41 protein-coding genes (2 of these 41 running past the window's edge) are annotated in these 57,671 nt (G+C 69.2%); 16 read left to right on the top strand and 25 right to left on the bottom strand.

The genetic code is table 11. The annotated features are described in order from the left end of the window. The 3 genes from FZ983_RS19800 to FZ983_RS19790 all read right to left on the bottom strand — a co-directional run. On the bottom strand, window positions 1-448 hold the 5' portion of the coding sequence (locus FZ983_RS19800; protein ID WP_247883852.1) for a lysylphosphatidylglycerol synthase transmembrane domain-containing protein. The gene continues 656 nt to the left of window position 1, outside the view; the window shows 448 of its 1,104 coding nt (coding positions 1-448); its start codon is at window positions 446-448; the stop codon falls past the left edge of the window. A 114-nt stretch (window positions 449-562) separates the two neighbouring features. After that, a complete protein-coding gene (locus FZ983_RS19795) occupies window positions 563-3,283 on the bottom strand; it encodes a right-handed parallel beta-helix repeat-containing protein (RefSeq protein ID WP_149225232.1) in 2,721 nt (906 codons plus the stop codon). A 190-nt stretch (window positions 3,284-3,473) separates the two neighbouring features. Then, complete coding sequence (locus FZ983_RS19790; RefSeq protein ID WP_149225231.1) at window positions 3,474-4,544, bottom strand: M23 family metallopeptidase; 1,071 nt, start codon at window positions 4,542-4,544, stop codon at window positions 3,474-3,476. Between the two features lie 211 nt (window positions 4,545-4,755). Here FZ983_RS19790 and FZ983_RS35175 point away from each other — a divergent pair, with 211 nt between their 5' ends. Continuing rightward, on the top strand, window positions 4,756-6,201 hold the full coding sequence (locus FZ983_RS35175; RefSeq protein WP_188092418.1) for a carbohydrate-binding domain-containing protein: 1,446 nt from the start codon (window positions 4,756-4,758) through the stop codon (window positions 6,199-6,201). Window positions 6,202-6,369: 168 nt separating this feature from the next. Here the strand turns inward: FZ983_RS35175 and FZ983_RS19780 are convergent, their stop codons facing one another. Both FZ983_RS19780 and FZ983_RS19775 read right to left on the bottom strand, forming a co-directional pair. Further along, window positions 6,370-7,902, bottom strand: a complete 1,533-nt coding sequence (locus FZ983_RS19780) for an HlyD family type I secretion periplasmic adaptor subunit (RefSeq protein ID WP_211102960.1) — start codon at window positions 7,900-7,902, stop codon at window positions 6,370-6,372. Window positions 7,903-7,916: 14 nt separating this feature from the next. Beyond that, entirely contained in the window at window positions 7,917-10,235 is a 2,319-nt protein-coding gene (locus FZ983_RS19775) for a type I secretion system permease/ATPase (protein WP_247883851.1), read from the bottom strand. 262 nt (window positions 10,236-10,497) lie between these two features. Between FZ983_RS19775 and FZ983_RS19770 the strand changes: the two genes are divergently transcribed. Continuing rightward, window positions 10,498-11,490, top strand: coding sequence for a hypothetical protein (locus tag FZ983_RS19770; protein ID WP_149225230.1), 993 nt, complete (start codon window positions 10,498-10,500; stop codon window positions 11,488-11,490). Between the two features lie 85 nt (window positions 11,491-11,575). Here the strand turns inward: FZ983_RS19770 and FZ983_RS34505 are convergent, their stop codons facing one another. From FZ983_RS34505 to pseB, 7 genes are all read right to left on the bottom strand, one after another. Continuing rightward, on the bottom strand, window positions 11,576-14,695 hold the full coding sequence (locus tag FZ983_RS34505) for a DUF4347 domain-containing protein (RefSeq protein ID WP_211102959.1): 3,120 nt from the start codon (window positions 14,693-14,695) through the stop codon (window positions 11,576-11,578). A 463-nt stretch (window positions 14,696-15,158) separates the two neighbouring features. Then, window positions 15,159-15,758 (bottom strand): YigZ family protein, encoded by a 600-nt coding sequence (locus tag FZ983_RS19760; protein ID WP_149225229.1) that lies wholly within the window; start codon window positions 15,756-15,758, stop codon window positions 15,159-15,161. 19 nt (window positions 15,759-15,777) lie between these two features. Next, window positions 15,778-18,192 carry a calcium-binding protein gene (locus FZ983_RS19755; RefSeq protein WP_149225228.1) on the bottom strand — a complete coding sequence of 805 codons (2,415 nt, stop codon included), beginning with the start codon at window positions 18,190-18,192 and terminating at the stop codon, window positions 15,778-15,780. 53 nt (window positions 18,193-18,245) lie between these two features. Then, on the bottom strand, window positions 18,246-18,542 hold the full coding sequence (locus FZ983_RS19750; RefSeq protein WP_044553747.1) for a hypothetical protein: 297 nt from the start codon (window positions 18,540-18,542) through the stop codon (window positions 18,246-18,248). Window positions 18,543-18,675: 133 nt separating this feature from the next. Beyond that, on the bottom strand, window positions 18,676-20,175 hold the full coding sequence (locus FZ983_RS19745) for a flippase (protein ID WP_149225227.1): 1,500 nt from the start codon (window positions 20,173-20,175) through the stop codon (window positions 18,676-18,678). A 253-nt stretch (window positions 20,176-20,428) separates the two neighbouring features. Then, on the bottom strand, window positions 20,429-21,697 hold the full coding sequence (locus FZ983_RS19740) for an aminotransferase class I/II-fold pyridoxal phosphate-dependent enzyme (protein ID WP_149225226.1): 1,269 nt from the start codon (window positions 21,695-21,697) through the stop codon (window positions 20,429-20,431). Beyond that, window positions 21,697-22,776, bottom strand: a complete 1,080-nt coding sequence (pseB, locus tag FZ983_RS19735; protein ID WP_211102958.1) for a UDP-N-acetylglucosamine 4,6-dehydratase (inverting) — start codon at window positions 22,774-22,776, stop codon at window positions 21,697-21,699. The genes FZ983_RS19740 and pseB overlap by 1 nt, the downstream gene beginning before the upstream one ends. Window positions 22,777-23,135: 359 nt before the next feature. Here pseB and FZ983_RS19730 point away from each other — a divergent pair, with 359 nt between their 5' ends. Next, window positions 23,136-24,548, top strand: a complete 1,413-nt coding sequence (locus FZ983_RS19730) for a tetratricopeptide repeat-containing glycosyltransferase family protein (RefSeq protein ID WP_149225225.1) — start codon at window positions 23,136-23,138, stop codon at window positions 24,546-24,548. 10 nt (window positions 24,549-24,558) lie between these two features. Here the strand turns inward: FZ983_RS19730 and FZ983_RS19725 are convergent, their stop codons facing one another. Beyond that, the gene (locus FZ983_RS19725) at window positions 24,559-25,812 is read right to left on the bottom strand and encodes a glycosyltransferase family 4 protein (protein WP_149225224.1); all 1,254 of its coding nucleotides are present in this window, start codon (window positions 25,810-25,812) and stop codon (window positions 24,559-24,561) included. 166 nt (window positions 25,813-25,978) lie between these two features. Between FZ983_RS19725 and FZ983_RS19720 the strand changes: the two genes are divergently transcribed. Together FZ983_RS19720 and FZ983_RS19715 are read left to right on the top strand one after the other, a co-directional pair. After that, window positions 25,979-26,650: an aspartyl/asparaginyl beta-hydroxylase domain-containing protein gene (locus FZ983_RS19720; protein ID WP_149225223.1), complete on the top strand. Its 672-nt coding sequence runs from the start codon at window positions 25,979-25,981 to the stop codon at window positions 26,648-26,650. Window positions 26,651-26,778: 128 nt separating this feature from the next. Beyond that, complete coding sequence (locus FZ983_RS19715; RefSeq protein WP_247883850.1) at window positions 26,779-27,270, top strand: hypothetical protein; 492 nt, start codon at window positions 26,779-26,781, stop codon at window positions 27,268-27,270. 198 nt (window positions 27,271-27,468) lie between these two features. On the opposite strand, the gene FZ983_RS19710 is transcribed toward FZ983_RS19715, so the two are convergent. Then, a complete protein-coding gene (locus FZ983_RS19710; RefSeq protein ID WP_012978551.1) occupies window positions 27,469-28,413 on the bottom strand; it encodes a replication protein RepA in 945 nt (314 codons plus the stop codon). 694 nt (window positions 28,414-29,107) lie between these two features. Between FZ983_RS19710 and FZ983_RS19705 the strand changes: the two genes are divergently transcribed. From FZ983_RS19705 to galE, 7 genes are all read left to right on the top strand, one after another. Next, window positions 29,108-30,592, top strand: coding sequence for a mannose-1-phosphate guanylyltransferase/mannose-6-phosphate isomerase (locus FZ983_RS19705; protein WP_149225222.1), 1,485 nt, complete (start codon window positions 29,108-29,110; stop codon window positions 30,590-30,592). A 157-nt stretch (window positions 30,593-30,749) separates the two neighbouring features. Then, complete coding sequence (locus tag FZ983_RS19700) at window positions 30,750-31,175, top strand: hypothetical protein (RefSeq protein ID WP_149225221.1); 426 nt, start codon at window positions 30,750-30,752, stop codon at window positions 31,173-31,175. 3 nt (window positions 31,176-31,178) lie between these two features. Then, window positions 31,179-33,386 (top strand): peptidase domain-containing ABC transporter, encoded by a 2,208-nt coding sequence (locus tag FZ983_RS19695; protein ID WP_188092417.1) that lies wholly within the window; start codon window positions 31,179-31,181, stop codon window positions 33,384-33,386. 3 nt (window positions 33,387-33,389) lie between these two features. Then, entirely contained in the window at window positions 33,390-34,883 is a 1,494-nt protein-coding gene (locus FZ983_RS19690) for an HlyD family type I secretion periplasmic adaptor subunit (RefSeq protein WP_149225220.1), read from the top strand. A gap of 129 nt (window positions 34,884-35,012) precedes the next feature. Beyond that, on the top strand, window positions 35,013-35,456 hold the full coding sequence (locus FZ983_RS19685; protein ID WP_149225219.1) for a hypothetical protein: 444 nt from the start codon (window positions 35,013-35,015) through the stop codon (window positions 35,454-35,456). 475 nt (window positions 35,457-35,931) lie between these two features. After that, window positions 35,932-37,332, top strand: coding sequence for a DUF2142 domain-containing protein (locus FZ983_RS19680; protein WP_247883882.1), 1,401 nt, complete (start codon window positions 35,932-35,934; stop codon window positions 37,330-37,332). A gap of 174 nt (window positions 37,333-37,506) precedes the next feature. After that, complete coding sequence (gene galE, locus FZ983_RS19675; protein ID WP_149225217.1) at window positions 37,507-38,526, top strand: UDP-glucose 4-epimerase GalE; 1,020 nt, start codon at window positions 37,507-37,509, stop codon at window positions 38,524-38,526. A gap of 157 nt (window positions 38,527-38,683) precedes the next feature. Here the strand turns inward: galE and FZ983_RS19665 are convergent, their stop codons facing one another. From FZ983_RS19665 to FZ983_RS19630, 8 genes are all read right to left on the bottom strand, one after another. Then, on the bottom strand, window positions 38,684-39,640 hold the full coding sequence (locus FZ983_RS19665; RefSeq protein WP_149225216.1) for a UDP-glucuronic acid decarboxylase family protein: 957 nt from the start codon (window positions 39,638-39,640) through the stop codon (window positions 38,684-38,686). 111 nt (window positions 39,641-39,751) lie between these two features. Continuing rightward, complete coding sequence (rfbA, locus tag FZ983_RS19660; RefSeq protein WP_149225215.1) at window positions 39,752-40,615, bottom strand: glucose-1-phosphate thymidylyltransferase RfbA; 864 nt, start codon at window positions 40,613-40,615, stop codon at window positions 39,752-39,754. An 11-nt stretch (window positions 40,616-40,626) separates the two neighbouring features. Further along, window positions 40,627-41,517, bottom strand: coding sequence for a dTDP-4-dehydrorhamnose reductase (gene rfbD, locus FZ983_RS19655; RefSeq protein ID WP_149225214.1), 891 nt, complete (start codon window positions 41,515-41,517; stop codon window positions 40,627-40,629). After that, window positions 41,514-42,581 (bottom strand): dTDP-glucose 4,6-dehydratase, encoded by a 1,068-nt coding sequence (gene rfbB, locus FZ983_RS19650; protein WP_149225213.1) that lies wholly within the window; start codon window positions 42,579-42,581, stop codon window positions 41,514-41,516. Before rfbB ends, rfbD begins: the two co-directional genes overlap by 4 nt. 73 nt (window positions 42,582-42,654) lie before the next feature. Continuing rightward, window positions 42,655-43,206, bottom strand: coding sequence for a dTDP-4-dehydrorhamnose 3,5-epimerase (rfbC, locus tag FZ983_RS19645; RefSeq protein WP_149225212.1), 552 nt, complete (start codon window positions 43,204-43,206; stop codon window positions 42,655-42,657). 3 nt (window positions 43,207-43,209) lie between these two features. Further along, a complete protein-coding gene (locus tag FZ983_RS19640; protein WP_247883849.1) occupies window positions 43,210-46,602 on the bottom strand; it encodes a glycosyltransferase in 3,393 nt (1,130 codons plus the stop codon). Window positions 46,603-46,816: 214 nt separating this feature from the next. Next, on the bottom strand, window positions 46,817-48,214 hold the full coding sequence (locus tag FZ983_RS19635) for an ABC transporter ATP-binding protein (protein WP_149225210.1): 1,398 nt from the start codon (window positions 48,212-48,214) through the stop codon (window positions 46,817-46,819). Then, on the bottom strand, window positions 48,204-49,022 hold the full coding sequence (locus tag FZ983_RS19630; RefSeq protein ID WP_149225209.1) for an ABC transporter permease: 819 nt from the start codon (window positions 49,020-49,022) through the stop codon (window positions 48,204-48,206). Before FZ983_RS19630 ends, FZ983_RS19635 begins: the two co-directional genes overlap by 11 nt. A gap of 812 nt (window positions 49,023-49,834) precedes the next feature. On the opposite strand from FZ983_RS19630, the gene FZ983_RS19625 reads away from it, so the two are divergent. The 4 genes from FZ983_RS19625 (at window position 49,835) to FZ983_RS19610 (ending at window position 55,628) form a co-directional block, all read left to right on the top strand. Beyond that, window positions 49,835-50,713, top strand: coding sequence for a sulfotransferase (locus FZ983_RS19625; RefSeq protein ID WP_149225208.1), 879 nt, complete (start codon window positions 49,835-49,837; stop codon window positions 50,711-50,713). Beyond that, window positions 50,703-51,710, top strand: coding sequence for a sulfate adenylyltransferase subunit CysD (cysD, locus tag FZ983_RS19620; protein WP_282187010.1), 1,008 nt, complete (start codon window positions 50,703-50,705; stop codon window positions 51,708-51,710). The genes FZ983_RS19625 and cysD overlap by 11 nt, the downstream gene beginning before the upstream one ends. Then, window positions 51,710-53,656 carry a sulfate adenylyltransferase subunit CysN gene (cysN, locus tag FZ983_RS19615; RefSeq protein WP_282187009.1) on the top strand — a complete coding sequence of 649 codons (1,947 nt, stop codon included), beginning with the start codon at window positions 51,710-51,712 and terminating at the stop codon, window positions 53,654-53,656. The genes cysD and cysN overlap by 1 nt, the downstream gene beginning before the upstream one ends. Before the next feature lie 307 nt (window positions 53,657-53,963). Further along, the gene (locus FZ983_RS19610; protein ID WP_149225207.1) at window positions 53,964-55,628 is read left to right on the top strand and encodes a methyl-accepting chemotaxis protein; all 1,665 of its coding nucleotides are present in this window, start codon (window positions 53,964-53,966) and stop codon (window positions 55,626-55,628) included. A 57-nt stretch (window positions 55,629-55,685) separates the two neighbouring features. On the opposite strand, the gene FZ983_RS19605 is transcribed toward FZ983_RS19610, so the two are convergent. The 3 genes in view from FZ983_RS19605 to FZ983_RS19595 are tightly spaced (at most 52 nt apart) and all read right to left on the bottom strand, a layout consistent with a single transcriptional unit that may run on beyond the window. Next, window positions 55,686-55,937, bottom strand: coding sequence for a type II toxin-antitoxin system RelE/ParE family toxin (locus tag FZ983_RS19605; protein ID WP_247883848.1), 252 nt, complete (start codon window positions 55,935-55,937; stop codon window positions 55,686-55,688). Between the two features lie 41 nt (window positions 55,938-55,978). Beyond that, window positions 55,979-56,263 carry a ribbon-helix-helix protein, CopG family gene (locus tag FZ983_RS19600; protein WP_149225205.1) on the bottom strand — a complete coding sequence of 95 codons (285 nt, stop codon included), beginning with the start codon at window positions 56,261-56,263 and terminating at the stop codon, window positions 55,979-55,981. 52 nt (window positions 56,264-56,315) lie between these two features. After that, a protein-coding gene (locus FZ983_RS19595) for a UdgX family uracil-DNA binding protein (protein ID WP_149225204.1) crosses the window boundary here: on the bottom strand, window positions 56,316-57,671 show its 3' portion. It continues 93 nt past the right edge of the window; 1,356 of the gene's 1,449 nt are visible here — the last part of the coding sequence; the start codon falls outside the window, past its right edge — the gene reads right to left on this strand; its stop codon occupies window positions 56,316-56,318.

Below are 57,671 nucleotides of genomic sequence, written 5' to 3'. Positions count from 1 at the left end.
GGGCCAGCATCACCGGGCCGGCCGGATGGCCGAGCCGCCAGGTGAACCAGCCGCGCAGCAGGTCGGCCCCCACCGATCCCGGCAGGATCTGCCCCAGGAAGCCGCTGGCCATCTGCAGGCGGAAGGCGGTCCAGCGGGTCAGCCGGAAGCCGGCGGCCCGCCCGACCGCCCGCCACCGCTGCGAGGCGAAGGGCAGGGTCAGCGCCTTCACGGCGAAGCCGGCGGCGAACAGCCACGGGTCGGCGGCCGACAGGCGCGCGACGATGCCCTGCCAGTCGGCCCCGGCGGCGAGCGCGCCCAGGATCACGACCGTCACCGCCAGCTTGACCAGCAGCGGCCACCGCCGTCCGTCCGGCTTGCCCGGACCCTTTCCCAACGGGCCGGTTCCCAATGGATTGGGTTCGGCCGGCTGGGCGAAGGGGGTGTCGAGAAGAGCCTGAGCCATCATCCCCGCATGGAAATCCGGGTGCCGCGGGACAGCGGCGCCGAACGGGCCGTTTTAACGGCTCACGTCCGGCTTGTCACCCAATCAGGCGGGAGAGGGCGGGCAGCAGGTTCCCCCCTACACCATCCCGGATGCCGCCAACATGGCGCTTTCCGGCAGGAGGCCCGCGGCGCGGGGTGCCGAGGCGGGACTTAGCGCCCGACCCTCCAGCCGGCCGTTCTGGATGTAATGCCGCATCGCCGCCGTCAGGTCGCCGCCGGTGGCCGCGGCGACGTCGCCGTTGGCCGCCAGATAGGCCGAGGCGTTGAAGCCGGTGGCTCGCCCCTCCGTCCGGCCAGTGCCCAGGTAATGCAGGTCGGCCCGGGTGGTGTCAGTGCCGAAGGCGGCGGCGAGGTCGGCGTTGGCCGCCAGATAGGCCAGCGGGTTGAAGGTGACCGTCCGCCCTTCCGCCCGGCCGCTGACGATGTAATGCATCGCCGCCGCCGTCCGGTCGGTGCCGAAGACCGCCGCCAGGTCGCCATGGGAGGCGAGATAGGCCAGCGGGTCGAAGCTGACCGTCCGCCCCTCGGCCCGGCCGCTGGCGATGTAATGCATCGCGGCCGCCGTCCGGTCTGTGCCGAAAATCGCCGACAGGTCGCCATGGGAGGCGATGTAGGCCAGCGGATCGAAACTGACTGCCCGCCCCTCCGTCCGGCCACTGGTGATGTAATGGGCGGCGCCCGCATCGCCGTTGGTGCCGAAGGCCGCCGACAGGTCGCCATGGGAGGCGATATAGGCCAGCGGATCGAAGCTGACCGTCCGTCCCTCGGCCCGGCCGCTGGCGGCGTAATGCGCCGCACCGGCGGCGGCGTTGGTGCCGAAGAGCGCCGACAGGTCGGCATAGGAGGCGATGTAGGCCAGCGGCGAGAAGGCCGGCCCGGCCGCGGCGGGCGCGCCGCCGGTGCCGGTCGCCGGAGAGCCCCCGCCGCCCGCGCCGCCGCCCGCGCCGGGAGCGGGAATCCCCGGCACCGTCAGCGGCGCGCTGCCCATCCGCGCCCAGTCCAGGTCGCGGATGCCGAGCCCCGCCGCAGCCCCGCTGCCCAGCCGGAAGTCGCCGGCCGCCGGGTTGACGAACAGGCCGGACGACACCCTGTCGCCGCCGCTCAGCCCGCGCGTCCCCTGCAGCAGGTTGCCGGTGACGTTGTAGGAGCCGGGGGTCCAGAACTCCCAGTAATCCACGCCGGTGGAGGAGGAGATGACGTTGCCGGTGACGCTGTTGTTGGCGAGCAGGCCGATGGCGCCGGCGCTCGGCACCCATTCCAGCCGGATGAAGCGTTCGCGCGGGTTGGACAGGACTGCGAAGTTGTTGGTGACGCTGTTGGAATCGCCGCCATGGATGAAGACGCTGGCCCAGCCGGTGTTCTGGATGAAGTTGTCCTGGACGGTGACGCCGTTGGCCATGTCGTCCAGATAGATGCCGAAGCTCTTGTGGCGGTCGAGCCAGCCCGACCCGTCGGTCGCCAGCCCGCCGACGTTGCGGATGTCGTTGCCGCGGATGATCGTGCGGGTGTCGACGTTGGACCGCCCCAGCATCTCGATGGCGCCGCCGTCGGCGGTCTCGGTCATCGTGTTGTAGATGCGGTTGTACTCCACCACCGTGTCGGTGTTGACGGTGGCGCCGTCCCAGTTCTTGATCGAGATGCCGTAGCGCGTGCTGTTGCGGATGTCGTTGCCGGAGATCAGCGTGCCGCTGGTGCCGTAGAGCTGGATGCCGGCGACGTCCTTCAGCACCTCGCCGATACCGTCGATGCTGTTGGCGCTGACGCGGTTGCCGTTGCTGCCGTAGGCGAGCTTGATGCCGCCCGCCCCCAGATGCTCCATCCGGTTGGCCTCGATCGCGTTGCCGGACGACCCGGTCAGCGTCATCGCGGTGCCGGCATTGACGAAGCGGTTGCCGGCGATGCTGTTGCCGGACGCATTGGTCAGCGTCAGGGCCGAGCCGTTCCAGGCGGTGTCGGCGAAGGTCAGCCCCTGCAGGGTGACGCCGCTCGCCCCGTTCAGCGACAGGAGCGTGCCCAGCCGCGCCACCACCGCCCCCTGGGACAGCAGCGCGCCGGGATCCTGCGGCTTCACCACCAGCCGGCCGGTCTCGGCCTGCCAGGCGAACTCGCCGGCATCGCGGATGAAGGCGTCGTCGTTCAGCAGGCGATAGGTGCCGCCGCTGCGCAGGGCGTATTTCGCGCCTTGGGTAAGATTGATGGTCCGGCTGCCGGCATCGGTGGAGGCGACGCCGACGATGTTGTCGGACAGCCGCTCGGTGTCGAAGGTCTGGACCATCGTGCCGGGCTGGACCCCGCCGGCCAGCACCGCCGCCATCGCCCCGTCGCCGGCCCCGATGCGCAGGCTGGTCCTGCTGGCGCCGCCGGCCGCCGCCTCCAGGACCGACCAGCCGGAGCGGGGGTCGCCGGCGTTCCAGTCGCCGGTCTGCGCCACCTTCTGCCGCACCCCGCCGATGGAGAGGTCGAGGCCGGTGGCGGAGGTCGCCGCGGCATAGAGCCCGCCACCGATGGCGGTGAAGCCGCCGACCCGCTCGCCGCCGCTGAAGACCGGGGTCTCGCCCGGATAGGCCATGATGCGGACGCCGTTGTCGGCTCCGGTCAGCGTCACCGTGCGCACCATCGCATAGGTGCCCCCGCGCACATAAGTGTCGCGGATGCCGGTTGCCCGCATCGCGCCCTGCGCGCGTTCCAGCGTGGCGAAGGGACCGTCGGTCCCATCGGCATTGGGTGCCGCCAAACGCCCCGACCAGGAATCGTTGCCGTTGGTCGCGACGTAGAAAGCCTGCTGCGTGTCTGTCATTGCCGGATTGCCTTGCCGATACAGGGCAATCTCACGGCGAAAATACTTAATAAGGAGGTAGACTCACCCTTTCGGATGTATCCTTTCGTACGGAAATCCCGTGTTCATTTCGTGACAACGATGCCGAGGCAGGCAGTTGTCACTTGCGGCAGCCTTCCCGTTGTCTTGGCCGCCTCCGGCTCAACCCCGTTCAGCGCAGCTCCACCCGCCGCTCTTCCCGCAGCACCGTCTCGTCGCCATGGCGGAGCGTCACCGTCACCCGGTAGGGGCCGGGAGCCCAGGGGCCGGGTGCCGGCTTCTTCACCTCTGTGCCGAAGAACAGCACGGCCAGCGGGCGCGGCACCGCCCCTTCGCTGCGGAGCAGTCGGCGGCCGTCGGGGCCGGTCACCTCCAGCGTCACGCGGTCGCCCTGCCGCCCGCCCATCAGTTCCGCCCAGACGCCCAGCGTCGGCGTGCCGGCCGGCAGGGGTCTGCCGCCATAGCCGCCATCGCGCGCGGTGTCTTCCTTCGGCAGCTCGGGCGCCAGACCGGCGCCGAGCAGGGCGCTCGGCCGGTAGGCGAGCGTCCGGCGCGCATCGTCGCTCCACAGCGTATCCGGAGGGAGCGGCGCTTTGCCCGTCCCGGCGGCGCCCTGGTCGGCAGCACAGGACGGCGCCTCGCCGCCGCCCACCTCCTTGGCCGTATAGGGATCGAGCGTGCGGCCGTCATGGCGGATGCCGAAATCGACATGGGGAAATTCGGTCTTGCCGGACAGGCCGATCTGGCCCAGTCGCGTTCCCGCCTCCACCCGGTCGCCCGGCTTGACCATGATGCTTCCACGCTTCAGGTGGCTGTACTGGGTTTCCCAGCCGTTGCCATGGTCGACCACCACCGCATTGCCGGCATCATAGCCGGCTGGCGCGCCGCCGCTCTGCCGGATGCTGATGTCCTCCATCCCGTCGCGCACCCGGGCCACCGTGCCGGGAGCGGCCGCCACCACGGCCACCCCGCGCCGCATCGCCTCCAGGTCGGACAGGCGGAAATCCGTCCCGCCATGTCCGTCATAGGTCAGCCGGCCGCAGGCGAAATCCCTCATCCCCGGCCCTGGATCGGTGTCGACGTAGTTCTGGACGAAGCAGTCCGTTCCGATCCGGCAGCGCACCGGCAGCTCCAGCGCCGGCGCCCCGGCGGACGATTGGGCGGCAGGAGGCTGGGCGGATGCCGCGGACGGCAGGAACACCAGGGCAGCGAAGCCCCAGCGATAATGGACCGGCACCCTCATCCAACCCCCCCGCACGGCACTGCTCCGTCTTGTCCGACGTCCCTCTACAGGTGGGCCGTCGCAGGAAGAGGACCAGACCCGCCCTTATGCGCCGTCGCATAAGGGGTGGCTCGCCCACAATCCGCCCCGTCCTTATCATCCGAAGGCCACACCGCCAGCCCTCATACTCCACCCCGCTTTTCATCGACGGCAGACAGCGGGGACCGACAGCATGGCGAACAGCACCCATACCGGCAGCGGAAAGACGGTCGTCGTCATCGACAGCGGCTGGTCGCCGACCTGGGAGACTGCCGCCTCCGTGGTCTACCAACACGACTACGCCGACAATGACGGCGATGCGCGCAACCCCAACACCGACACCCACGGCGCCCTGGTGACCTCCCGCATCCTGTCGCAGGCGCCGGACGTCGGCATCATCGCGCTGAAGGTGATGCCGGACGGCTCCACCACCGCGTCGGGGTCGGCGATCGAGCAGGCGCTGCAATGGGTCGTCGCCCATGCGTCGGACTACAACGTCGTCGGCGTCAACCTGTCGCTGGCCGGCGGCTCCGCCTCGTCGGAGGCCACGACCATCCTGTCGGACGAGCTGGCGAGCCTCGCCGCCAAGCGGGTGCTGGTGTCGGCCGCCGCGGGCAATGCCGGGCAGAACGGGACGGCGACCGACGTCTCCTATTTCGCCGCCGACCACAACACGATCTGCGTCACCGCCTCCACCGGCGACGGGGCGCTGCCGGGCTGGGCCCAGCGCAACCCGGGCATCACCGACCTGTGCGCCGACGGCACCGACATCCGGCTGACCGATCTGGCGGGGCGGACGGTGACGGCCAACGGCTCCTCCTTCGCCGCCCCGACGGTGACCGCCGCGGTGGCCCTCGCCCAGCAGGAGGCCCTGGACCTGCGCGGCAGCGCCCTGACCCAGGACGAGTTCCTGTCGCTGGCGAAGCAGACCGGGACGCCGGTCGGCGCCACCGGCTACACCGACCTGAACACCCAGGCGCTGCTGGCGAAGCTCGGCCAGCTCTACGGCGCGCCGGAGACGCCCGACACCGGACCGGGCGCGCCCGCGACCGCCGCCGCCACCATCCTGGTCAACGCCAAGGGCACGGCCGCCGCCGGGATCAACGCCCACTTCACCCTGCTGGTCGACGGCCACACCGTCGGCGGCGCCACCGTCGGCAGCGCGGCCAAGACCTACGCCTTCACCACCAGCGTGTCGGCCGACAGCGCCCACAAGGTGCAGATCCGCTACGACAATGACGGCTTCGCCGGCGGCCAGGACCGCAACCTGTTCGTCAACAGCGTCAGCGTGAACGGCCACACCTATGCCGCCACCGACGCCGCGGTGACCTACGACAAGGGCGCGCTCGACGGGCGCGACGTGGTCAAGGGCCAGAGCGGGATGTGGTGGAACGGCACGCTGGTCGTCGCCGCCGACAAGAGCCTGTTCGGTACCAAGGCTCCGTCCCAGGCGCAGGTGGCAGAGCTTCAGGCCGGCGACCTGCTGGGCCATGCCGTCTCGGCCAACGCGGCGTCGCACGGGATTGCCGACACCATGGCCGCCTGGATGCCGCAGACGGTTTCCGGCTTCGAGGACGCCGCCCACGGCCTGCACGCCTGGTACGACGCCCACGATCTGGCGCATGGGCTGACTGCGTGACCTGAAGATCCCCTCTCCCCCCCGGGGAGAGGGTTAGGGTGAGGGGGTCGCGCGGCGAGGATCTCCAAGAGTCGCGCACTCTCCGCCCCCACCGAATCCACTCCATGCATCCCCCTCACCCCGACCCTCTCCCCGGGGGGGAGAGGGGGATCCCTGGAGAGGGAACTTCTACCGCTCGTGCATGGCTTCCTGGGCGCTGCGCGAGAGGGGGGAGAGCAGGTAGTCAGCGATGCGGCGGCGGCCGGTCTTGATCTCGGCGGTCACCGTCATGCCCGGCTGCAGCCGCGTCTCCTTGCCGTCTACCTCCAGCGTATCGCGGTCCAGCGCGATGCGGGCGGCATAGACCGCTCCCGTCTCCGGCGACTTGGCACCACTCTTGTCCGTCCCCTTGTCGGCCTGCTGCTGTTGCACGGCGTCGCCGGACAGCGAGGCGACGCGGCCGGGGATCAGTCCGTATTTGGTGAAGGAGAAGGCCTCCACCTTCACCTCCGCCACCTGTCCGGTCTGGACGAAGCCGATGTCCTTGTTGGGGATGAAGGCCTCCACCTCCAGCCGGCTGTCCTCCGGCACGATGACCATCAGCGGCTGGGCGGTGGTCACCACGCCGCCCACCGTGTGGATGGCCAGCTGCTGGACATAGCCGTCGACCGGGGCGGTCAGCCGCAGGAGATCGACCTGCTGGTCGGCCTTGGCCAACTCCTGATCCAGCGAGGCGGCCTTGCGCTCGGCCTCGGCCAGGCCGGTGTAGAGCTGGCGGCGGAATTCGGCCTCGGTCTGGCGGCGCTGCTCGGCTGTGGCGGCGATGGAGGCGTCGGCCTCCGTCAGCTTGATCTTCTGGACCAGAAGCTCCTGCTCCTGCCCGACCAGATCCTGTTGAAGCTGGAGGTACTGGAAGCGGGACGAGGTGCCTCGCTTGGACAGGTCGAACAGCGCCTCCGCCCGTTCGCGGATCAGCGGCAGGGTGGCGTTCAGCTTGGCGATGGTCTGCACCACGGTGGCGCGGTCGGCCTCGCGCCGCGCCTGCTCGCGGTCGAGCGCGGCCAGCTTGGCGCGCTGCTCGGCGATCTGGCTGGCGAGAAGCTGGCTCTGCATCCGCACCAGTTCGGGCGACAGGCCGGCGGGAGCGGCGAAGACGGCGTCGGGGTTGCCGTTCACCACCTCCAGCGCCGCACGCAGCCGCGCCACCTCCGCCCTTGCGGCCGACAGGTCGGAGCGGATGCGGTCACGGTCGGCGGTCGCCCCGGTCGGGTCCAGTTCGATCAGCGTCTGGCCGGCCTTGACCAGCTGGCCGTCCTCGACGGCGATGGTGCGGACGACGCCGGTCTGCATCGGCTGGACGGTCTTGGTCCGGCCGCTCGGCACCACCCGGCCCTGCGCCACCGCCACCACGTCGACATGGCCGAACCACGCCCAGGCGCAGGCCGCGGTGAAGGCCAGCATGATGACGGCGGTGAAGGTCCGCGCGGTGGGCGAGGGCGGCCGTTCCAGGATCTCCAGCGCGTCGGGCAGGAAGTCCATCTCGTCGCGCCGCCGCTTTTGCGGCCGGCCCTGGAATTTGGTGGGCGGGCGCGGCTCGCCGGGGGTACCGGGCGCGTTGGCGGGCGGCTTGACGCCGGCAGGGTTGGTGGGTGCGGCGGGATCGGGACTATTGGGATCGGGGATGGCGGGGGTGGTCTTCACCGCGGCGTTCGTCTTGCTCATGGCGCTCGTCCCTCTCAGCCCACGGCCCGTTGTTCGATCAGCCCGTCCGCTGGCGGCGGGTTCCCGCCCGGCAGCTGGCCCATCTGACCGCGGAACAGCGTGGCGTAGCGGCCGCCGCGGCGCAGAAGCTCGTCGGGCGCGCCGTCTTCGACGATGCGGCCGCGCTCCACCGTGACGATGCGGTCGGCGATGGCGACGGTGGACAGGCGGTGGGCGATGATCAGCACGGTGCGGCCGGCGCAGATGCGGCGCATGTTGGCCTGGATGATCCGCTCGGACTCATGGTCCAGCGCCGAGGTCGCCTCGTCGAAGATCAGGATGCGGGGGTTGGTGACCAGCGCTCGGGCGATGGCGATGCGCTGCCGCTGCCCACCCGACAGGCTGGCGCCGCGCTCCCCCACCACGGTGTCGTAGCCGTCGGGCAGCTCGACGATGAAGTCGTGGGCGCCGGCCAGCTTCGCCGCGGCGACGACGCGGCCCATCTCCATGGTCGGGTCGGTCAGCGCGATGTTCTCGCGGATGGATCCTGAGAACAGCACATTGTCCTGCAGCACCACGCCGATCTGCCGGCGCAGCCACACCGCGTCGGCGGTCGACAGGTCGGTGCCGTCCACCATCACCCGCCCGCGCTCTGGCACATGGAAGCGCTGCAGCAGCTTGGCCAGCGTGCTCTTGCCCGAGCCGGACGTGCCGACGATGCCGACCACCTGACCCGCCGGGACATGCAGCGACACGTCGCTCAGCGTCTCCGGCCCGTCATGGCGGTAGCGGAAGGTGACGTGGTCGAAAGTCAGATCGCCCTTGATCGCCGGCATGGCGGCGCGGCCGGGGCTCTGCAGCGGTTCGGGCGCGGTGTTCAGGATGTCGCCGATGCGGTGCATCGACAGCCGCACCTGCTGGAAATCCTGCCACAGCTGGGCGATGCGCAGCACCGGCTGGACGACGCGGCCGGCGAACATGTTGAAGGCCACCAGCTCGCCCACCGTCAGGCTGCCCTCGATCACCAGCTTCGCCCCCAGCCACAGCACCAGCATGGTCGAGATCTTGGAGACGAACTGCACCGACTGGCTGGCGATGTTGTTCAGGTTGCCGGCGCGAAAGCCGGCGCGGACATAGCCGGACAGCTGGTCCTCCCAGCGGCGCTGCATGCGCGGCTCGACCGCCATGGCCTTGACCGTCTCGATGCTCGACACCGTCTCGACCAGGAAGCTGTGGTTCTCGGCGCCGCGGGCGAACTTCTCGTCCAGCCGGCGGCGCAGGATCGGCGTCGCCACCAGGCTGATCAGGACGTAGATGGGGAAGGAGGCCGCGACGATCGCCGTCAGCATCGGGCTGTACAGCAGCATCACGCCCAGGAAGACGACGGTGAACAGCAGGTCCAGCACCAGCGTGATGGTGGAACTGGTCATGAAGTTGCGGATCGTCTCCAGCTCGCGCACGCGGGCGACGCTGTCGCCGACCCGGCGCGCCGCGAAATAGCCCATGGGGAGCGACAGCAGCCGCTGGTACAGCTTGGCCCCCAGCTCCACGTCCAGCCGGTTGGCGGTGTGGGCGAAGGTGTAGGTGCGCAGGCCGCCCAGCACCGCCTCGAACAGGATGACGGCCAGCATGCCGACCATCAGCACGTCCAGCGTGCCCAGGCTGCGGTGCACCACCACCTTGTCGACCACCACCTGGAAGAACAGCGGCGTCACCAGCGCGAACAGCTGGATGAAGAAGGAGGCGAGCAGGACCTCGCCCAGGATGCCGCGGTATTTCCAGGCGACCGCGCCGAACCAGCGGGCGTCGAAGCGCGGCTGGCCCATGCCCATCGTGCCCTTGCGCCCCAGGCAGATCAACCGGCCGCTCCACAGCGGCTCGAACCCTTCGCGGTCGAGGATGCGGGTCTGGTTGGTCGCGGCGTCATGCACCAGCACGCGGCCGTTGCCGGCCTTGGCCAGCACCAGGAAGCCGCCGTCGGGGCCGGGGACCAGCGCCGGCAGCGGCGTGCGGTCCAGCCGCTCCCATTTGGTCTTCACCACGCGGGCCTTGGCGCCCAGCCGGTGGGCCTGGCGGACCAGACCGGTCAGGTCGGGGGATTCGCCGCCGCAGGCATGGCGCACGCCGTCGTAATCGGCCGGGATGCCCAGCATGCGCAGCGCCGACACCAGCCCGGCGATGCCGGGGTCGAGAGGCGGGCCGGGCCTTGGACCATGGTTGGGGCCAGGGTTGGAGCTGGGTCCTTGATCGGGGCCGGGTTGGGAACCCTCGGCCTGCGGCTGCCCTTTGGAGGAGAGGGGGGAGGAGGGGTCCCGCGCCGGATCGGCCGGTGATCCGTCTCGCATCTGTTCCATGAAGGCTTCCCGGTTCCGAAACTCTAAGGGGTGGCGCCGAACGGCTGCGGCCAACCCAAGGTGTGCATCGCGCCGACGGGCGGCCACCCGAACGATGGGGTACCCCGCATCGTTGGTGGTCAAAGGGGTTGATGGCCGAAAAAGCACCCCCCTCCGGCCGGCGGCTTTTCCTGGACCGGACGGCGCGCTTGGGAGTAGGCATGCAGGCAACGCCGGGCCGACGGGACCGGTGCCGTTTCCCCTTCGCCGGACGCACCCCGCCTTGTCGCCGATCTCCCAGCTGCTGCGCCTTCTGCTTCTGCTGCTGACGCCCCTGTGGCTGTCGCTGGCGGTGGAAGGGCTCGGCCTGCACGGGTCGCTGATGTCCGGCCTGCGCCGCACCCCGCAGATCGACAGCGCCCTGGCGCCGCCGACCGGCTGGCGGGAGCGGAGCTATCTGGCCGCCAATCCCGACGTCGTCGCCGCCATCCGCAGCGGGCAGGCTTCCAGCGGCTACGCCCATTACGTCCAGCATGGCCGCGCCGAGGGGCGCACCGGCGGCTTCGTCGAGCTGGGCAAGGAACCGGCCAAGGCGGTCCCCCCTGCGAAGGTCTCCGCCCAACCGGCCGCCACCCGGCCCACGGTTTCACAGCCGGTCGCGTCCCCGGCTCCGCCGGTTCCAACTCCGGTTCCGGCCGCTCCGGTCCCTGCGGTGAAGCCCGACCCCCAGGACGACGCAGCCCCCGTCCGGGCGGAATCCGCGGTGGAGGTTCTGCGGCCGGGTGTCAAGCCGGTTCCGGACGCCCCCGCCCAGCCGGTCAGCTTCCAGCCCGCGGCGCACCCCGCAACCCAACGCCCTGACGCTCAACGCTCTGAGGCCCAGCGTCATGTGGAGCGGATCCGCACCGCCAATGGCGGGGACGGGCTGCGCGTCGTGCTGGACCTCGACCAGGACCCGCGTTACGAGACCCCGGTGCGGCGCCCCGACGGCCGGCTGGAGGTGAGGCTGCCCGGCACGCTGTGGCAGGCCGCCCCGTCCGGCCGCCTGCCGGCGACGGCGCTCGGCTACCGGGCCGAGCGAGACGGCGGCGGCACCCGCCTGCTGTTCAGCGACGAGGATGGCGCGGGCGAGGACGACGCCAAGGGCGGGCCGGTGCGCCTGCTCGCCGTCTCCACCTTGGCCCCGGACAAGGACCGCGGCCACCGGCTGGTGATCGACGTGGCGCTGCCCTCCATGACGAAGGCCGAGCGCGCCAGGACCGCCGGCGGCCGCTGACCGGCCGGACCGACGGAAAGCGGCGCCGGGCAATCCCCGGCGCCGCCATTCTTCCGCAGTCCTCTATCTGGAACCTCTGCGCCGCTCAGGCGGGAAGCTCCGTCCGCTCCCGGCCGGACAGCCCGCCGTCGCCCACCGCCAGCATGCCCGACGCCGTGCCGGAGAATGCCGGGTCGTGGAAGCCGCTGCCGATCCCCAGCGCCTCCGACCCGGTCATCCCCGCCGCCAGCATGGTGACGGCGATGGGCGCCATCTCCATGGCTGCGGGGCTGGCGGCAGGCGGCATGGCCGCCGTCTCGGTCGAGGTGCTGCGCTTGATGTAGGCGAGCTCGATCGCGGCGTCGCTGGTGCCGAACTCCGCGGCGATCTCGGGATTGCTCGCCAGATAGGCGGCGGGGTCGAAGGCGGTCAGCGACCGGCCCTCGGCGTAGCCGACCTGGATGTAATGGATCTCCGCCGCCTGGACGTCGGGGCCGAAGGCCTGGATCAGGTCCGGGTTGCTGGCGATGTAGCGCAGCGCGTCGAAGCCCTGGGCCGGCCGGCCCTCCGACAGGCCGTTCTGGATGTAGTGCCGGGCCGCGGCATCGGGATCGGCGCCGAAGGCGAGCGCCACGTCGCGGTTGGCCGCCAGGTAATTGTAGCCGTCGAAGGTGACGCTCCGCCCCTCGGCATAGCCGTTCTCGATGAAGTGCCGGGTGCCTGCGTCGGCGTTGGTCCCGAAGGCGGCGATCAGGTCAGGGTGGGAGGCGATGTAGGACAGCCCGTTGAAGTTCGGGATACGCCCCTCGGCCCGGCCAAGCTCGATGTAGTGCCGGGCCGCGGCATCGGCGTCGGTGCCGAAGGCGGCGATCAGTTCGGGGAAGGAGGCGGTGTAGGCCAGCGGATCGAAGGTGACCCTCCGCCCCTCCGCCTGACCGTTCTGCAGGTAATGCCGGGCCGCGGCATCGGCGTCGGTGCCGAAGGCGGCGATCAGGTCCGGGTGGGAGGCGATGTAGGCGAGCGCGTTGAAGCCGGCCGGCATCCCCCCGGCGGACGGCGCCTGGGGCGTGGAGGCGGGATCGGCTGACGGGACGGGAGTGGGGACCGGAGTGGGATCGGGGGTTGGAACCGGGGTAGGGGCCGGCGGGGGAACCGGCGGGGAATCGGGTGCGGGATCCGGTGACGTGAGGGGCGGCGGGGGAGGGGGAGGCGAAACGGCCTGAACGATGGTGATGCTGCCGCTGCCGCCGGCCTGGAACTGGGTGGCGTCGAAGCTCCCGGTCAGGGTTACGGCCAGACCGCTGCCGACGCGCAGCACGGTGGAGCCGGCGGCCGCCTCCACCTCCATGCCGGCGAGGTCGGCGCCCTCCATCACCAGACGGTCGCCGATGGCGGCATCGGTGACGGTGACGGCACCGGTGGTCCCGGCGGCGATGCGGATGATGTCGCCGCCGCCGTTGCCGGTGACGGTCGCCCCAGCCCCGACCGTCAGCTCGTCGGCCCCGGCGGTGCCGGTCAGGGCGACCTGCGCGAAGCCGGCGGCCGCCGACAGGTCCACGGTTGCCCCATCGCCGGACGCCGCCACCGCGAGCGCGTTGCCGTTGCCACTCAGCGCCAGCCCAGCCAGCTGCGAAGCCGCGAGCGTCAGGGTGGCGCCGCTGCCGGTGACGTCGATGGCCTCGATGCCGGACAGGGCCACCGCCGACAGGTCGGCGCTGCCGGCGATGCGCAGGGTGTCGGACGCCGCACTGCCGGCGATGACCTCGAAGCCGGCGGCCTGCGCGCCCGTCAGCGTCACGGTGTGATCCTGGCTGCCGGTCAGCTCCAGCCGCTCCACGCTGGCCAGCGTCATCCTGGTGAGGTCGATCGTGGGCGAGGCGACGGCGGTGTAATATTCCAGGTCGTAGCCGTTGTAGCTTCTCAGATTGTCGGAGCGGACCTCCAGCGTGTCGGTGCCGCTGCCGCCGTCGAAGCTGACGGTGCCGGCGTCATACTGGCTGACGACGATGTAACGGTCGTTGCCGGCCTCGCCAAAGATCGTGTCGGCCTGGGTCTGGGCATAGCTGCCGGCGGAGACGATGCCGGCCAGGATGGTGTCGTCGCCGTCGCCGCCATGGATGGTGTCGCGTTCCCAGTCCCCCTTCAGCAGGTCGTTGCCGGCATCGCCGTAGATCAGGTCGGCACCGCCGCCGCCGGCCACCGTGTCGTCGCCGGCCTCCCCATGCAGCTCGTCATTGTCGGCGCGGCCGTAGATCAGGTCGTTGCCGCCGCCGCCGAAGACGCTGTCGTTGCCGTTGCCGGCCTCCAGCGTGTCGTTGCCGGCCCCGCCATGCTCGACGTCGTTGCCGCCATGGCCCCAGAACCACACCGCGGTGTCGCCCGCCGTCAGGCTGTCGGCATATTCCGAACCGATCCAGCGCTGGATATTCTCGAAGGTATCGCCCGCCGCCTCGCCGGTGTTGTTGGCGCCGTTGGTCAGGTCCAGCGTAATGCCGGCGGTGGCGTCCTCGTATGTGACGATGTTGAAGCCGCTGCCGCCGACATAATGGTCGGCGCCCAGCCCGCCATTCATGGTATCGCCGGCCGCGACGCCGGTGTTGCCGCCGCCGACCAGCGTGTCGTCGCCCTCCCCACCGACCAGGCTGTCGTTCCCGCTGCCGCCGGTGATGCTGTCGTTGCCGGCCCCGCCGTCGATGATGTTGCCGGTGTCGTCGCCGACCAGCGTGTCGTCGCCGTCCGACGGGGTGCCGCTGTAGGCCAGCCGATGGACCCAGTCGCCGGTGCCGGAGAAGGGCAGGGCGGCGGCGACCGGCCCGGTGGTCACGTCGAGGTCCCAGGAGGCGCCCAGCGACGGATGGCCGACCGGATGGCTGGCGGCGGCGACACGCGCGCCGGTCGCCCGGGCGAGCGCCGCGGCGAAGCGTCCGTCATCGGCCCCCACGTCGCAAGCATGGATCAGGATTTCCGTGTCCGGCGCCTGCGGCCAGGAGCGCCCGGCCTCCTCCAGCGCCGCGACGTCGAGCGAACGGGCGCCCAGGCGGACCGCGCCCGGCTCGCCATGGGCCAGCAGATGGATGGCCGCGGGCCGCCCGGCGAGCGCATCGGCCAGGGCCTTCCCGCCATCCCCGTCGGCCGCCACCCGGACGACGCGAAGGTCCGGCCGGCAACGGTCGAGCAGCCGGTCCAGATCCGCGAGGCCGGCGTCCGCAATCAGTACGTCGCGCACAGATGGTCCTCCTTGAAGACGGCAGGGCGGCGGGACCGGGACAGGATCTTTCCCGCCGGTTGCCGGCACGCAACCGCATTCCAGTGATGATTTGTTGGGCCAATCGGCCGTATTGACCCAAATGTGAGGAGGAAGCTGCTGCTAACAACTCGATAAGTTGGGGTATCACCGGCTAGAACAGGCGCCCCTTCCCAGTAAAGCGGAAGAAGTATGGCGCTATTTCACCCGGTGATTTCGTCGGAACCCCGCATTCACCCGCGATTGCTCAAAATTGCCCTTTTGCGGGAATCAGCCAATTATAGCGCACGAAAAAGAGGTGCAACTCGCGTCAACCCTCCCCGTCGGCCGGCAGGCCCGGCGGCGGCGCGACAAGTTTCCAAACCACAAATTCATCATTATTAATCATGATTTAATGATATGAAAAACGTATAAACGCCCTTATGGAAAACAGCCGCGCTTCCGCTTATCCGCGATCTCCGACAGGCCCGATCACGGCTTGGCCACGAGAGAGGTCGGTGACCATGCGGGTGAAATCCTCCACACGGTCGCGGGGCAGCGTGACGCGAAGCTGGACGCCGTCGGCGGTGAAGCCCGTGGTCTCGACCTGGGTGCCGGGAAAGGAACCGAGGCTGGAGCGGATCCGCGCCTCCTCGGCGAAGGCGCAGGCGATGGACAGGGTGGCATAGTCGACGATCGGCTCGCGCTCCGCCGCCTTCAGGCAGCTGGCCGCCGTGCCGCCATAGGCGCGCACCAGACCGCCCGCGCCCAGCAGAATGCCGCCGAACCAGCGGCTGACCACCACCGCCACGCGGTCCAGGCCCTGCCCTTCGATCGCCTGCAGGATCGGCCGCCCGGCCGTCCCGCCGGGCTCGCCGTCGTCGCTGAAGCGGTAGATGTCGCCGATCCGGAAGGCCCAGCAATTGTGGCCGGCATCCGGGCTGCTGCCGGCGGCGATGACGCGGCGCGCCTCCTCCTCGCTGCCGGCCGGGGCGGCGTGGGCCAGGAAACGGCTTTTCTTGATCTCCTGCTCGAACCGTTCGGTCCTGACGAGGGTGAACATCATGAGGATGGCCGCCGCGCGCCTACAGCACGAAGTCGAAGGCGGAGAAGCTGTAGTTGGCGATGTTGACCTGGATGCGGAAGTCGGCCGCCCCATCGCCGTTCACCTCGCCCTCGATCAGCGTGACCGTTCCGGACGCCTGATAGCGCAGCTGGCCGGCGGCGGTGAAGCCGGCGGTGCCGACGAAGGTGAAGGCATCGTTGGCGGTGGCGCCGGTGATGGCGTCGATTTCCGAAACGTCGATGCGGTCGCCCTCGGCCCCGATGGTGGCGTAGCTCGCCAGCCCCTGCAGGGCCTCCTCCGCCACCACGGCTCCGTTGAAGGCGATGATGACGTCGGGGGTGGCCAGGGTGGATTCGTTCAGGTTGCGGATGGAGAAGACGTCCGCCCCCGCCCCGCCGTCCATCAGGTCGGCGCCATAGCCGCCGACCAGCGTGTCGTTGCCGGCGCCGCCCAGCAGGACGTCCTCGTAGAGGGTGGTGGTGTCGCGGGGATTTACCGAGATCTCGGTGTTGCGGTCGGAATAGACGTCGCCGAACAGGATGTCGTCGCCGCCGCCGCCGCGCAGCACGTCGCCGCCCAGCCCGCCATAGAGCGTGTCGTTGCCGACGCCGCCGTCCAGCCAGTCGTTGCCCGCCCCGGCGTCGAGCCAGTCGTTGCCGTCCTCGCCCAGCAGGGTGTCGTTGCCGACCACATCGATGACGTCGCCGCGCAGCAGGTCGTCCCCGGCCCCGCCGAACATCAGGTCGTTGCCGGCCCCGCCCTCCAGCTGGTCCAGCCCGTCGCCGCTCAGCAGGGCATCGTTGCCGGCATTGCCGAACAGCGTGTCGTTGCCGGTCAGGCCAGAGATGGTGTCGTTGCCGGCCCCGCCGCCGATGGCGTCCCCCATGATCCCGCCCACCAGATAATCGTCACCGGTGGAGGCGGAGGTCGAAACGGTCAAGCCCGTCAGCGACGGCTGGGAGAAGCCGACCAGAGATCCCACCGGATAAACCCCATCGGTGGCCTGCAGCATCTCGATGCCGGTCAGCGTGTCGGTGCCGTCGGGACCGCCGACCACGAGATTGCCGTTGGCATCGATGGCCAGAGAGTAGGAGGCGAGCGCGCCGGTCAGCACGAAGCTGTCGATCCCGGCCAGCCCGTCCACCGCGTCGGTGATCGGGTTGCCAAGCGCGTCATAGGCGGCGCTGCCGCTCAGCGTGTCGTTGCCGGCCGTCCCGGTCACGACGACCGGCACGCCCTGCGGGGTTCCCAAGAGTGCGGCGGCGGCCGGCATGGCCAATCCCATGGAAGCGGCCCTCATGGACGCCACCGGGGACCGGCCGGGGGTCACCCGCAACGGCCGCCCTTCGCGCAGGCCGAAGCCGAGGTAATGGAGCTTGGCCGCAGCGGCATTGCCGCCGGTGGCCGCCGCCACATCCGTGTTGGCCGCCAGATAGGCCGCCGCGTCGAAGGTCACGCTGCGCCCCTCGCCCCGGCCGTGGCGGGCATAGTGGACCACCGCCGCCGCCGGATCGATGCCGACGGCGGCCAACACGTCGGGATGGGAGGCGAGATAGCCATAGGGATCGAAACCGGCGGTCCGCCCTTCGCGGGCGCCATAGGACAGGTAATGCCGGATGGCGGCCCCGGCATCGACGCCGACCGCCGCCAGCACGTCGGGATTGGCGCCCAGATAGCCCAGCGCGTCGAATCCGCCCAGGCTGCGCCCCTCGTTCCGGCCGTTCCAGGAATAATGGGCGGCGGCGGCCACCACATTGTCGCCGAAGACGGCGGCGAGGTCGCGGTTGGCCGCAAGGTAGCTCCGCGCATCGAAGGCGAGCGCCGCCGGGGCGGCGGTGCGGCCGTCGATGGTAATCAGCTCGACATCGGTCAACGTGTCGGCGTTCCGGCTCGACACCACGGCATGGCGCCGGCCGCTGCCGTCGAGCGCCACCACCACCGGCGTCTCCGCACGGTAGGCGCCGCCCTGCAGGGCATAACGGCGCGGGTCGGCGGTGTAGACGGCACGGTCGATGCCGCCGCCGCCGTCGAAGCTGCGTCCGCCCGGCACGCCGAGATGGACGCTGTCGTTGGCGTCGGCCCCGACGAAGCCGTCGATCTGCTGAAAGATGCGGGCGCCGAGCCGGTCGAGCGTCCCGCCGGTCAGCGCGACGTCCAGCCCCTCGATCCGGTAGCGCAAGAGCCCGGCCGCATCGCGGTCGCTCAGGCCGGTGAAGCGGACGGAGGCGGTCGCCCCGCTGCCGGAGGCGGCATAGTCCAGCAGGGTGGCGTGCGCCCGGCCGGCGACCGTGCGGGCGACGGTCAGGCTGCCGGCACCGGCGGCGATGGAGGAGGCGTCCGGCACGGTGGTGAAGGCGTCGGCGACGAAGCCGTTCGCCAGCCGGGCCTCATCCAGATCGAGGGCGAAGCCCTGCCCCGCCACCAGCCGCGCCATGCTCGCCCCCTAACCTCCACCGCAAGACGGCACTGCCCGGCCGGACGGCCCGGTCAGATCACCTGGAGATAGGCCGGGTCGAGCGCGCCGTGGCGGAACGGGATCCAGTCCTTGTGGTCGGCGCGGTATTGCAGGCCGTAGGGGTTCTTGAAGAAGATCTTCTGCAGCGGCTGGCCGCCTTCGGCGCGGGTGCGCTCCAGGTCGATCAGCGGCGAGGAGGCGAACACCTTCTCCCACAGCTCGGTGTTGTCCACCTCGCGGCCGGCGTTCTTCACATAGTCGCGCGCGGTGTCGCTGAGCTGCCAAGCCTCTTCGACCATCGCGTAATAGTCCACAGTACCCTCGGCCATGGCCTTCGAACTCCAACCAGCGTTGCACAGAGTTTCCGCTCACATAGCGCATTTCCGGCGGCAAAGGAACCACCCGCGCATCGTGACGGTCGAGGACGGCCGGACCACCCCGCCGTGTCCTGATAAGGTGGTGTTACGTGCGGTCCGCCGCGGTTCCGTCGATCAGCCGGGCGGCGCGGGACTTGCGCAGCGGAGCGGACAGCTTCTCCCAGGACCGCGTGCGCAGCAGCCGGCCGGCGACGCCCAGGCCGACGGCCAGCAGGCCGGTCAGGCTGATCGCCGCCCCCACCGGCCCGCCGACCAGCAGCCCGGCCGTTCCCGCCACCCCGGCCAGCAGGGCGCGCAGGCCGATGGTCAGCGCCACCGCCCCCGTGCCCGGCGCCACGCGCGGCAGCAGGACCAGCAAAAGCCCGCAATCGACCGCGGTGCGCAGGCTCCAGGCCGCGGCGGCGCCGACGGCGCCGTAGCGCTCGGCCAGCAGCCACAGCACGCCGAGATAGACCGGCAGCTCGGCCAGCTGCAGCCGGGCGGTCACGTCGACGCGGCCGACGCTCTGGATCAGGGTGTTGGGCACATAGGCGGTGGCGTTGAAGAAGACGCCCAGCATCAGGATCGACAGCACCGACGCGCTGTTGGCGGCGAAGGCCGGGCCCAGCCACAGCCCCAGCGCAGCCTCGCCGCCGACGATGGTGGCGGCCTGCATCGCCAGGAACACCGCCAGCGTCAGGTGGCCGCCGGCGTCCAGGATGCGGCCCAGCGCCGGCGGGTCGCGCCGGAACAGGCTGGAGGCCAGCGGGAACAGCGCCAGCGACAGGGCGCCGGGGATCACCATCAGCCGCGACAGCAGCTCGAACGGGGTGGTGTAGAAGGCGACCATCGCCGCCGGCACCAGGCTGAGCAGGATGAAGCGGTCGGCATAGAGCATCGCCGGGCCGACCAGATTGTTCAGCATCATCCAGGCGCTCATGGTGAACAGCCCGCGCAGGCTCTGGCGGCCCCAGCGGATGGGGCGCAGCAGGTCCGGCATCTGGCGCACGGCCAGCACGCCATAGCCGACCAGCCCGATGAAGCGCCCCGCCGCGATGGCGGCGATCACCGGCACCAGGCTCTGGCTGAAGGGCAGAACGCAGAGCGGGCTCAGGTAGTTCAGCACCCCCACCGTCATCCGCACCAGGCTGATCGGGCGGAAACGCTGGTGCGCCTCCAGCACGCCGCGCAGGCCGGCGGAGACCAGCGCGATCGGCACGATGGCCGCCGCGATCAGCAGGCTCAGCCGGATCTCATCCGGCGAGGTGCCGGTATCCAGCTGGAACCGGTCGGCCAGCAGCCCGGCGCCCAGCGCCACAGCCCCGCCGGTCAGGAGGCCGATGGCCCCCATCAGGGCGATGGCCGGCCCGGCGATGCCCGCCGTGCCGCCGCCGCCCTGGTCAGCTCCGGGTTTGTTTTCCGGACCTCCTGCATCATGGCCCGCATGTCCGATCCGGTCGGCGACGACCTGCACCAGCGACCGTCCCAGCCCGAGGTCGAGCACCCCCAGATAGCCGAGCAGCGCCCAGATCAGGGTCAGCGCGCCGAAACGCTCCATCCCGACGGCGGAGATGAGCAACGGAATCGACACGAGGGCCGCCAACATGGGGAGCCCCTCGCCAAGCAGATTCCAGAGCGTGTTGCGAAGCAAATTCGGAGGTCCGTACGCGAAGCACTGTGGAGCGGCGCTCGGGATGACCCGGCCCCGGCCATGCGGCTCTTCAGCCGTTGGACCTAGGCCTATGCCGTCCTGACGACGCCATTGTTATCCGTCCATCCTGTCCAAAACGCTAACGGAATCGCTTGGGCGAAACGGTCTGGACCCTGATCTTCCGTCAGGATGGCCGGCTGGACATCCGTCAGGACAGGACCCGCTCCAGCGCCGCGGCGACCCTGTCGACGTCGCCGTCGGCCATGGCCGGGAACAGCGGCAGCGACAGCGTATGGGCATAATGGGTCATGGCGCCGGGCAGGGCGAGGTCGCCGTAGCGGCGGCGCCAGTAGGGTTGGCGATGGACCGGGATATAGTGCACCTGGGTGCCGATGCCCAGGCCGCGCAGGGCCGTCATCACCGCCGACCGGGTCCGCCCCCCGGCATCCAAAGCAGCATCGAAATCGATGCGCGCCGCGCACAGGTGCCAGGCCGGCCGGCACCAGGGCACCAGGGCCGGCGGCCGCACCAGCGGGGCCAGCGGGGCCAGCCGCTCCGCATAGAGGGCCATCAGCCGCGCCCGCCGCTCGATGAGGCGGTCGAGCCGGCCGAGCTGGCTCAGCACCAATGCCGCATGGATGTCGGAAAGGCGGTGATTGAAGCCGGGCTCCGCCATCTCATAGTACCAGGGGTTGGTGTTCCCCTCCGCATCCAGCGCGGCGTCGGGATCGGCGAAATCCTCCCCCGGTTCGGGCACGCGCATCATGCCGTGGTTGCACAGGCGCCGCACCCGCGCCATCAGCGCCGGATCGCCGCCGGTGACCGCCCCGCCCTCCCCGGCTGCGATGGTCTTGACCGGATGGAAGGAGAAGACGGCCAGCGACCCCGCCTCCACCTCCGCACGTCCGGCGCCGACCGGCGTCTCGCATCCCTCGGACAGATCCACCGTGCCGATGGCGTGGCAGGCATCCTCAACCAGCGCCAGCCCCTCCGCCTGCGCGAGTGCCGCCAGCCCGGCCGCACCGGTCATTTGGGCGGTCTGCCCGGCATAATGGACGGGGGCGAGGGCGCGGACGCGCCAGCCGGCTTTGCGGGCGCGGGCGATGGCGGCCTCGGCCTCGGCGACGCCCATCAGGCCGCTGTCGGGATCGACGTCGGCGAAGGCGACCTCGGCCCCGGCGTGGCGGGCGGCCGAGGCGGTGGCGAGAAAGGTGTTCGACGGCACCACCACCGCATCGCCCGGCCCGATGCCGAGCGCGGCATAGGCCAGCCGCAGCGCCGCGGTGCCGTTGGCGCAGGCAACCGCATCGGCCGCCCCCACCCGCGCGGCCAAAGCCCGCTCGAAGGCCGTGACCGCCGGCCCCTGGGTCAGCCAGTCGCCGCGCAGGACCGCCGCCACCGCGGCGATGTCCTCCTCCTCCACCGACTGGCGGCCGTAGGGAAGGAAGGGCAGCTCCCCCGGCACGGGATCCGCCATCAGGGCGCTTCCGCCAGCAGGTCGCGCAGCCGCTCGCCGTCCAGCCAATCGTCGTTGCCGTCGCTGGCATAGCGGAAGCCGTCGGCCACCGGACGGGCGTTCAGCCGCTCGTACGGCGCATGCTGCCAGAACGCGAAGGCCGGCTCGATCACGTAGCGGTCGGCCAGCTCGTAGGTTTGGCGGGAATCATCCTCGGTGATCATCACCTCGTGCAGCTTCTCGCCCGGCCGGATGCCGACGATCCGCTGCGGCAGCTCCGGCGCCATGGCGCGGGCGAGGTCGGCGATGCGCATGCTCGGGATCTTCGGCACGAAGATCTCGCCGCCCTGCATCATGGCGAAGCAGGACAGCACGAAATCGACGCCGTGCTGCAGCGTGATCCAGAAGCGGGTCATCCGCTCGTCGGTGACCGGCAGATGGTCGGCGCCGTTCGCGATCATCTTGCGGAACAGCGGGACGACGCTGCCGCGCGAGCCCACCACATTGCCGTAGCGCACCACCGCGAAGCGGGTGTCGAGCGCGCCCGACAGGTTGTTGGCGGCGATGAAGATCTTGTCCGATGCCAGCTTGCTGGCGCCATAGAGGTTGATCGGGTTGGCCGCCTTGTCGGTCGACAGCGCGACGACGCGCCGCACCCCCATCGACAGCGCCGCACGCACCACGTTCTCCGCCCCGTAGACGTTGGTGTGGATGCATTCCATCGGGTTGTATTCGGCGGCCGGCACATGCTTCAGCGCCGCGGCATGGACGCAGAAGTCGACGCCGCGCATCGCCAGTTCCAGCCGCTCGCGGTCGCGCACGTCGCCGATGAAATAGCGCAGCGTCGGCGCCCACTCCGCCGGCATGCGCTGCTGCATCTCGTACTGCTTGAACTCGTCGCGGGAGAAGATGATCACCCGGCGCGGCGTGGCATGGCGCATCACCGTCTCGACGAAGCGGCGCCCGAAGGAGCCGGTCCCCCCGGTGATCAGGATCGACCGGCCGTCCAGCATGCGCAGGCCGGCCTCCAGCCCGGTGCCGGCGGCAGGGTCCGGATGCCATGGCTTGGGCTCGCTGGCCTTGCTGGAATGTGTCGTCACCGCCGGTTCCGTCCGTTGAAGCCGCATCGCTCCGGAGTGCATCGGATGTTCACTGAAGCATCCGATGCACTCCAGCCTTTTGATTTTCCGCGCGATCGCTTCGGACGGTTCCGTCCGGAGCGGGCGCCGCATCGGGGGTCGAATTGAACCCCGACCGTAACCGGCGCTTTCTGACGATCGGGTTAATTCAGGATGACCGCCCTTGCAAGGCCTGTCGGCAGGCGGCGCAGCCGCCGGCGCGAACGGGCGGACACGTCCCAAAGGCGATACTGTTTGCCGGATGTCGCGCCTTGCGGGTGCCGGACCCGCTTCTCTATAGTTTCCAGCCGCCCTTCTCCCCCCACTCCGCCGGCCGGTCCATGACGAGCATTCCCCTGTCGCCCCTGCCTCCGGTCCTTCCCATGGCGGGCTTCCCGCCCTTCCCCGGCGCCCCCTTCGCTCCTGCGGCGGTCCCCGGTCCGCCGCAGGCCCCTCCTCCCCGTCCGATCGAGTTCCGGCTGGCCGAGGATCCGGCCGATACCGAAGGCTGGGTCATCCGCGGCAAGGTGCTGAACCGGCCGGGCCTGCGCGGAATGGCCGCGGACAGCAGCCGGCGCGCCCTGCTCCTCGATCCCGGCCGGGACGCCGCTTGGGCCGAGCGGGCGCTCGCCCTGTCCCATTGCGGCCGGCATGCCGAGGCGCTGCACGCCATCCGGCGCGCCCTGGCGCTCGCCCCCGCCGATCCCGACGCCATGTTCCGGCTGACCGTGACCCTGCAGCGCCGCGGCGACTTTCCCGCCTGCCGGGAGGCGCTGGAGCGGCTGATCCGCCTGCAGCCGGAGTATCCCAGCCACCGCTGGGGCCGCGCCCAGATCCGCCTGCACGAGGGGGAGTATGAGGAGGGCTTCGCCGACTACGAATGCCGCTACTGGCTCGACGAATACCAGTTGCAGGCCTACCGTCCCCACCAGGGGCCGCGCTGGACCGGCGAGCCGCTGGACGGCAGGATCGTCATGATCACCACCGAGCAGGGCTTCGGCGACACCATCATGATGGCGCGCTACCTGCCGCTGCTGAAGGGGCTGGGCGCCCGCCGGGTGGTGGTCGAACGCGCGGACGAGCTGCGCCGTCTGTTTGACGGGATGGAGGGAGTGGACGCCTTCGTGCCGCGCGACGTGGCGCCGACGCCGATCTACCATGTCCACAGCTCGATCATGAGCCTGCCGCACCGCTTCGGCACCACCGCCGCCACGGTGCCGCCGCCGGCCCGCCTGACCGTGCCGGAGGAGGCGCGCGCCAAGGCCGCCCGGCTGCTGGGGGCTCGCGACGGCCGGCTCAGGGTCGGCATCGTCTGGTCCGGCAACCAGGGCTTCAGCGACAACCACATCCGCGCCGCCGGGCTGGAGCGCTTCCTGCCGCTGCTGTCGGTTCCCGGCACCGCCTTCCACAGCCTGCAGAAGGGACCGCCGGAGGCCGAGCTGCAGGCCCTGCCCGATGCGGGCATCGTTGCGCTGGGGCCGGAGATGCAGGACTTCGCCGACACCGCGGCGGTCCTGGAGGAGTTGGATCTGGTCATCATGACCGACAGCTCGGTCGCCCATCTCGCCGGCTCGCTGGGGGTGCCGGTGTGGAACCTGGTGCAGCATGTCCCCTACTGGGTCTACGGCCGCACCGGCCCCACCACCCCCTGGTACCCGTCGATGCGCCTCTACCGCCAGGGTCCGGACGAGGACTGGACCCCGGTGTTCGAGGCGGTGCGGAGCGACCTGGAGAGGTTGGCGGCGGACCGGTAACCTCCCTTTCCTAAAGGGCAGGCATCCGCCCGGCCTGCACGTCCTGCAGCAGGCGGATCTGCGCCGGCAGGCAGACGGTGGCGAGGTCGAAGCGCTCCACCGCCGTCCGCCTTGCAGCGGCCGACAGGGCGGCGCGCAGCTCCGGGTCGTCCAGCACCGTCTCCACCCGGTCGGCGAGTGCCGGCGGATCGTAGAAGTCCGTCAGCAGCCCGTTCACCCCGTCCTCGATCACCTCGGCGACCGGCGGCGTGTCGGAGCCGACAATCACGGCGCCGCAGGCCATCGCCTCCAGCATCGACCAGGACAGGACGAAGGGGAAGGTCAGGTAGATGTGGGCGCGCGAGATGCGCAGGACCGACAGGTACTGCTCATAGGGCAGCTTGCCCAGGACATGCAGCCGCGCCGCCTCATGTCTGGGCGTGCCGGCGGCGTCCAGCATCGTCTCCCGCCACATTTTCTCGCGCCAGGTGCCGCCGCCCTCGGGCGGGGCGCCGTAGCTGACCTCGTCGCCGCCGACCATCAGGATGTGCAGGTTGGGCCGGCGCCGCAGCAGCTCCGCCGCCGCCCGCATGAAGGTGGGAAAGCCGCGATAGGGCTCCAGGTTGCGGGCGACATAGGTCACCACCTCGTCGTCGCGCGACAGGGTGCGGCCGTCGGGCAGGGTGACGGTGGCGGCCGGATCCGGCCGGCAGACCGTGGTGTCGACCCCGTCATGGATCACCGAGATGCGCGGGCGGAAGGCGTCGGGATGCTGCCGCCGCTGCCACTCCGTCGGGCTGACGCCCCAATCCATCGCGTCCAGCCCGGTCAGCAGGGCGGCGTTCTTGGTGCGGATGCGGCAGCGCGTCTCCAGCGTCACCGGCCGCTCCGGATCGAAGCCGACGTCGGAGCCCTCGGCCCGGTAGAAGAACTCGCAATAGAGCAGCAGCCGCGCGTTCGGGAACAGGTCCTTCAGGAACAAGGCCTCGCCCCAGCCGGGATGGGCGCAGATCACGTCGGGGGTGAAGCCTTCCTTCTGCAGGGCCAGACCGGCGCGCACCGCGCCCTGCCCGTGCAGAACCTGCCCCTCGAACATGCGGATATAGGGATGGGTGGCCTCGCCCGGCTCGCGCGTCGGCCGGTAGAGCGCCAATTGCGCCCCGGCCGGCAGCTCGCGCCGGACCTTGCCGATGAAGGCGACCTGATGGGCCGGATCCGCCGCGAAATGGCGGACGAGATGCTTGTACTGGCCGGGGGTGTTCTGGTGGACGAACAGGATCCGCATGGCAGGACGATGTCCGGAAGACTGAGAACGGGGGCGACAGCCTGCAGCCATCCATCGCCGCTGTCGATGCATAAGACCATCCGCCCGATCGGGACGGCCCGACTGGCACATCTCCCGGAAAAAGTTTAAGAACTGAACGAAACCACAACCGAACGGCCCGCCCGCCATGCAGCCCCGCCCCCTCCATCCCTGGCAGCAGGTCACCGTCGGCAGCGGCCTGATGCTGCACGCCCCGCTGACCGTCCGCACCGACCCGGCGCCGCTCCAGCGCGAGTTCGCGGCCCTCGACGCGGCGACGGGGGACGAGGGGCGCATGTTCATGGCCGGCGACGGCAGCTGGTCGTCGATCACCCTGATCGAGGAGGGGCTCGGCTCCGACACCCTGCGCGCCACCGGCCGGCCGACCCCGGCGCTGGACATGATGCCGAGCGCCCGCGCCCTGCTGGAGGGGCTGGGTTGCCGCATCCTGTCCTGCTACGTCCACCGGCAGGAGCCCGGCGGCCTGCTCCGCTGGCATTACGACGGCGCCGGCCTGCACCAGCCCGAAGCGCGGCTGATCGTGCCGGTCATCGCCCCGCCCGCCGCCGTCACCTGGATCGGCGACAGCCCCGCCGCCTATCCGGCCGGGACTCCGTGGGCCGGCGACTTCACCTTCCCCCACCAGGTGGAGAACGCTCCCGACGAGCAGCGGATCGTCCTGCTGGTGGACGTGGTCAGCGACGACCGCTCCCGCTCCCTCGCCCCGCCGGAGCTGTACGGCCGGCTGCCGCTCCGCTCGGCATTGGCGGAGCAGGCGATCAACAGTCTCATAGCGAACCGGGAGCCGGTGCCGGCCTGAGGAGCCCCGGGCCCCCTCGGAAGCATCCGTTCCGCCCCGGTCGCCTTGCGCTTATAAGCTGTCCGCTCGCCGGACGATGCCGGCCCCACCGCCGACACCGAGCCCACTGCTGATACCGAGGAGGTGCGATGATGCGGATCCGCCCGGCGCTGCTGCTCGCCGCGAGCCTGCTCCTTCACATCCCGGAGGCCGCCGCCATGTCGCCCCTGCCCTTTTTCCAGCGTGTCGAGCGTGTCGGCCTGCTCTGCGCGGTGGATGCCGATGGCGGGCCTGTTCCGGATTTGGGCGACGAGGCGTTGTGCGGCCGCGCCGCCGCGGTGCTGTCGGGGCTGCTGGCCTCCGGTCCGGCGGTTGCGGCGCTCTCCCCCAACGACGCCCGCATCGCCGATCCCGGCACCCTGCTGCTGCTGGTCCACGCCACCCTGCGGCCGGAAGGCGGAAAGCGGCTTCTGGCACTCGCGGCGACCCTTCAGCGCAGCGGATCCGCCGCCGGCGCGCCTTTCTTCATGACGCCGCCCCAGGCCCTGGCATTGTCCGGTAGCCTGGACGAAAGCCTTTTGGATTCAACGCTCCGCCGCCTGCTCGACCCGCTGGCGAAGGCGTTGCGCGCCAACCCCTGAGGGGGCGGAGTTTGGAGTCTTGTCGCAGGGGGTGGGACGCCCCCGCTCCAGTCTCGAACGTTTGCAAGACGTCATTCCCGCGAAAGCGGGAATTCAGTTGTTTCAAGGGCTTATATAGGAAAGCTGGATCCCCGCCTTCGCGGGGATGACGGTCGTATGGATCGGGTGCTGAAAGCGTCTTACGACAGCCCCGCAGTTTCACCGGCAGAGCTGGGCGAACTTGCGCTCCGGGATCGGCGGCGGCGAGGGGTGCAGCATCAGCCCCTGTTCCTCGACATCCACCCGCGCGTCGGGATAGACGGCGAGCGCCAGCTGCAAGGCCTCGATGAAGCGCTTGCGGAAATCGCGCAGGCGGCTGTAGCCGGCGCCGAACTGCTCGAACACCGCCGGCCAGGTGATCGGGGTGGAGCGGTTCAGGCTGTGGAGCCGGTAGGCCAGCCAGATATAGATGTCGATGCTGGTGCTGTTGTTCTGGATGTGGCGCAGCGCCGGCTCCCAGATCGGCACCGGATGGGCCTTCAACTCGCGGAAGAAGGCTTCCGACAGCAGGACGCGGTCCTCCCACAGCGATCCCTGGCCCGGCTCCGCCCCGGCATTGGCCGAGAAATGGATGCCGCCCTTGACGATCGAGCCCTTTTCGAAGCCGATGCTGTGGGCGTCCTCCCAGGCGAAGGTCAGGTTGCAGGCGGCGATGCGCGAGGCCTGTTCGCGGATGTCGCGGTAGGTCTGGCCGCCCACCGACAAGCCCATGCGGTCCAGCCATTCGTGCATGCTGCGGCCCAGCTCGACCTCGCGGCTGTCGGTCTGGATCGCTCGGGTCTGCAGATACAGCAGGATCATCCGCGCGCGGCTGCCGTAGGGAACGCCGTAAAGCTTAAAGCCGCCGTTGCGGATCGGCAGTCGTCCAGGCTCGATCAGCAAGCGGATCTTATGTCCGCGGCGCTCCCACGGCTGGTCGTCGGGAAGACGACGATGCGGAAGCGCGGTCAGCGCAAAACCCGAATAGGTGATGCCAAGCTCCTGCCGCTCCTCTTCGAGGACGGCAGCGGCGACGTCGACTAGCGAACGCTGATCCGGATCGGTTTGGAGCGCCTTCGCCTGGTCGCGTCCAAGCTGGGTGATCAGGGTGTGTATCTGTCCCATAGCGAGCTGACCTTGGCACGACTTTGCGAGGAACCCTATATCACGGCCGGTTAGTGCCAGCAATTTGGAGTCTTGTCGCTCAAACTATTTGTACGGTTATTTGATTCAGTTAATAGTTTGCGCGACAAGACTCCAGTAGAGAATCGCGAGTCGCGCGACAAAACTCCAGAACTCCCGCGACAAGACTCCAGCGGATAGTCCACATTGCCTGTGGATTTTTCGGCCGACGCGACAAGACTCCAGGCGGGACATTTCGATTCGGCCCCGAATCGCTTCCGATTCGCTCATTTCCGAGTCGCGGAGGCGAATCGGCCATGACTCGCTCTTGATTCACGGCTCCGCATCGATCCGGTTCGGGGGCCGGTTTGGAGTTCTGTCGCGCCCCTGCCTTCTCAGCTTCTCCCCGATCGCCCGTCCGATCCAAGGCTGCGGGTACCGCCGGGCAGGGGGGCGCGACAAGACTCCAACCTCGGACCCGGCCATTGGCCCGGCTGCCGGATGCCGCAGCCGCCCCGTTTGGAGTCTTGTCTCGCCTTGTCCCGGAAGGGGCGCCCCGGTCGGATGGGTCTCGGAGGGGTGCTTGTGGAGCGCGGAAAGCGCGGTCTATAACGAACCGCCATGGCGCCGGCCGCTGGTTTCGACCGTCGGCTTTCCGGTGCCCGGTCACAGGTTCACCACAATGAATGGCGGCAGGATGAACGGCAATTCCGCGCAGAAGATCGTCCCGGTGCTGCTGTCCGGCGGTACGGGGTCCCGTTTGTGGCCCTTGTCGCGCGAACTGTATCCCAAGCAGTTCCTGCCGCTCTGCTCCGACCGGACGATGCTGCAGGACACCGCCTTGCGGGTCAGCGCGCAATTCGGCTCCACAGGGCCCGGTTCCACGCCGGCCGTCGGCGCCGCGGATGCCGTCTTCTCGGCCCCCCTGGTGATCTGCAACCAGGAACACCGCTTCCTCGCCGCCGAGCAGCTGCGCCAGTCGCGCTGCACGCCCCGCGGCATCATCCTGGAGCCGGCCGGCCGCAACACCGCCGCCGCCTGCGCCCTCGCCGCCCTCGCGGTGACCGCCGACGATCCGGACGCGCTGCTGCTGATCCTGCCGGCCGACCACGAGATCCGCGACGCCGACGCCTTCCGCCGCGCCGTCGCCATCGCCGCCCGCGCGGCCCAGGCCGGCCGCCTCGTCACCTTCGGCATCACCCCGACCCGGCCGGAGACCGGCTACGGCTATATCCGCCGCGGCCATTCGATGGACGAGGCCGACGGCGCCTACAACGTCGCCGCCTTCGTCGAGAAGCCGTCGCTGGAGGTGGCCGAGCGCTACCTTGCCGAGGGCACCTATGCCTGGAACAGCGGCATGTTCCTGTTCCCGGCCGCCCGCCTGCTGGTCGAACTGGAGCGCCACGCCCCGGCGGTGCTGGCCGCCTGCCGCGAGGCGCTGGACCAGGGGTCCAAGGATCTCGACTTCTTCCGCCTGGATGCCGCCGCCTTCGCCAAGGCGCCCAGCATCTCCATCGACTATGCGGTGATGGAGCGCACCGACCGCGCCGCCGTCGTCCCCTGCGAGATCGGCTGGACCGACGTCGGCGCCTGGTCGGCGCTGTGGGACGTCGGGGACAAGGACGGGGAAGGCAACGTCGTCGTCGGCGACGTGTTGCTGGAGGGCGCGCGCGACTGCTACGTCCGCAGCGACAACCACCTGACCGCCGTGGTCGGGGTGGAGAACGCCGTGGTCGTGGTGGTGGACGACGCTGTGCTGGTCGCCGACCGGAGCCAGGCGCAGGACGTCAAGCGCATCGTCGACCGGCTGAAGGCGGAGGGGCGCAGCGAGTCCGTCAGCCACCGCCGGGTCCACCGTCCCTGGGGCTCCTACCAGTCGCTGCACACCGGCGACCGCTTCCAGGTGAAGAGCCTGACCATCGCCCCCGGCTCGCGCCTGTCCTTGCAGAAGCACCATCACCGCGCCGAGCATTGGGTGGTGGTCAACGGCACCGCGCTGGTCACCCGCGGCGAGGAGCAGGTGATGGTCTACGAGAACCAGTCGATCTACATCCCGATCGGCACGGTCCACCGGCTGGAAAACCCCGGCAAGGTGCCGCTGACCATCATCGAGGTGCAGTCCGGCTCCTACCTGGGCGAGGACGACATCGTCCGGCTGGAGGACGTCTACGGCCGCAACTGATCCGCAGACCGACCGCAAGGAGGCATGAAGCGCAAGCGGCGCTTGTGTCTCTTTGCGGATGCGGGCATTGGCGGCTTGGTCCGGGTCGCCGCCTTCCGGTAGAAAGAGGATGCGAGGGTGCCGCAGCGGCGCCCCGCCTTCTGCTGCCGGGACCATCATGACCATCGATCCGCCGCCGGACGACCGCATCCCCGAACTCTATGCCGACGGGGTCTTCGATATCGGCTTCGGCAACGGCATGGTCCGCATCGATTTGTTCAGCCTGTCGGCCCTGCGCAAGGACGCCAACGGCCAGCCGCTGCCCGCCATCCGCCAGCGGGTGGTGATGAGCCTGCCGGGCTTCCTCGCCAGCCTGTCCGCCCTGGAAGGCATGCGCCAGCGGCTGGAGGCCGCCGGCGTGCTGCCGCCCAATTCCGGCACCGTGCCGGGTGCGCCCGTCTCCGCTCCTGCGGTCCCTGCCGCCCCGGCCTTCCAGACCCCGGTGCAGACCCCGATCCAGCCGGTCTCCCCCACCGGTGCGTCCACCGGCCCCGCGACCCCGGCCACCCCGCCCGGACGGCCCCGCTCGCCGAACTTTGGCTGACCGATGCCGGACGCCAGCACGACCGTCGCGCCGCCCCCTCCGCCCGGCCCGGACGCCGCCCCCGACCGCGACGAGAGCACCGCGCTGCGCTGCCTGACGCTGGTGGCGCGCCATCATGGCCTGTCGGCCTCGCCGTCGGCCCTGCGCGCCCGCGTCGCCCCAGGCCGCGGCGAACCGTCCACCGCCGACCTGCTGCGCATCGCCGCCGCCACCGGCTTCAAGGCGACCGCCCGCCGGCTGGACTGGAAAGCCCTGCAGGCCCTGCCCCCCGTCTTCCCGCTGCTGGCGCGGCTGTCCAACGGCAACACCGTCATCCTGGTCGGACTGTCGCGTCCGTCCCATCCCGATGAGGAGCCGGTGGTCGGCGTCGTCGATCCGCTGGCCGACCGGCTGGACGTGATCGACGTGCCGCGCGACCGCTTCCTGGAGCGCTGGGGCGGCGAACTGGTCTTCCTCAAGCCGCGCCATGGCTTGGCCGATCCGCGCCAGCCCTTCGGCCTGCGCTGGTTCGTGCCGGAGATCCTGCGCCAGAAATCCGCCTTCCGCGACGTGGTGGCGGCGGCGCTGGTGCTGCACGCCCTCGCCCTTGCCGTCCCGATCTATTTCCAGATCGTGATCGACAAGGTGCTGGTGAACGAGACCATCGCCACCCTGCAGGTGCTGACCATCGGCGTGCTGGGCGCCCTGTTGTTCGAGGCGGCCTTCCGCTTCCTGCGCCAGTTCATCCTGCTGGCGGCGGCCAACCGCATCGACATCCGCCTGCTGAACCGCACCTTCGGCCATCTGCTCGACCTGCCGATCACCTTCTTCGACGGGCATTCGGCCGGCGTCACCGTGCGCCATATGCAGCAGGTGGAGCGCATCCGCGAATTCCTGACCGGCAACCTGCTGTCCACCGTGCTGGACAGCCTGGTGCTGCTGGTCTTCCTGCCGGTGCTGTTCTTCTATTCGGTCAAGCTGACGCTGGTGGCGCTGCTGTTCGCCGGATTGATCGCCGGGGTGATGGTCGCCCTGGTGCCGATCTACCGCAGCCGGCTCGGCGAGCTCTACAACGCCGACGCCGAGCGGCAGGCCATGCTGGTGGAGACCATCCACGGCATGCGCACCGTCAAGTCGTCGGCGCTCGAACCACAGCAGCGCCGCAGCTGGGACCGCAAGGCGGCCCGCGCCGTGACCAGCCATTACCGGGTCGGCCGCATTTCCATCGCCGCCCGCACCGTGACGGAGTTCCTGGAGAAGGCGATGATGGTGGCGGTGGTCGCCGTCGGCGCCTTCGACGTCTTCGACCGCCAGCTCTCGGTCGGCGCGCTGATCGCCTTCCAGATGCTGTCGGGCCGGGTGGTGACGCCGCTGGTGCAGATCGTCTCGCTGATCCACCAGTACCAGGAAACGGCGCTGTCGGTGCGCATGCTGGGCGAGGTGATGAACCACCCGGCCGAACCAAGGCGCGAGGGCAGCGGCGCCTGCCCCGCCCTGGTCGGCCGCATCGAGATCGAGGGGCTCGGCTTCCGCTACGACCGCAACCGCCCGGCGGCGCTCGACGGCGTCACCCTGACCGTGCCGGCCGGCTCCGTCGTCGGGCTGGTCGGGCGCAGCGGCTCGGGCAAGAGCACGCTGATGCGCCTGCTCCAGGGCTTCTATCCGGTGCAGGACGGCACCATCCGCTATGACGGGCTGGACATCCGCGAACTGGATCTGGGTCATCTGCGCCGTTCCATCGGCGTGGTGCTGCAGGAGAATTTCCTGTTCCGCGGCACCATCCGCGACAACATCGCCATGACCATGCCCGAGGCCAGCCGCGAGGAGATCGTCGAAGCCGCCCGGCTGGCCGGCGCCGACGAGTTCATCCACCGTCTGCCCGACGGCTACGACACGTTGGTGGAGGAGGGGGCGAGCAACCTGTCGGGCGGCCAGAAGCAACGCATCGCCATCGCCCGCGCCTTGCTGCCCCAGCCGCGCATCCTGATCCTGGACGAGGCGACCAGCGCGCTCGACCCCGACAGCGAGGCCATCGTCATGGCCAACCTGCGGCGCATCGCCCGCGGCCGCACCGTGCTGATCGTCACCCACCGGCTGTCCACCCTGACCGGCTGCGACACCATCGCCGTGCTGGAGCAGGGCCGCCTGCTCGACCTCGCCCCCCACCCCACCCTGCTCGACCGCTGCGCCGAATACCGGCACCTGTGGCAGCAGCAGAACCGGGGGCGCTGAGCCATGCCCAACGCGCGCATATCCGAAGCGGATCAGGATGCCGAAGCGGTAGAGACCGGGCGCGAGGTCGTCCCGGCCAAGGCCGAACCGGTTTCTCCTCCCTCTCCCTCTGGCCGTCGCCGCGCCGCCCTGCCCGCCCCGTCGGCACCGCCGCCGGGCTTCGCGCTGGAGTATCTGCCGGACGGCGCGGCCATCGAACATGCGCCGCTGCCCTGGTTGGCGCGCTCCACCCTCTATGTGCTGGCCGGGCTGCTTGTGGCGCTGGTGCTGTGGGCGGGCTTCGCCCAGGTCGACCGCATCGTCACCGCCGGCGGCCGGCTGGTGACCACGGCGCCGCTGGTGGTGGCCCAGCCGCTGGAGACCGCGGTGGTGCGCGGCGTCGACGTGCAGGTTGGCGACCGGGTGCGGGCCGGCGACCGTCTGGCGACGCTCGACCCCACCTTCGCCGCGGCGGATCTGGCCGACCTGACCGGCAAGCTCGCCGGCGTCGAGGCGCAGATCGGCCGGCTGCGCGCCGAGCTGGACGGCAGCGACTACAGCCCTGCCGCCAATAGCCCCGATGCCGCCGTGCAGGCTGCCATCCTGGAGCGCCGCCGCGCCGAATACCGTTCCCGCCTCGCCTCGCTGGACGAGAAGGCCGGGCAGCTGGACAGCGCCATCGCCGCCAGCCGCCGCGCCCAGGCCGGCCTGGCCGAGCGTCTCGCCGTGGTGGGCGAGGTGGAGGACATCCGCCGCCAGCTTCAGGAACGCCAGACCGGCTCCCGCCTGACCTATCTCGAGGCGCGGGTCGAACGGCTGCGCATGCGCGACGAGCTGACCGCCTTGCAGGACCGCGAGCAGGCGAGTGCGCACGAACTGCGCGGCATCCAGGCCGACCGTGCCGCCTTCATCGACGAATGGCGGCGCAAGACGGCGGAGGAACTGGTGGAGCAGACCCGGCAGCGGGCCACCCTGGTGGAACAGATCGCCAAGGCCGAGCGCCGCCGCTCGCTGGTCACTCTCACCGCCCCGGTCGATGCTGTGGTCCTTGAGGTGGCCAAGCGCTCCGTCGGCTCCGTCATCCGCGAGGCCGAACCGCTGGTCACCCTGGTGCCCGCCGACGTGCCGCTGGAGGTGGAGGCGGAAATCCCGTCCCGCGACATCGGTCTGGTCCGCGTCGGCGACTTCGTGCGGGTGAAGCTGGACGCCTTCCCCTTCCAGCGCCACGGCACCCTGCCCGGCGAAATCCGCACCATCAGCGCCGACGCCTTCACCCACGACCCTGCCCAAGGCGCCCAGGGTGCCGCCAACCCCGACGGCCCCCGGCCGACCGCCGGCGCCGTCTTCCGCACCCGCATCCGCCTGACCGACACCCGGCTGGAGGCGGTGCCCGCCGGCACCAACCTCAGCCCCGGCATGGTCGCCTCGGCCGAAATCCGGGTCGGCACCCGCTCGGTGCTGTCCTACTTCCTCTACCCCGTCATCCGCGTGCTCGACGAAAGCATCCGCGAGCCGTAAGGGATGATGACTCCTCCCGGAAGATGCGGGTGTTGGGCTTCCCTCTCGAAAGGGTAGTATAAGGAAGGGTGGGAACCGCCTGTAGGATGGCCAATCCCCCGTTCCGTGTGCTTGGTAAGGCAGGGATCGATGCTGGTGCCGTCAAAGGAAACCCCGGTCATGGCGCCGGACGGGTCGTTTTCCTTTGGGAACATTCCGCATGTGGCAGATCATCGCGGCAGCGTTTTATGCCAAGCCGGTACGGTGATCCTGCCGGTCGGCGACAAGTCTTTCGGCTTCACCCATATCGAATGGAAGCACAAGGCAAAGATCGAGCACTATTACCGGAACATGCGGGTCGAGCAGTATGTGCAGATCGCGGCAAGCGGTTACCAGAAGCTTTACCTGGAGCGGGATGGCAGGCTCTGGCTTTTGAAGTTCAACGGTGTCGTCAAGACGGTGGTGATTGCCGAATACAGCCATGTTCTCCCGATCGGGAACCCGGCGGCGCAATATAAGGTGATAACCGGCTATCCGCTCGTCCGTCTGCCCGATTTCAATAAACGCGGCGCCAAGCTGATCTGGGAGAGATGACTTCCGGAACAGCGGCATCGAAGGGCAGGATGGGAGTTGGTGGCCACGAGGCACGCAGGATTGATGCGAACAGCAATCACCGGCTTCCGCACGGCCGGCCCTCTTACTCCGGGTCCAGGCACCGGCTGTCGCCGATGATGCGGCTGGTACCCTTTGGGCGCTTGGGCTCGTGCCTTGTGGCCACGGGAGGAATATCGATCCAAGGATAAGGGTTGTCAATCTTCTCACCCTTCAGGGACAGGACCGTCCTTCCCGTGCCCTTTGTTCTTGTCCGAGGAAAGTTGGCCTTTTCCGCCGTGGTTCGGATGACGGTTCAGGACTGGACCGGCAGGTGACGGACATCTTCAAAGCGGCCTCACCCTCTGCCTTCCAATGCTCTCTCCCAGCCCCCTCCCTGCCGCGTCACAGTTTCCAGGTGGCGCCTGTCCGGCGGATGGAGTACCCACCACCAGCCCATTCAGCGACAGGTCTGGTGATGCAGCGGATTGGTCCTTTTCTCTTCGCCGTTCTGGCAACCATCTCGGCATTCTTTCTGGTCTGGAGCCTTCCGCCCTTCCAGACCGCCGACGAGCCCGCCCACATCTACCGGGCCAACATGATCACCCACGGCTATTGGGTGGCCGCCAGGGTTCCGACCGACGGGCGGATCGCGGCGGGCGGCCCGTCCGATGTCGCGATCATCGAGGCCTATTTCCCCTTCCACCACGTCCCCTTCAAGCCGGACGAGAGGGCGAACCTGGAGGATTTCGCCAAGGCCTTCACTGCCCGCTGGGACGGCCGGGTCTTCAACGTCGCGGCGGAGAACACCGCCCCCTACCCGCCCTTCTTCTACCTGCCGCAGGCCGCCGCCATTGCGGTCGGCAAGGCCATCGACCTGCCGGTGGTGCAGACGCTCTATCTGGCGCGGGCGGCCAACGCGCTGACCTGCATCCTCGTCGGCTTCTTCGCCCTGCTGCTGGCCGGCCGGGCGCATCTGCCGCTGTTCGCGGTGCTGCTGCTGCCGATGTCGGTCTCGCTCTACGCCTCGATGAGCCAGGACGGGCTGGTCATCACCGTCACCGCGCTCGGCATCGCCTTCCTGGTCCGGGCGTTGTCCGAAGGCCGGCCACTGCGCAGTGCGGAGATCTGGGCCAGTGCCGCCTGCTTCGCCCTGGTGGGGATGACCAAGCAGCCCTACGCCCTGCTCTGCCTGATGCCGCTGGCGGTGCCGGCCGAGCGGGCGGCGGTGAAGCGCCTCGCCGTCGCTGCCTCTCTGGCCGCCGCGGTCGGCTGGGCGGTGTGGATGGCGCTCGCCGTGCAGACGCCGCTGATCCGCCAGGACGCCCCCACCGATGCCATGGGCCAGCTCCGCTTCCTGCTGGAGAACCCGGTGGCCGTCTTCACCATCGCCGTGAAGACCTTCCAGGTCTGGGGCAACGAGTATTACCAGCAGTTCGTCGGCATCCTCGGCTGGGTCGATACCCGGCTGCCCAAGCCCTATTACGCCGCCGCCTATCTGGTCCTGCTGCTGTCCTTCCTGCCGATGCTGCTCGGCCGCCGCGCGGCGGACTGGTATTCCGGGGCGCCCGCGCGGGCCTCGGCGGTGACGCTGGGCGTCGTGCTGGCGACCGGGGCGCTGCTGTTCGGGGCACTCTACATGGTGTGGACGCCGGTCGGCCAGCTGTGGGTCGACGGCGTGCAGGGGCGCTATTTCCTGCCGCTGGCAGCCCTGCTGCCGCTGGCCTTCGCGAGCGGCCGGCAGTTGCCGGCTTCCGGCGGTCCATCGGGCTGGGCGGGCGTGCTCGGGCGCGGCCTGACCTGGATGGTGTGGCTCTTCCCGATCGTCAGCATCCTGGTGCTCCAGCGGACGGTCATCCTGCGCTACTACCTCGACTAAGCCGCTCTTTCCGGCTCCCTCCCCATCCGGCCGGAGATCGGGATCGGGCCGGGGCGTTGGAGGTCGTTCGAATGATGTCGTCCGTTCGGCGGAAAAGCCCGCAGTGCAGCATGGGCGGACGACTATCTTGCGTCTCTGACCCAACCGACCCCCAGTCAGAGACGAAGAGCGGACATGACCACGAGCGACAACGCGACCGTGCTGGTGACCGGCGGCGCCGGATATATCGGCTCCCATGTGGTGCTGGCGCTGCGCGACCAGGGGCGCGCCGTCGTGGTGCTGGACGATCTGTCCACCGGCCGGCGCTCCGCCCTGCCCGACGACGTTCCGCTGGTCGAGGGCGACGTCGGCGACAAGGCGCTGCTGACCGAGACCTTCGCCCGCCACGGTATCGGCACCGTGATGCATTTCGCCGGCAGCATCGTCGTGCCGGAATCGGTGGAGCGGCCGCTCGCCTACTACCGCAACAACACGGTGAAGAGCCACGCCCTGGTCGAGGCCTGCGTGGAGGCCGGGATCGGCCGCTTCATCTTCTCCTCCACCGCCGCCGTCTACGGCATGCCGGAGCGGCTGCCGATCGACGAGCAGACGCCGACCAAGCCGATCAACCCCTACGGCTCCTCCAAGCTGATGACGGAGTGGATGCTGCGCGACACCGCAGCGGCGCACGACCTGCGTTACGTCGCGCTGCGCTATTTCAACGTCGCCGGCGCCGACCCGCAGGGTCGCTCCGGCCAGGTGTCGAAGGTCGCCACCCACCTGATCAAGATCGCCGCCCAGACCGTCACCGGCCAGCGGGCGGAGCTGCAGATCTTCGGCGACGACTACGACACGGCGGACGGCACCTGCGTGCGCGATTACATCCATGTCAGCGACCTCGCCGACGCCCATGTCGCGGCGCTCCGCCATCTGGAGGCGGGCGGCGCGTCGGAGGTGCTGAACTGCGGCTACGGCCGCGGCTATTCGGTGCGCGAGGTCCTGGCGATGGTGGAGCGGGTGACCGGCAAGCCGCTTCCCATGCGCATCGGCCCGCGCCGTGCCGGCGACCCCCCGGCGCTGGTGGCCGGCGTCGAGCGCATCGGCCGCACGCTCGACTGGACCCCGCGCCACGCCGACCTGGAGACCATCGTCGCCTCGGCCCTTGCCTGGGAGGAACGGCTTCAGATCCCCTCTCCCCCCCGGGGAGAGGGTTAGGGTGAGGGGGATGCACTGCGTGCCTTCCCAATAATCCTCGCCGTCTCACCCCCTCACCCCGACCCTCTCCCCGCTTTCGGCGGACCTATGGTCCGCCTGTCGCGTCAGCGCAAACGAAGTTTGCGCGTGAGCGGGGGGAGAGGGGGAGAACCACCCCTCAGCCGAAGAACCGCCCGCGGAAATAGGCGATGGTGCGGTCCAGGCCCTCTTCCAGCGGCACGACCGGCTCCCAGTCCATCAGCGCGCGGGCCTTGGCGATGTCGGGCTGGCGTTGCTTGGGGTCGTCCTGCGGCAGCGGCTTGTGTTCGATCTTCGAGGTCGAGCGGGTCAGGCGGATCACCTTCTCCGCCAATTCCAGCATGGTGAACTCGCCGGGGTTGCCCAGGTTGATCGGGCCGGTGACGCCGGCCGGCGTGTCCATGAAGCGCAGGAAGCCTTCGATCAGGTCGTCGACATAGCAGAAGGAGCGCGTCTGCTGGCCGTCGCCGTAGATGGTGATCGGCTCGCCCTTCAGCGCCTGGATGATGAAGTTCGACACCACGCGCCCGTCGTTGGGGTGCATGCGCGGGCCGTAGGTGTTGAAGATGCGGATGACCTTGATGTCCAGCTTGTGCTGGCGGTGATAGTCGAAGAACAGCGTCTCGGCGCAGCGCTTGCCCTCGTCATAGCAGGCGCGCGGGCCGATGGTGTTCACGTTGCCCCAATATTCCTCGGGCTGCGGATGTACCGCCGGGTCGCCGTAGACCTCCGAGGTCGAGGCCTGCATGATCCGCGCGCGCACCCGCTTGGCCAGCCCCAGCATGTTGATGGCGCCGTGCACGCTGGTCTTGGTCGTCTGTACCGGATCGTGCTGGTAATGGATCGGCGAGGCCGGGCAGGCGAGGTTGTAGATCTCGTCCACCTCGACATAGAGCGGAAACGTCACGTCGTGACGCATCAGCTCGAAATGCGGGTTGTCCAGCAGGTGCAGGACGTTGTCGCGGCTGCCGGTGAAGAAGTTGTCGACACACAGAACGTCGTTCCCGGCCGCCAGCAGCCGGTCGCACAGGTGGGATCCCAGGAATCCGGCGCCGCCGGTGACGAGGACACGCTTTCGGTTGGTAAGGGCCGGCAAGGGCTGCCTTCCTGTCTTGGCTGTTGGCAATGGCGGCAGCCGGCGGCCGTCACAAGGCGGACCGCCGGCAAACCGCGAAGGGACAACGCGGCAGGAGGGCCGCTTGATCCTTCAGCTTAGCAGCCCGAGCAGATAGCGTCCGTAATCGTTCTTCTTCAGCGGCTCGGCCAGGCGGCGGACCTGCTCGGCGTCGATCCAGCCGGAGGTATAGGCGATCTCCTCCGGGCAGGCGATCTGCAGGCCCTGGCGGTGCTGGATGGTGCGGACGAACTCCGCCGCCTCCAGCAGGCTGTCATGGGTGCCGGTATCGAACCAACCATAGCCGCGGCCCATCTGCTCGACCGACAGCTTGCCCATGTCGAGATAGGCGGCGTTGACGGACGTGATCTCCAGCTCGCCACGCGCCGACGGCTTTACCGCCGCGGCGATGTCCAGCACGTCGTTGTCGTAGAAATAGAGGCCGGTCACCGCCCATTTGGAGCGCGGGGCAACCGGCTTCTCCTCGATGCTCAGCGCCCGGCCCTGGCCGTCGAACTCCACCACGCCGTAGCGTTCGGGGTCGCGCACGCCATAGGCGAAGACGCTGGCGCCGTCGGTCTTCTCGCCGGCCGCGCGCAGCAGGTTGGTCAGGCCGTGGCCGTAGAAGATGTTGTCGCCGAGAACCAGCGCACAAGGATCGTTGCCCACGAACTCGCGGCCGATGATGAAGGCCTGGGCCAGCCCGTCGGGCGAGGGCTGGATGGCCCAGCTCAGGTTCAGGCCCCACTGCGACCCGTCGCCCAGCACCGTCTGGAACAGCGGCTGGTCGTGCGGCGTGGTGATGATCAGGATGTCGCGGATGCCCGCCAGCATCAGGGTGCTGAGCGGGAAATAGATCATCGGCTTGTCGTAGATCGGCAGCAGCTGCTTGCTGATCGCCCGCGTCACCGGGTAGAGCCGGGTGCCGGAGCCGCCGGCCAGGATGATGCCCTTCATGGTCTTCGTCCTCACGCCTGCGGCGGGTTGGTGAACAGCTCGTCGATCACGCGGTCCAGGCTTTCCTGCCACGGCGGGCAGGTCACGCCGAGACGCTCCTTCGCACGGGAGCAGTCCAGCCGCGAGTTGGCCGGGCGGCGCGCCGGGGTCGGGTAGTCCTCGGTTCCGATGGCGGTCAGGCGCGGGCGCTTGCCGGTGCGCTCTTCCAGCCGCCGGAAGATGTGCTCGGCGAAATCATGCCAGGTGGTGGTGCCGCTGCCGGTCAGGTGGTAGGTGCCCCAGGCGGCGCTGCCCGTCTTCCCGATGGTCCCGGCGATCTGGACGATGGCGGCGGCGAGGTCGGCGGCGGCGGTGGGCGAGCCGTGCTGGTCGGCGACCACCCGCATCTCCTCGCGCTCCTTGCCGAAGCGCAGCATCGTCTTGACGAAGTTGTTGCCGTAGGCGCTGTAGACCCAGGAGGTGCGCAGGATGACGTGATGCGGGGTCGCCGCCCGCACCGCCTCCTCGCCCGCCGCCTTGCTGGCGCCATAGACGCCCAGCGGGTTGATCGGGTCGTCCTCGGTGTAGAGGCCGTCCTTCGTCCCGTCGAACACATAGTCGGTCGACACATGGATGAAGGGGATGCCGCGCGCGGCACAGGCCGCCGCCATGGCGCCCGGCCCGTCGCGGTTGACGGCGAAGGACAGATCGACCTCGCTCTCGGCCTTGTCGACGGCGGTGTGGGCGGTGGCGTTGACCAGCAGGTCCGGCGCGTGGGTGGCGACCGCCTTCTCCACGTCGCCCGGCCGGGTCACGTCGAACTCGGGATAGGGCAGCCCCACCACATCGGTGCCGGGCGCCCAGTTGGCCCGCATCAGCTCGAAGCCGAGCTGGCCGTTGCTGCCGAGGACAAGGACCTTCATTGGGCGGCCCCCTCTTCCTTGAGGCCGAGCCGCTCGCCCTGGTAGGAGCCGTTCAGGATGGCCTGCCACCAGTCGCGGTTCTCCAGATACCAAGCGACCGTCTTGCGCAGGCCGCTCTCGAAGGTCTCCTGCGGGGTCCAGCCCAGTTCGCGCTCGATCTTGCCGGCGTCGATGGCATAGCGCTTGTCATGGCCGGGGCGGTCGGTGACGAAGCTGATCAGGCGGTCGTGCGGGGCGCCGGCCGGGTTCATCTCGTCCAGATGCGCGCAGATGGCGCGGACGACCTCCAGGTTGGTGCGCTCGTTGTGGCCGCCGATGTTGTAGCTCTCGCCGATCCGGCCCTTCTCCAGCACCAGCCGCAGCGCGCGGGCATGGTCCTCGACATAGAGCCAGTCGCGGATGTTGTCGCCCTTGCCGTAGACCGGCAGCTTCTCGCCCGCCAGACCCTTGAGGATCATCAGCGGGATCAGCTTCTCAGGGAAATGGTAGGGGCCGTAATTGTTGGAGCAGTTGGTCAGCACCACCGGCAACCCATAGGTCTCGTGCCAGGCGCGGACCAGATGGTCGCTCGACGCCTTGCTGGCCGAATAGGGCGAGTTGGGGCTGTAGGCGGTGGTCTCGGTGAAGAAACCGTCGTCGCCCAGCGTGCCGAACACCTCGTCGGTGGAGATGTGGTGGAAGCGGAAGCGCTCCTTGCGCTCCGCCGGCAGCGCCGACCAGTAGCCGCGCGCCGCTTCCAGCAGGCGGAAGGTGCCGACGACGTTGGTCTGGATGAACTCGCCCGGCCCGTCGATCGAGCGGTCGACATGGGATTCGGCGGCGAGATGCATCACCGCGTCGGGCTGGTGGGTGTCGAAGACCCGGCGCAGCTCGGCGGCATCGCAGATGTCGACCTTCTCGAAGGCGTAGCGGGGATTGCCCTCGGCGCCGGGCAGGGAGGACAGGTTGGCCGCGTAGGTCAGCTTGTCGACATTGACGACGAAGGCGTCGGTTTCGGCGAGAAGCTGGCGGACCACCGCCGAGCCGATGAAACCGGCGCCGCCGGTGACGAGAATGCGCGTCATCAAACCACCTTACCGACAAGAACGGGGCCGCACGCCCCAACGGGCAAAAAATAGCCGAAATTCAATAGCGCCGTCAGAACCAGTCGCCAAGCTGGGCGAAGGTCGGATGCTTGTGGTCCTTGTCCGACAGCCGGGCCTTGTCCGCGGTGACCGGCCAGTCGATGCCGAGAGCCGGATCGTTCCACAGCAGGCCGCGGTCATGCTCGGCCGAATAATAGTTGGTCACCTTGTAGATGACCTCGGTGTCCGGCTCCAGCGTGCAGAAGCCGTGGGCGAAGCCGATCGGCACCAGGATCTGGTTCCACTCCGCCGCACTGATCACCGCGCTGACATGCCGGCCGAAGGTGGGGGAGTTCTTCCGGATATCGACCGCCACGTCCAGGATGGCGCCGCGCACCACCCGCACCAGCTTGTCCTGGGCAAAGGGCGGCAGCTGGAAATGCAGGCCGCGCACCGTGCCGACCTCGGCCGACAGCGAGTGGTTGTCCTGGACGAAGTCGTAATGCAGCCCGGCCGCCTCGAACGTCTTCTTGGTGTAGGTCTCCGAGAAGAAGCCGCGATGGTCGCCGAACTTCTTCGGGCGGATGATCTTAACGTCGGGAATGTCGAGGGAGACGACGTCCATGGCTCAGATGCTTTCCTTCAGGCGCTCTTTGCGCAGCTCGGGGCAGGCCTTGCGCAGCCACGGCTTGACCGTGCGCGGCGGGAAGGCCAGCCCGAAATTCTCGGCGTCCAGCGTCAGGTTCGGGTTGTAGTAGGGGTCGACCAGCAGGCTGTCGCCCCAGCGCTCCTGCATGTAGGCCACCTCGCCCATGAAGCGCTTGACCTTGTCGGGGGCGGTGTCCGGCCCGCGCGAAGCCGATTCCAGATGGTACAGCTCGGCGAACGGCGTCCAGACGACCAGATAGCCCTTCTCGCGGATGCGCAGGCAGAAATCGACGTCGTTGAAGGCGACGGCCAGATGCTCGGAATTCAGCCCGCCGACCTCGTCGAAGATCTCCTTGCGCAGGATCAGGCAGGCGGCGGTGACGCAGGACAGGTCCTGGGTCAGCTGGGCACGGCTGAAATAGCCGTAGGCGTCGCGGGTCAGCCCCTTGTGGACATGGCCGGCCACGCCGCAGATGCCGGTGACGACGCCGGCATGCTGGATGGTGCCGTCGGCGTAATAGAGCTTGGCGCCGACCGCGCCGACCTCCGGCCGCAGGGCATGGGAGACCATCTCGGCCAGCCAGCCCGGCTCCATCACCTCGATGTCGTTATTGATCAGGCCCAGCACCTCGCCGGTCGCCTCGGCGGCGGCGAAGTTGTTGATCGAGGAATAGTTGAAGGGGGCCTTGTAGGTCAGCACCCGCACCCGCGGCTCGTCCTTCAGCGTGTCGAAATAGGCGAAGGTCGCCGCTTCCTCGCTGTTGTTGTCGACGATCAGGATTTCCAGATCCGGATAGTCGGTGCGGTGCAGAAGCCCGTCGATGCAGCCCTTCAGCAGCTCCACCTTGTCGCGCGTCGGCACGATCAGCGACACCCGCGGCAGCTTGGCCGGCAGGGCGTAGCGGATGCGGGTGAAGCGGTTGGTCGCCGGCGAGGTCTCCACCGTGGCCTCCACGCCGCGGCGCTGGAAATGCTCGGTCAGCGCCTTGTGGGCGGCGGCGGTGGCGCGCGGCAGCTCGACCGTGGAGAAGGCCGAGGATTCGGGGAAGACGCGCCAGTGGTAGAGGATCGCCGGAATGTGACGGATGCGATCGGGCACCGTCTGTTCGACCGCGCGCAGGGTCAGGTCGTAATCCTGGCTGCCCTCGAAGCCCAGGCGGAAGCCGCCCGCCTGCTCGATCAGCGAGCGGCGGAAGACGCCCAGGTGGTTGACCATGTTCTGGCCGTGCAGCAGGTCCAGGTTGAAGCCGGACTTGAAATGCGGGTCGTAGCGCTCGCCGTCGGCATCGATCTTGTCCTCGTCGGAATAGAGGATGTCGGTGTCGGGATGCTGCGCCAGCTCGGCCGCGACCATGTAGAGGGCGTGCGGCGGCAGCCGGTCGTCATGGTCCATCAGCGCCACGAAATCGCCGGTCGCCAGTTCCAGCGCGCTGTTGCTGGCGGCGGAGATGTGGCCGTTGGTCTCGCGCCGGATCACCTTGATGCGGTTGTCGCGCGCCTTGTACTCGGCCAGCACCTTCGTCACGTGCGGCGCGGTGGAGGCGTCGTCGGCGATGCACAGCTCCCAGTCCGGGTAGAACTGGGCCAGCACGGAGTCCAGCGCCTCGCGCAGGTGGGCCTCCTGCGTGTTGTAGACCGGCATGACCACCGAGAAGCGCGGGCGCGCCGGCAGCCGGGCGATGTCGGCCTTGATCGCCGCCCCGTCCTCCGGCGTCAGGGTGTCGTACATCCGTACCCACGACTTGTAGTCGGCCGACCAGCGGTTCGGCTGCAGCTCCTGCAGGACGCGCTGCTTGGTCGCCTGCCAGCCGTGGCGGCGCAGATAGTCCAGCACGCGCGCCGGCTGGTTCTGCCGGACATAGTCGAGCAGGATGTTGGTCTTGCCGATCTCGCGGATGGTGAAGTCGGCGATCTCGAAGGACACCGGGCGGGTGGCCGGGTCGAAGCGCAGCGCCTTGACCGTCGGCGGCAGCAGGGCCAGCTGGCGGAACTCGCCCACCGTGTCGACCGGCAGACGGATCATCGTCCGCTCGTCGAAGCCGTTGCCGGCATCGACATAGATCACCGGCACCAGCGGGGCCGACGCGCGCACCACCCGGTAGGAGATCACGCACCAGTGGCCGGGCAGCCGGCCGCGGTCGGAGCGCAGCAGGAAGGCGGGGTCGCTGCCGGTCGCCTCGTAGCCGCCCTGCGGGCTGGGCTTCACGTCGTGCAGCGGCTCCAGCGTGATGCTGTGCAGGCGGCGGCGGTAGAAGCGGCCGGCCTTCTGGGTCAGGCGGCCCAGCTTGCGCACCGGCGCCGACAGCTTCCAGGAGGTGGAGTTGACCAGGCTGTGGATGTGCTGGTCGCGGCTGGCCACCACCCCGTGCAGCTCGGCGATCGCCTGCTCGCGCGCGGCCAGTTCGCGGGCATGGGCGGCGAGGTTGCGCTCGCGGTCGTCCAGCTCCTCGCCCTGGCGGCGGATCTCGGCCTGATGGTCGGCGAGCCAGCCCTGGATCAGGGCGATGTCGCGGTCGCGCGTCGCGATCATCCCCTTGAGATCTTCGCTGTGGGCGATCTGGTCGTCCAGCACCTTGCGGACCATCGCCACCTCGGTGCGCAGGTGCTTCTCCTGCTCTTCCAGGCGCTGGATGGCCTCGGCCTCGATGGCGGCGTCGCCCAGCCGGTCGAACCAGCTGCGGACGGCCTGCAACCCCTCGCCGCCGGCGGCTTGCACGGCGAACAGCTCGCGCACCGCGTCGGGCAGATCCTCGCCGACGCCCAGCACGCCCAGGCCGTTGGAATGCAGGAAGGTGAAGGAGGGATAATCGCGGGTGATCTCGTCCCACAGGCGCCAGACGCCGAAATCGCCCTTGCGCACGTTGATGTCGTGGAACAGCACCACGCCGCGGCGGCTCATCTTCGGCAGCCACGTCTCGAAATCGTGGCGCACCGCCTCGTAGGTGTGCAGCCCGTCGATGTGCAGCAGATCGACGCTGCCGTCGGCGAAATGGACCAGCGCGTCGTCGAAGGTCATCCGCAGCAGGCGCGAGAAGCCGGCATAGCGCGGGTCATGGTAGGCGGCGAGCTTGTTGTAGATGTCGTCGCCGTAGAAGCCCGCCTGCGGGTCGCCGGCCCAGGTGTCGACGGCGTAGCAGGAGGTCGGCAGCCCGACATGGCGGACCGCCTGGCAGAAGGCGGCGTAGGAGTTGCCGGTGTGCGTTCCCAGCTCGACAAGGCTGTCCGGCCGCAGTGCGTCGACGATCCAGAAGGCGAAGGGCACATGGCCGAGCCAGGAGGCCGGCGCCGTGACGAGATCCGGGGTCAGGAGCGTGATCGGCCGGCAGATACGACGGAGAGTGTCCGATCCCTGGTCCTTCAAAAACGAATCCACCTGCGCCTCTTCTTCTGCCTGGCTCCGCGGCGGGGTGCGGCCCATCGGGCACCATTTTCCAGGCCCGTCGGACGGCCCCGTCACAGCCGCCGACACACATACGCTGACACCCCGCCGGAATGCAAGCCGCTGACCGGAACCCGCTTTGCGGTGCCCAACAATGCCCTGAACTGCGGTTTTCCTGCCTCACTCCGGGCTGATCTGCCGCCTGTCGCTATTTTGTCGCGGGGGCAGGCTGGGGTGCCGCCCGAGGCGCCGACGCCCCCTCCGCCTCCAGCGTGATCGCCAGCATCGGCATGCCGACCAGCCCGCGCACGACGTGGCTGGCGTGGACCTTGAAGAACAGCGCGTCCTCGACCCAATGGTGCTGGACGTGGTCCTCCTGCGTGCCCTCGGCGAGCGCCACGGTGATGGAGAAGTCGCCGCTGGGCAGATAGGGCATCTGGAAGCGGAAGCGGGCGGCGAAGTCCTGCCCGGCCGGAATCGTCACGGGATCCAGCTGGTAGCTCAGGAAGGTGTTGTCGCCGAACAGGTTCTGGCCCAGCTTGTCCTTCACGTAGAAGCCGACGATGGGGCGGTACACCTGCTGTTCGGCCCGGCAATCCACCTTCAGCACGATGACCTCGCCGCCCTCCAGCACGCTCAGCGGCTGCTCCTCGGCATCCAGGATCGAGACGTTGGTGATGGTGGCGCCGCGGTTGCCGAACCAGGGGCCGCTGTCGTTGAAGTCGAACAGCTCGATGGCGTTGCGGTGCTGCGAGGCCTTCAGCAGCTCGGCGCGGGCGTCCTCCACCGGCTCCTCGCGCTTGGCCTGGGGCAGCGCCTGCCGCGCCCCGCCGATGCGGAAGCCGCGCGAGGTGTCCTGGTCGCTGTAGAGCGCCGCCAGATAGTCGTGGCAGACTTCCCGTGCCGGACCGATCGCCCGCACCGACCCGTTGTCCAGCCACACCACCCGGTCGCACAGGTTCACCACCTGTCCGGTGTCGTGCGACACGAAGAACAGGGTGCCGCGCTCCTTGAAGCGGTGGATGAAGCGCATGCATTTCTGGGTGAAGGAGGCGTCGCCGACCGCCAGGATCTCGTCGACGATCATGATGTCGGCATCGACATGCGCCGCCACCGCGAAGGCGAGGCGGGCGTACATGCCGCTGGAATAGAGCTTCACCGGCTGTTCGATGAAATCGCCGATGCCCGCGAACTCGGCGATGGACTGGTAGCGCTCGGCGATCTGCGCGTTCGACAGGCCCAGAACCGAGGCGGCGAGATAGACGTTCTCGCGCCCGGTGAATTCCGGGTTGAAGCCGGCGCCCAACTCCAGCAGCGCCGCGATGCGGCCATCCACCGCGATGCGGCCGGAGGTCGGCGTCAATGTGCCGCAGAGCAGCTGCAGGAAGGTCGACTTGCCCGAGCCGTTGCGGCCGATCAGCCCGACCGTCTCGCCGCGGCGGACCTCCAGGTCGACGCCGCGCAGAGCCCAATACTCGTCGTAATATTTGCGCCGGCCGCGCACCAGCATCTGCTTCAGCCGGTCCTGCGGGCGCTTGAAGATGGCGTAGGCCTTGCCCAGCCCTTCGGCGCGGATCACGACAGGGGTATCGGTCTCAGACGACATCGGCGAACCCCCGGCGGGTCTTCATGAACCAGAGATAGCCGAGCCACGCCACCACCCAGGCGCCCAGCGTCGCCAGACCCCAGTCCACCGGCGACGGGATGCGGCCCCAGAACAGCAGGTCCTTCGACTGCTCCAGGATCGCGGTCATCGGGTTGAGGTGCAGGATGGCGCGGAAGCGCTCGGGGATCGCGGTCATCGGATAGAAGATCGGGCTGAGGAACATCAGCACGGTGACGCCCACCCCCACCACCTGCCGGATGTCGCGCAGGAACACGCCGGCCGCGGCGAAGAACCAGCTCAGCCCCAGCGTGGTCAGGCACAAGGGCACCAGCACCAGCGGCATCAGCAGCGCCGTCAAGGGCGGCAGCCCGGCGACTGCCAGATGGAAGACGACCAGGATGACGAAGCCGATGCCGGCGTTGAACAATGCTACCGCCAGCGACACCAGCGGCAGGATCTCCAGCGGGAAGACCACCTTCTTGATGTAGCTGACATTCTCCAGCAGCAGGCCGGGCGCCCGGTTCAGGCATTCGCCCAGCACGTTGAACAGGATCAGGCCGGAGAACAGCAGCAGGGCGAATTCGGTGTTGCTCTCGCCTGTCGTCCCCCAGCGCGCCTGGAACACCACCGAGAAGACGAAGGTGTAGACCGCCAGCATCAGGATCGGGTTCAGCACCGCCCAGACGATGCCCAGCATCGACCCGCGGTAGCGGGCGTCGATCTCGCGCCGGGCCAGCCGCAGGATCAGCGACCTGTGGTGCCAGGCGGTCTGGAAAAGGGCAAAGGGACCGGCGCCGAAACCCGCCACCTTGGGGTTTCCCGACTGAGAGTTAAACAATTTAGAGTATTCCCCGTCTGCGGCGGGCCGACCATAACCCCCGCTCCGGCAGCGTTCAAGCGAAAGCATCCCGGTGAAGCGGCAGGGTACCCGTCCTGCCATCCTCCCGGAAAAAAGAACGGGCGGTGGCACAAACCTTCGGTCCCACCCGTTTACCCGAAAGATCGGAGTGCCGGCGATTCCACTCAGGAGGGTCTGTTATCCAGAGGGGAAACATTAAAATAAATAAGTTAGGAATTTTGAACTCCATGGGCTAATTCCACAGAATACGCAGGGAGCTCATCCCGCATACGTATCAATAAAAACCAAGTGACGATCAAACGCGTCTTCTCTACTTGCAAGATAGAGACATCGAATTCAATGGCGAGTCTGTGTCATGCGCCTCCCACCATTGGAGATCGCACCCGCATACTTGTAAGACCATGGGGTTAGATCCGGATTAGAACTAAAAAAGCCAAACCGATAGGACCATAACAAGCTGTGGGAGACGGCGATTGCCGAATTTGCAGAAGAGACGCATCGACCGTCAAAAAACAGGAAAATTCGAGATGCCCAGCGCAGAGGTGACGCAAAAGGAGGCCGTTGTGTTTCGGAATGCGAAGACCCTGACAGCCGATCATTATGCCGCGTCTTTTCGAAATCATTTCGGAGATGGAGCGGTTCATCGACTTCAAAAGGAGATCGGCTTTGTCGGAAAACGGCTTCTTCGACTCCCCAGCACGGAACGGTCGAGTTTCTTCGATCCCTGGTTCGGGGAAGAGAATGCCCGTCATCTGAGGGCGGTGGCGCAGTCGGTCCGCGGGCTCCCGCAGGACGCCGCCACGGCCACTGCCGGCGACGTCACCGGCAGCGCCGGCCCGCGCCGCGCGCCGCGGATCGTCTTCCTGCAGGGGGTGATGCCGCGCAGCGGCACCAACTATCTCCAGAGCCTGCTGGAGTTGCACCCCGACGTGGTGGTCAACCCCTTCGGCATCCGGGAACTGCCCTTCCTGAACACGGTGGAGGACGCGCGCGCCTATGAGGGGCGCTTCCTGCGTCTCTACCAGCGCAACCGGGAATCGTTCCGCGACCTGGAGACTTTCTGCTATATGGTGAGCGGCTTCCTGCGCCGCATCGAAGCCGAGTTTCCAGCCGACAAGACGGTGGTGATCAAGTCGCCCCACACCCGGATGATGCGGTATTTCCCCTACCTGTTCCCGGCGGAGCGCTGCCTGATCGTGCTGCGCGACGGCAAGCGCGCCGTGCAGTCCACCATCGACACCTGGCCGCTGCGCTTCCTGGGCCGGACCTTTGCCGACGTCTGCCGCGAATGGAGCTTCGGCACCGAGGCGGCGCTGGAGGCGCAGAGCCGCATGAGCGCCGATGCCTGCCGGCTGGTCCGCTTCGAGGATGCGGTTGCCGCCCCCGACGGCACGGTCCGCGACCTTATGCGCTTCTTGGAATTGGAGGAGGGGCGCTATCCGTTCGAGCGGATCGGCGACCTGCCCATCCTGGGGTCGTCCCGCGCCTCGCGCAGCAATGGCGAGGTCAGCTGGACGCCCGTTGAGAAACCCAAGGGCTTCGATCCGTCGAAGCGCCCGATCGAGTGGTCACGCAAGCGTCGGACGGTGTTCGATGCCGTGGCCGGAGACATGCAGAAGAAGGCCGGCTATGCTTCTTGATCCGCTGCTCGACACCCGCCCCGCGGCGAGGGAGCTTCCCGAGCCCGGTCCCGCCACCGATCCCGGAAATGGCTTGCCCGAGATCCTGACCACGCCCGCACGCCTCACCCACCTGCAAAGGCTGGAGGCGGAGAGCATCCACATCATGCGCGAGGTGGCGGCCCAGTTCCACAAGCCGGTCATGCTCTATTCGGTGGGCAAGGACAGCTCGGTGCTGCTGCATCTGGCGATGAAGGCCTTTTATCCGTCGAAGCCGCCCTTCCCGCTCCTGCATGTCGACACGACCTGGAAGTTCCGGGAGATGATCGAATTCCGCGACCGCACGGCGCGGGAATTGGGCATCGACCTGATGGTCCACATCAACCGGGACGGCGTGCGCCAGGGCATCGGCCCCTTCACCCACGGCTCGGCCGTCCACACCGACGTGATGAAGACGCAAGGGCTGAAACAGGCGCTCGACGCCCACGGCTTCGACGCCGCCTTCGGCGGGGCGCGCCGCGACGAGGAGAAGAGCCGCGCCAAGGAGCGCATCTTCTCCTTCCGCACCGCCTCCCACCGCTGGGAGCCGAAGAACCAGCGGCCTGAGCTGTGGAGCCTCTACAACGGGCGCATCCACAAGGGCGAGAGCATCCGCGTCTTCCCGCTGTCGAACTGGACCGAACTGGACATCTGGCAATACATCCACCAGGAGGCCATCCCGGTGGTGCCGCTCTATTTCGCCAAGCCCCGCCCGGTGGTGGAGCGCGACGGCACGCTGATCATGGTCGATGACGACCGCATGCCGCTGAGGCCCGGCGAGGTGCCGGAGATGGCCTGGGTGCGCTTCCGCACGCTCGGCTGCTATCCGCTGACCGGGGCCGTGCGCAGCACCGCCGCCACCCTGCCCGAGATCATCCGCGAGATGCTGCTGTCCACCAGTTCGGAACGGCAGGGCCGCGTGATCGACCAGGACGCCGCCGCCTCCATGGAGGCGAAGAAGCAGGAAGGCTACTTCTGATGCTGAAGGACCTCGATCCCGCCACCGCTCCCGCCGGCACCGCTCCCATGGATGCCGCCCCCCTGGATGCAGCCAACGAGGTGCAGGAGTATCTGGCCCGCCAGAACGGCAAGGACCTGCTGCGCTTCATCACCTGCGGGTCGGTGGACGACGGCAAGTCGACGCTGATCGGCCGGCTGCTCTACGACTGCAAATGCCTCTTCGAGGACCAGCTGGCCAGCCTGGAGGCGGATTCGGGCCGCTTCGGCACCACCGGCGCCGGCCAGCTCGACCTCGCGCTGCTGGTCGACGGGCTGGCGGCGGAGCGCGAGCAGGGCATCACCATCGACGTCGCCTACCGCTTCTTCACCACCGACCGCCGCAAGTTCATTGTCGCCGACACGCCGGGCCACGAGCAGTACACCCGCAACATGGTCACCGGCGCCTCCACCGCCGACGCCGCGGTCCTGCTGGTCGACGCGCGCAAGGGCGTGCTGACCCAGACCCGGCGCCACAGCACCATCGTCTCGCTGCTGGGCGTGCGCCATGTCGTGCTGGCGGTCAACAAGATGGACGCCGTCGGCTGGGACCGCGAGACCTTCGAGCGGATCGCCGCCGACTACCGCGTCTTCGCCCAGCGCATCGGCATCACCGACGTCACCTGCATCCCGGTCTCCGCACTGACCGGCGACAACGTCACCAGGCCGTCGGACGCCATGGGCTGGTACGGCGGCCCCACCCTGCTCGGCCATCTGGAGAGCGTGGACGCCGCGGCGGAGGAGAAGCTGGGATCCTTCCGCATGGCGGTGCAGTGGGTGAACCGGCCGAACCAGGACTTCCGCGGCTTCAGCGGCACGGTGGTCGGCGGCGCGGTGCGCGTCGGCGACGACGTCGCCATCCTGCCCGGCGGGCGAACCAGCCGGGTGGCGCGCCTTGTCACCATGGACGGCGATCTGGAGACGGCGCTGCCCGGACAGGCGGTCACCCTGGTGCTGGCCGACGAGGTCGACGCCAGCCGCGGCGACATGATCGTCGCCGCCGCCGGCCGGCCGGAGGTGGCCGACCAGTTCGCCGCCCATGTGGTGTGGATGGACGAGCAGCCGCTGCTGCCCGGCCGCTCCTATCTGCTGCGGGCCGGCACGGCGACGGTCGGCGCCCAGGTGACGGAGCTGAAGCACACCATCAACGTCAACACCCAGGAGCATGCCGCCGCCAAGCATCTGGACCTGAACGACGTCGGATTCTGCAATCTGGCGCTCGACCGGCCGATTCCGTTCGACGCCTATGCCGACAGCCGCGAGACCGGCAGCTTCATCCTGATCGACCGGCTGACCAACGCCACCGCCGGCTGCGGCATGATCCGCTTCCCCCTGCGCCGGGCCTCCAACATCCACCGCCACGCCTCGAAGGTGGACAAGGCGGCGCGGGCCGGCGGCCTGCAGAAGCCCTGCGTGCTGTGGTTCACCGGCCTGTCCGGCTCCGGCAAGTCCAGCGTCGCCGACCGGCTGGAGCAGGAGCTGCACCGTCTCGGCCGCCGCACCATGATCCTGGACGGCGACAATGTCCGCCACGGCCTGAACAAGGATCTGGGCTTCACCGACGAGGACCGGGTGGAGAACATCCGCCGCGTCGCCGAGGTGTCGAAGCTGATGGTGGAGGCCGGGCTGATCGTGCTGGTCAGCTTCATCTCCCCCTTCCGCGAGGAGCGCCGCATGGCGCGCTCCCTGGTGGAGGACGGCGAGTTCCTGGAGATCTTCATGGACACGCCGCTGGAGGTCTGTGAGGCCCGCGACCCCAAGGGGCTGTACAGGAAGGCACGATCCGGCCAGCTCCCCCACTTCACCGGCATCGACAGTGCCTACGAGCCGCCGGAAGCCCCGGAGATCACCCTGAAGGGCGCGGAACACAGCGCCGACGAGATGGTCGCCCAGGTGATCGGGGAGCTGCGGGGGCGCGGGGTGATCTGATCCTTTTTTCTTTCTTTTCCTGCATGGCGATCGCCAAGGGCGGCTTCAGGCCGCCCTTTTTCTTTTCCAGGCCCCGGCACTTCGCCGAGCCGCACAGGATCAGGATCGGAGGAAATCCGGGAAGCGAACGGCAGGGAGGAAAATTTCAATTACCAGTCGAGGATTGTGATTTGTCGGACAATCAGTGATTTCCCCTATATATTGCATATCCCCGTATTACATTTTGTTAACGTGACCGTGGCAATTCATTCCTTTTGTGCCGGCGGAGTGACCTTCCGGCCGCTCGTTCCGCCCCCACGAGAGTGCGATGAAACTTTCCAGCAAGATCCTGCTGCCGGTCCTGGTCCTGTCCACCGTCTCCGCGGCCATCGGCGGCACATCCGTGTGGGGGCTGAACCGCATCGCCTCCGCCAATCAGGCCCTGATCCAGATGGACCGGATGGTTCTGACCGCGTCGGAGTTGCGGTCGATCAGCCGCGCCCTGCAGCGCGACGCCCTGAACCTCATTTCCGAGGACGCTGCGGCGCAGGCGGCCACCGGCGAGCGGTTCGGCGCGCGTATCGCCGAAATGGCGGAAAAGAACCGCCGCCTCGAGCAGCTTCTCGCCGCGTCGGGCAATCCGGCCGCCGGCCGGGTCGGGCCGCTGCAGGTCAAGGTCATGGATGCGCTGACAAAGACGCGCGACCTCACCTTGGCGGGGCAGGACGATGCCGCCGCCGCCCTGTTCCGCAGCGAGGTGCGCAGCAGCGAGCGTGCGGCCTCCGCCCTGACCGACCCCATCATCGAAACGGGAACGGAGCGGATCGCCCAACTCACCGACGAGGTGGAGGCAACCGAGAGCTTCGTGAAGACCGCCGTCGCGGCGGTCGGGCTGATCGGCATTCTCGCCGGCGCTTTGCTGTCCCTGGTGATCGCCCGCCGCAGCGTCGTGGAGCCGCTTGCCCGCCTGACGGTGAGCATGGGACGTCTTGCCCGCAAGGACTATGGTGTCGACCTGTCCGACGCGGCGCGCAGCGACGAGGTCGGCGCCATGGCCACCGCGGTCGTCACCTTCCGCGACGCGCTGCACACCGCCGACCGGCTGGAGGCGGAGCAGGCGGCCGACCGCGCCGCCAAGGAGCGCCGCACCGCGGAGGTCGAGCGGCTGGTCCGCCATTTCGAAGCGACGGTGGGTGGCATCCTGCGCACCCTGTCCTCCGCCGCCACCGAACTGAGCCAGACGGCGCACAGCATGTCGGGCATCGCCGAACAGACCAATGCCCGCGCGTCGGCCGCGGCCGGAACGGCGGTCGAGGCCTCGTCCAACGTCCAGGCCGTCGCCGTTGCGACGGAGGAGCTGACCGCCTCCATCACCGAGATCAGCGGACAGGTGTCGCGCTCCACCGCCATCGCCGACCAGGCGGTGGGCGAGGCGCAGCAGACCAACGCCCAGGTCCAGGGGCTGGTCGAGCAGGCGCAGCGCATCGGCGAGATCGTGCAGATGATCAACAACATCGCCACCCAGACCAACCTGCTGGCGCTGAACGCCACCATCGAGGCGGCGCGTGCCGGGGAGGCCGGCAAGGGCTTCGCCGTCGTGGCGTCGGAGGTGAAGAGCCTCGCCAACCAGACGGCCAAGGCGACGGAGGACATCGGCACACAGATCGCCTCGATGCAGGGCGCCACCAACGGCGCGGCCCAGGCGATCGGCGGCATCAGCCGGACCATCGCGACGATCAGCGAGGTCGCCACCTCCATCGCCTCCGCCATCGAGGAGCAGGGGGCGGCGACGGCCGAGATCGCCCGCAACGTTCAGGAGGCTTCCAGCGGGACCGCGTCGGTCAGCGCCAACATTGGCGGCGTCAGCGAGGCGGCGGCCCAGACCGGCGCCGCCGCCAGCCAGGTGCTGGGCGCCTCGGGCGAACTGGCGCGCCAGTCGGAACTGCTGCGGCAGGAGGTGGAAACCTTCCTGAGCGGCATCCGCGCCGCCTGACCTGCGGCGATACCGGGGCGGGAACATTCCCCCGTCCCCTCCACCATCTCCCGCGCCCTATTCCTCGAACTTGCCACGGGTGGCGAGTGCTGTGGCGTCCCGCGCGCCGTGAAGGACGCGGACGATCGCCACCGCATCCGGCAGCGGCCGATAGTAGATCGCGTAGGCACGGTGGAAGGCCACCCGCAGGCCTGCAGCCAGCTCGTCGCGGGCGGCCCCCGATAAAGGGAAGCGGCGCAAGGGCTGAAGCGTGGCTTCGATGGCCCGGATGAAGCCGGTCGCCACCGTTTCGGAGGACTCCGCCGCCACATGGGTCCAGAGTTCCGCAAGGTCGGCTTCCGCCGCCTCGGTCAGACGGAGCGGGAGCGGGTGGATAATGCTTTCCCCCGTTCGGCGATCCTGTCGGCATCGAAGTCGGTGAGGCGTCCTTCGGCCAGATCGGCCATGCCCCGGTCGATGTCCACCTTCAGCGACGCGAACTCCTGGCGCTGCAGGGCACGCTTCACGGCCCAGTCGCGCAGAGCCTCGCGGATGACCTCACTGCTCGACGCATAATCGCCGCCGGCGACGGCGCCTTTCACGGCAGCGGCCATGGCGGCCGGCAAGGTGATGGTCAGACGCTCGATCTCTGCCACGACGAGTCTCCATGGAGTATTTGATCATACTTGATCATACCCATGACAGCCGTCAACCCGCCCCCTCCACCATCTCCCGCGCCCGCCGCAGGTCGGCGACGAAGTCGCGATAGGCCTGCTCCGCCGCTTCCCCGGCCGGCAGGCGCAGCAGGTAGGACGGGTGGACGGTGACGAAGCCGTCCCAATCCCCCAATCCCGTTTGGCCGAACCCCATCGGCCCGCGCTCCCGCAGGACCGAGACGCTGCGCCCGGTCAGCGCGAGGGCCGCGGTGGCACCCAGCGTCACCACCAGCCGCGGGCGGACGAAGGACAGCTCCTTCATCAGCCACCAGCGGTAATGCTTCACCTCGCCGGCGGTGGGCGACTGGTGCAGGCGGCGCTTGCCGCGGGCGACGAACTTGAAATGCTTCACCGCGTTGGTCAGGTAGGCGGCGCTCCGCTCGATCCCGGCCTCCTCCAGCGCGCGGCTCAGCAGTTGCCCGGCGGGACCGACGAAGGGGCGTCCCTCCACATCCTCCTGGTCGCCGGGCTGCTCGCCGACGATGGCGATGGCGGCCCCCTCCGGCCCCTCGCCCAACACCGCCTGCGTCGCCCCCGGCACCAATGGGTCCGCGCCCCGGATGATGCGGTTCAGTTCGGCCAGCGTCGCCGGTTCCTGCCGGGCCATGGCGGCGACGGCCTTGTCGGGGTTGCGGCGGCGGGGGGCCGCGGCCTCCGCCTCGATCATCGCCTGCACGCGGGCGGGGGCGGAGCGGATCATCGCCGGGATGGCGGCGGCTTCCGGCAGGTTGGCCCAGTATTTCCGCGGCATCTCCGCCCGCATCGCGGTGGGGTTGACCCGCGCCGGGTTGAAGGTGCTCTCGTAATAGCGCTGCCAGCCTTCGGCGAAGCGGTCGTCGCGGTCGAGCCCCTCCGGCCTCAAAGCCGCCGGCCCGACGGTCAGCGACCGCCGGTCCCAGTGGAGCGATCCCACCGGCGTCAGGATCGACCAGACCAGACTTTCGAACCGCTCGACGAAGAAGGGGGCGGTGGCCTCGACGATGAAATGGTCGGGCTCGAACCACGCGACGTAACGCTCGGCTCCCGGACCTTCGGAACTGGCCGGATCGCGCACCTCATGGAAGCGCAGGAAGGCGTGCATCTTGTGCAGGTCGCGCCGCACCGCCTTGTCCAGCAGCGCCAGCCGGTGGACCAGAGGGTCGGCATGGTGGTCGAGGATGCCGCGTTCCCCCCGCACCACCCGCCGGACCAGCCGGTGCAGCAGGGCGTAGCGCTCCGGATCGCGATGGCAGACGACGCTTTCGATCAGCGCCCCCACCGGCCGGGGCAGCGGAACCGGCGGCGCATCCACCGGCAAGAGGGCAGCATCCCCGAACAGCGACGGCGCGTTCCCGCCGCTCCAATTCAC

It is taken from the genome of Azospirillum sp. B21, from assembly GCF_008364825.1.
Lineage (GTDB): Bacteria > Pseudomonadota > Alphaproteobacteria > Azospirillales > Azospirillaceae > Azospirillum.
Note: the sequence above shows the minus strand (reverse complement) of the source record. Positions and strands in the feature narration are given on the sequence as shown.

Bases quoted from the DNA above. Each gene is read 5' to 3' on its own strand.
- FZ983_RS19795 (WP_149225232.1), bottom strand. From the start codon at position 3,283: ATGACAGACACGCAGCAGGCTTTCTACGTCGCGACCAACGGCAACGAT.
- FZ983_RS19790 (WP_149225231.1), bottom strand. From the start codon at position 4,544: ATGAGGGTGCCGGTCCATTATCGCTGGGGCTTCGCTGCCCTGGTGTTC.
- FZ983_RS35175 (WP_188092418.1), top strand. From the start codon at position 4,756: ATGGCGAACAGCACCCATACCGGCAGCGGAAAGACGGTCGTCGTCATC.
- FZ983_RS19780 (WP_211102960.1), bottom strand. From the start codon at position 7,902: ATGAGCAAGACGAACGCCGCGGTGAAGACCACCCCCGCCATCCCCGAT.
- FZ983_RS19775 (WP_247883851.1), bottom strand. From the start codon at position 10,235: ATGGAACAGATGCGAGACGGATCACCGGCCGATCCGGCGCGGGACCCC.
- FZ983_RS19760 (WP_149225229.1), bottom strand. From the start codon at position 15,758: ATGATGTTCACCCTCGTCAGGACCGAACGGTTCGAGCAGGAGATCAAG.
- FZ983_RS19755 (WP_149225228.1), bottom strand. From the start codon at position 18,192: ATGGCGCGGCTGGTGGCGGGGCAGGGCTTCGCCCTCGATCTGGATGAG.
- FZ983_RS19750 (WP_044553747.1), bottom strand. From the start codon at position 18,542: ATGGCCGAGGGTACTGTGGACTATTACGCGATGGTCGAAGAGGCTTGG.
- FZ983_RS19745 (WP_149225227.1), bottom strand. From the start codon at position 20,175: ATGTTGGCGGCCCTCGTGTCGATTCCGTTGCTCATCTCCGCCGTCGGG.
- FZ983_RS19740 (WP_149225226.1), bottom strand. From the start codon at position 21,697: ATGGCGGATCCCGTGCCGGGGGAGCTGCCCTTCCTTCCCTACGGCCGC.
- FZ983_RS19730 (WP_149225225.1), top strand. From the start codon at position 23,136: ATGACGAGCATTCCCCTGTCGCCCCTGCCTCCGGTCCTTCCCATGGCG.
- FZ983_RS19725 (WP_149225224.1), bottom strand. From the start codon at position 25,812: ATGCGGATCCTGTTCGTCCACCAGAACACCCCCGGCCAGTACAAGCAT.
- FZ983_RS19720 (WP_149225223.1), top strand. From the start codon at position 25,979: ATGCAGCCCCGCCCCCTCCATCCCTGGCAGCAGGTCACCGTCGGCAGC.
- FZ983_RS19715 (WP_247883850.1), top strand. From the start codon at position 26,779: ATGATGCGGATCCGCCCGGCGCTGCTGCTCGCCGCGAGCCTGCTCCTT.
- FZ983_RS19710 (WP_012978551.1), bottom strand. From the start codon at position 28,413: ATGGGACAGATACACACCCTGATCACCCAGCTTGGACGCGACCAGGCG.
- FZ983_RS19705 (WP_149225222.1), top strand. From the start codon at position 29,108: ATGAACGGCAATTCCGCGCAGAAGATCGTCCCGGTGCTGCTGTCCGGC.
- FZ983_RS19700 (WP_149225221.1), top strand. From the start codon at position 30,750: ATGACCATCGATCCGCCGCCGGACGACCGCATCCCCGAACTCTATGCC.
- FZ983_RS19695 (WP_188092417.1), top strand. From the start codon at position 31,179: ATGCCGGACGCCAGCACGACCGTCGCGCCGCCCCCTCCGCCCGGCCCG.
- FZ983_RS19690 (WP_149225220.1), top strand. From the start codon at position 33,390: ATGCCCAACGCGCGCATATCCGAAGCGGATCAGGATGCCGAAGCGGTA.
- FZ983_RS19685 (WP_149225219.1), top strand. From the start codon at position 35,013: ATGCTGGTGCCGTCAAAGGAAACCCCGGTCATGGCGCCGGACGGGTCG.
- FZ983_RS19680 (WP_247883882.1), top strand. From the start codon at position 35,932: ATGCAGCGGATTGGTCCTTTTCTCTTCGCCGTTCTGGCAACCATCTCG.
- galE (WP_149225217.1), top strand. From the start codon at position 37,507: ATGACCACGAGCGACAACGCGACCGTGCTGGTGACCGGCGGCGCCGGA.
- rfbA (WP_149225215.1), bottom strand. From the start codon at position 40,615: ATGAAGGGCATCATCCTGGCCGGCGGCTCCGGCACCCGGCTCTACCCG.
- rfbD (WP_149225214.1), bottom strand. From the start codon at position 41,517: ATGAAGGTCCTTGTCCTCGGCAGCAACGGCCAGCTCGGCTTCGAGCTG.
- rfbB (WP_149225213.1), bottom strand. From the start codon at position 42,581: ATGACGCGCATTCTCGTCACCGGCGGCGCCGGTTTCATCGGCTCGGCG.
- rfbC (WP_149225212.1), bottom strand. From the start codon at position 43,206: ATGGACGTCGTCTCCCTCGACATTCCCGACGTTAAGATCATCCGCCCG.
- FZ983_RS19635 (WP_149225210.1), bottom strand. From the start codon at position 48,214: ATGTCGTCTGAGACCGATACCCCTGTCGTGATCCGCGCCGAAGGGCTG.
- cysD (WP_282187010.1), top strand. From the start codon at position 50,703: ATGCTTCTTGATCCGCTGCTCGACACCCGCCCCGCGGCGAGGGAGCTT.
- cysN (WP_282187009.1), top strand. From the start codon at position 51,710: ATGCTGAAGGACCTCGATCCCGCCACCGCTCCCGCCGGCACCGCTCCC.
- FZ983_RS19610 (WP_149225207.1), top strand. From the start codon at position 53,964: ATGAAACTTTCCAGCAAGATCCTGCTGCCGGTCCTGGTCCTGTCCACC.